47 protein-coding genes are annotated in these 55,883 nt (G+C 70.5%); 32 read left to right on the forward strand and 15 right to left on the reverse strand.

The window, feature by feature from the left end; all coding sequences use genetic code 11:
• Window positions 1–116: 116 nt before the first annotated feature.
• On the forward strand, window positions 117–1,991 hold the full coding sequence (lepA, locus tag JHN63_RS18105; protein ID WP_200682108.1) for a translation elongation factor 4: 1,875 nt from the start codon (window positions 117–119) through the stop codon (window positions 1,989–1,991).
• Between the two features lie 272 nt (window positions 1,992–2,263).
• Window positions 2,264–4,153: a long-chain fatty acid--CoA ligase gene (locus JHN63_RS18110; RefSeq protein ID WP_200682109.1), complete on the forward strand. Its 1,890-nt coding sequence runs from the start codon at window positions 2,264–2,266 to the stop codon at window positions 4,151–4,153.
• Window positions 4,154–4,259: 106 nt separating this feature from the next.
• Here JHN63_RS18110 and JHN63_RS18115 read toward each other — a convergent pair whose 3' ends face one another.
• A complete protein-coding gene (locus JHN63_RS18115) occupies window positions 4,260–4,844 on the reverse strand; it encodes a two-component system response regulator (RefSeq protein ID WP_200682110.1) in 585 nt (194 codons plus the stop codon).
• A 12-nt stretch (window positions 4,845–4,856) separates the two neighbouring features.
• Complete coding sequence (locus JHN63_RS18120; RefSeq protein WP_200682111.1) at window positions 4,857–9,047, reverse strand: HAMP domain-containing protein; 4,191 nt, start codon at window positions 9,045–9,047, stop codon at window positions 4,857–4,859.
• A gap of 102 nt (window positions 9,048–9,149) precedes the next feature.
• Here JHN63_RS18120 and JHN63_RS18125 point away from each other — a divergent pair, with 102 nt between their 5' ends.
• From JHN63_RS18125 to JHN63_RS18135, 3 genes are all read left to right on the forward strand, one after another.
• Complete coding sequence (locus tag JHN63_RS18125; RefSeq protein WP_200682112.1) at window positions 9,150–11,042, forward strand: SpoIIE family protein phosphatase; 1,893 nt, start codon at window positions 9,150–9,152, stop codon at window positions 11,040–11,042.
• A 28-nt stretch (window positions 11,043–11,070) separates the two neighbouring features.
• Window positions 11,071–12,303 carry a radical SAM family heme chaperone HemW gene (hemW, locus tag JHN63_RS18130; RefSeq protein ID WP_200682113.1) on the forward strand — a complete coding sequence of 411 codons (1,233 nt, stop codon included), beginning with the start codon at window positions 11,071–11,073 and terminating at the stop codon, window positions 12,301–12,303.
• A 226-nt stretch (window positions 12,304–12,529) separates the two neighbouring features.
• Window positions 12,530–12,769, forward strand: coding sequence for a hypothetical protein (locus tag JHN63_RS18135; RefSeq protein ID WP_307781916.1), 240 nt, complete (start codon window positions 12,530–12,532; stop codon window positions 12,767–12,769).
• Here the strand turns inward: JHN63_RS18135 and JHN63_RS18140 are convergent.
• A complete protein-coding gene (locus JHN63_RS18140; protein WP_200682114.1) occupies window positions 12,747–13,556 on the reverse strand; it encodes a DUF3097 domain-containing protein in 810 nt (269 codons plus the stop codon). The genes JHN63_RS18135 and JHN63_RS18140 overlap by 23 nt on opposite strands.
• A gap of 34 nt (window positions 13,557–13,590) precedes the next feature.
• Window positions 13,591–14,310, reverse strand: coding sequence for an MBL fold metallo-hydrolase (locus tag JHN63_RS18145; protein ID WP_200682115.1), 720 nt, complete (start codon window positions 14,308–14,310; stop codon window positions 13,591–13,593).
• A gap of 172 nt (window positions 14,311–14,482) precedes the next feature.
• Between JHN63_RS18145 and hrcA the strand changes: the two genes are divergently transcribed.
• The 10 genes from hrcA to JHN63_RS18195 all read left to right on the forward strand — a co-directional run bounded on the left by hrcA (window position 14,483) and on the right by JHN63_RS18195 (window position 25,365).
• The gene (hrcA, locus tag JHN63_RS18150; RefSeq protein ID WP_200682116.1) at window positions 14,483–15,499 is read left to right on the forward strand and encodes a heat-inducible transcriptional repressor HrcA; all 1,017 of its coding nucleotides are present in this window, start codon (window positions 14,483–14,485) and stop codon (window positions 15,497–15,499) included.
• Complete coding sequence (gene dnaJ / locus JHN63_RS18155) at window positions 15,500–16,633, forward strand: molecular chaperone DnaJ (RefSeq protein WP_033285943.1); 1,134 nt, start codon at window positions 15,500–15,502, stop codon at window positions 16,631–16,633.
• A 144-nt stretch (window positions 16,634–16,777) separates the two neighbouring features.
• A complete protein-coding gene (locus JHN63_RS18160) occupies window positions 16,778–17,854 on the forward strand; it encodes a nitronate monooxygenase (RefSeq protein ID WP_200682117.1) in 1,077 nt (358 codons plus the stop codon).
• The gene (locus tag JHN63_RS18165; RefSeq protein WP_200682118.1) at window positions 17,851–18,603 is read left to right on the forward strand and encodes a 16S rRNA (uracil(1498)-N(3))-methyltransferase; all 753 of its coding nucleotides are present in this window, start codon (window positions 17,851–17,853) and stop codon (window positions 18,601–18,603) included. Before JHN63_RS18160 ends, JHN63_RS18165 begins: the two co-directional genes overlap by 4 nt.
• 16 nt (window positions 18,604–18,619) lie before the next feature.
• Entirely contained in the window at window positions 18,620–19,012 is a 393-nt protein-coding gene (locus JHN63_RS18170) for a VOC family protein (protein WP_200682119.1), read from the forward strand.
• Window positions 19,013–19,099: 87 nt separating this feature from the next.
• Window positions 19,100–19,660: a hypothetical protein gene (locus JHN63_RS18175; protein ID WP_200682120.1), complete on the forward strand. Its 561-nt coding sequence runs from the start codon at window positions 19,100–19,102 to the stop codon at window positions 19,658–19,660.
• Window positions 19,661–19,730: 70 nt separating this feature from the next.
• Entirely contained in the window at window positions 19,731–22,964 is a 3,234-nt protein-coding gene (locus JHN63_RS18180; RefSeq protein WP_200682121.1) for a S41 family peptidase, read from the forward strand.
• A 121-nt stretch (window positions 22,965–23,085) separates the two neighbouring features.
• Complete coding sequence (locus JHN63_RS18185) at window positions 23,086–23,439, forward strand: histidine triad nucleotide-binding protein (RefSeq protein ID WP_200682122.1); 354 nt, start codon at window positions 23,086–23,088, stop codon at window positions 23,437–23,439.
• Between the two features lie 10 nt (window positions 23,440–23,449).
• The gene (locus JHN63_RS18190; protein WP_200682123.1) at window positions 23,450–24,355 is read left to right on the forward strand and encodes a ribonuclease Z; all 906 of its coding nucleotides are present in this window, start codon (window positions 23,450–23,452) and stop codon (window positions 24,353–24,355) included.
• 20 nt (window positions 24,356–24,375) lie between these two features.
• Window positions 24,376–25,365: an adenosine deaminase gene (locus JHN63_RS18195; RefSeq protein ID WP_200682124.1), complete on the forward strand. Its 990-nt coding sequence runs from the start codon at window positions 24,376–24,378 to the stop codon at window positions 25,363–25,365.
• 728 nt (window positions 25,366–26,093) lie between these two features.
• On the opposite strand, the gene JHN63_RS18200 is transcribed toward JHN63_RS18195, so the two are convergent.
• Together JHN63_RS18200 and JHN63_RS18205 are read right to left on the reverse strand one after the other, a co-directional pair.
• Window positions 26,094–27,329 (reverse strand): MFS transporter, encoded by a 1,236-nt coding sequence (locus JHN63_RS18200; RefSeq protein ID WP_307781917.1) that lies wholly within the window; start codon window positions 27,327–27,329, stop codon window positions 26,094–26,096.
• Window positions 27,330–27,694: 365 nt separating this feature from the next.
• Window positions 27,695–28,477: an IclR family transcriptional regulator gene (locus JHN63_RS18205; protein WP_200682125.1), complete on the reverse strand. Its 783-nt coding sequence runs from the start codon at window positions 28,475–28,477 to the stop codon at window positions 27,695–27,697.
• 95 nt (window positions 28,478–28,572) lie between these two features.
• On the opposite strand from JHN63_RS18205, the gene JHN63_RS18210 reads away from it, so the two are divergent.
• From JHN63_RS18210 to JHN63_RS18220, 3 genes are all read left to right on the forward strand, one after another.
• Complete coding sequence (locus JHN63_RS18210; protein WP_200682126.1) at window positions 28,573–29,550, forward strand: 5-dehydro-4-deoxyglucarate dehydratase; 978 nt, start codon at window positions 28,573–28,575, stop codon at window positions 29,548–29,550.
• Window positions 29,547–30,836, forward strand: coding sequence for a glucarate dehydratase family protein (locus tag JHN63_RS18215; RefSeq protein ID WP_200682127.1), 1,290 nt, complete (start codon window positions 29,547–29,549; stop codon window positions 30,834–30,836). Before JHN63_RS18210 ends, JHN63_RS18215 begins: the two co-directional genes overlap by 4 nt.
• A gap of 210 nt (window positions 30,837–31,046) precedes the next feature.
• Window positions 31,047–32,204, forward strand: a complete 1,158-nt coding sequence (locus JHN63_RS18220) for a PfkB family carbohydrate kinase (protein WP_200682128.1) — start codon at window positions 31,047–31,049, stop codon at window positions 32,202–32,204.
• An 81-nt stretch (window positions 32,205–32,285) separates the two neighbouring features.
• Here the strand turns inward: JHN63_RS18220 and JHN63_RS18225 are convergent, their stop codons facing one another.
• The gene (locus JHN63_RS18225; protein WP_200682129.1) at window positions 32,286–33,008 is read right to left on the reverse strand and encodes an FAD binding domain-containing protein; all 723 of its coding nucleotides are present in this window, start codon (window positions 33,006–33,008) and stop codon (window positions 32,286–32,288) included.
• A 324-nt stretch (window positions 33,009–33,332) separates the two neighbouring features.
• On the opposite strand from JHN63_RS18225, the gene JHN63_RS18230 reads away from it, so the two are divergent.
• From JHN63_RS18230 to JHN63_RS18245, 4 genes are read left to right on the forward strand one after another with little or no spacing between them, the layout of a single operon-like run.
• On the forward strand, window positions 33,333–34,388 hold the full coding sequence (locus JHN63_RS18230) for a PhoH family protein (RefSeq protein ID WP_200682130.1): 1,056 nt from the start codon (window positions 33,333–33,335) through the stop codon (window positions 34,386–34,388).
• 12 nt (window positions 34,389–34,400) lie between these two features.
• Window positions 34,401–34,898: an rRNA maturation RNase YbeY gene (gene ybeY / locus JHN63_RS18235; protein ID WP_200682131.1), complete on the forward strand. Its 498-nt coding sequence runs from the start codon at window positions 34,401–34,403 to the stop codon at window positions 34,896–34,898.
• Window positions 34,899–34,928: 30 nt separating this feature from the next.
• Window positions 34,929–36,236 carry a hemolysin family protein gene (locus JHN63_RS18240; RefSeq protein WP_200682132.1) on the forward strand — a complete coding sequence of 436 codons (1,308 nt, stop codon included), beginning with the start codon at window positions 34,929–34,931 and terminating at the stop codon, window positions 36,234–36,236.
• Window positions 36,233–36,592 (forward strand): MmcQ/YjbR family DNA-binding protein, encoded by a 360-nt coding sequence (locus JHN63_RS18245; protein WP_200682133.1) that lies wholly within the window; start codon window positions 36,233–36,235, stop codon window positions 36,590–36,592. Before JHN63_RS18240 ends, JHN63_RS18245 begins: the two co-directional genes overlap by 4 nt.
• Here JHN63_RS18245 and JHN63_RS18250 read toward each other — a convergent pair.
• Window positions 36,554–37,999, reverse strand: a complete 1,446-nt coding sequence (locus JHN63_RS18250; protein WP_200682134.1) for an MFS transporter — start codon at window positions 37,997–37,999, stop codon at window positions 36,554–36,556. The genes JHN63_RS18245 and JHN63_RS18250 overlap by 39 nt on opposite strands.
• Before the next feature lie 144 nt (window positions 38,000–38,143).
• Between JHN63_RS18250 and JHN63_RS18255 the strand changes: the two genes are divergently transcribed.
• From JHN63_RS18255 to JHN63_RS18275, 5 genes are all read left to right on the forward strand, one after another.
• Window positions 38,144–38,959: a helix-turn-helix transcriptional regulator gene (locus JHN63_RS18255; protein ID WP_234477317.1), complete on the forward strand. Its 816-nt coding sequence runs from the start codon at window positions 38,144–38,146 to the stop codon at window positions 38,957–38,959.
• A gap of 28 nt (window positions 38,960–38,987) precedes the next feature.
• On the forward strand, window positions 38,988–39,341 hold the full coding sequence (locus JHN63_RS18260; RefSeq protein ID WP_200682136.1) for a cytidine deaminase: 354 nt from the start codon (window positions 38,988–38,990) through the stop codon (window positions 39,339–39,341).
• A 363-nt stretch (window positions 39,342–39,704) separates the two neighbouring features.
• Window positions 39,705–40,190 (forward strand): hypothetical protein, encoded by a 486-nt coding sequence (locus tag JHN63_RS18265; RefSeq protein ID WP_374222922.1) that lies wholly within the window; start codon window positions 39,705–39,707, stop codon window positions 40,188–40,190.
• Between the two features lie 208 nt (window positions 40,191–40,398).
• Window positions 40,399–41,715, forward strand: coding sequence for a beta-xylosidase (locus JHN63_RS18270; protein ID WP_200682137.1), 1,317 nt, complete (start codon window positions 40,399–40,401; stop codon window positions 41,713–41,715).
• Window positions 41,716–41,794: 79 nt separating this feature from the next.
• Window positions 41,795–42,808: a WxL protein peptidoglycan domain-containing protein gene (locus JHN63_RS18275; RefSeq protein WP_200682138.1), complete on the forward strand. Its 1,014-nt coding sequence runs from the start codon at window positions 41,795–41,797 to the stop codon at window positions 42,806–42,808.
• Here JHN63_RS18275 and JHN63_RS18280 read toward each other — a convergent pair.
• Together JHN63_RS18280 and JHN63_RS18285 are read right to left on the reverse strand one after the other, a co-directional pair.
• Window positions 42,702–43,040, reverse strand: coding sequence for a P-II family nitrogen regulator (locus JHN63_RS18280; protein ID WP_200682139.1), 339 nt, complete (start codon window positions 43,038–43,040; stop codon window positions 42,702–42,704). The genes JHN63_RS18275 and JHN63_RS18280 overlap by 107 nt on opposite strands.
• Window positions 43,037–44,356, reverse strand: coding sequence for an ammonium transporter (locus JHN63_RS18285; protein WP_200682140.1), 1,320 nt, complete (start codon window positions 44,354–44,356; stop codon window positions 43,037–43,039). Before JHN63_RS18285 ends, JHN63_RS18280 begins: the two co-directional genes overlap by 4 nt.
• Window positions 44,357–44,548: 192 nt before the next feature.
• Here JHN63_RS18285 and era point away from each other — a divergent pair, with 192 nt between their 5' ends.
• Window positions 44,549–45,508 (forward strand): GTPase Era, encoded by a 960-nt coding sequence (gene era, locus JHN63_RS18290; protein ID WP_200682141.1) that lies wholly within the window; start codon window positions 44,549–44,551, stop codon window positions 45,506–45,508.
• 124 nt (window positions 45,509–45,632) lie between these two features.
• On the opposite strand, the gene JHN63_RS18295 is transcribed toward era, so the two are convergent.
• Window positions 45,633–46,490, reverse strand: a complete 858-nt coding sequence (locus tag JHN63_RS18295; RefSeq protein WP_200682142.1) for a helix-turn-helix transcriptional regulator — start codon at window positions 46,488–46,490, stop codon at window positions 45,633–45,635.
• A gap of 123 nt (window positions 46,491–46,613) precedes the next feature.
• Here JHN63_RS18295 and JHN63_RS18300 point away from each other — a divergent pair, with 123 nt between their 5' ends.
• Window positions 46,614–47,468 carry an NAD(P)-dependent oxidoreductase gene (locus JHN63_RS18300; RefSeq protein WP_200682151.1) on the forward strand — a complete coding sequence of 285 codons (855 nt, stop codon included), beginning with the start codon at window positions 46,614–46,616 and terminating at the stop codon, window positions 47,466–47,468.
• A gap of 6 nt (window positions 47,469–47,474) precedes the next feature.
• Here the strand turns inward: JHN63_RS18300 and JHN63_RS18305 are convergent, their stop codons facing one another.
• The 4 genes from JHN63_RS18305 to JHN63_RS18320 all read right to left on the reverse strand — a co-directional run bounded on the left by JHN63_RS18305 (window position 47,475) and on the right by JHN63_RS18320 (window position 51,532).
• Entirely contained in the window at window positions 47,475–48,743 is a 1,269-nt protein-coding gene (locus tag JHN63_RS18305) for an MFS transporter (protein ID WP_200682143.1), read from the reverse strand.
• On the reverse strand, window positions 48,740–50,080 hold the full coding sequence (locus tag JHN63_RS18310; RefSeq protein WP_200682144.1) for a GH1 family beta-glucosidase: 1,341 nt from the start codon (window positions 50,078–50,080) through the stop codon (window positions 48,740–48,742). Before JHN63_RS18310 ends, JHN63_RS18305 begins: the two co-directional genes overlap by 4 nt.
• A gap of 70 nt (window positions 50,081–50,150) precedes the next feature.
• Entirely contained in the window at window positions 50,151–50,417 is a 267-nt protein-coding gene (locus JHN63_RS18315) for a protealysin inhibitor emfourin (RefSeq protein ID WP_200682145.1), read from the reverse strand.
• 47 nt (window positions 50,418–50,464) lie between these two features.
• On the reverse strand, window positions 50,465–51,532 hold the full coding sequence (locus tag JHN63_RS18320) for a M4 family metallopeptidase (protein WP_200682146.1): 1,068 nt from the start codon (window positions 51,530–51,532) through the stop codon (window positions 50,465–50,467).
• A 300-nt stretch (window positions 51,533–51,832) separates the two neighbouring features.
• Between JHN63_RS18320 and leuA the strand changes: the two genes are divergently transcribed.
• The 3 genes from leuA to JHN63_RS18335 all read left to right on the forward strand — a co-directional run.
• Window positions 51,833–53,566, forward strand: coding sequence for a 2-isopropylmalate synthase (gene leuA, locus JHN63_RS18325; RefSeq protein ID WP_200682147.1), 1,734 nt, complete (start codon window positions 51,833–51,835; stop codon window positions 53,564–53,566).
• A gap of 196 nt (window positions 53,567–53,762) precedes the next feature.
• The gene (locus JHN63_RS18330) at window positions 53,763–54,467 is read left to right on the forward strand and encodes a TerB family tellurite resistance protein (protein WP_200682148.1); all 705 of its coding nucleotides are present in this window, start codon (window positions 53,763–53,765) and stop codon (window positions 54,465–54,467) included.
• A 344-nt stretch (window positions 54,468–54,811) separates the two neighbouring features.
• On the forward strand, window positions 54,812–55,883 hold a 1,072-nt coding region (locus JHN63_RS18335; RefSeq protein WP_200682149.1), incomplete at its 3' end, for an exo-alpha-sialidase.

Genomic DNA, 55,883 nt, shown 5'->3' on the forward strand with positions numbered 1-55,883 from the left:
TCACCCGCACCGGCCCAAACCGGACCGCACCTCCCACCCGTGGGACGATGGAGCCTACGTATCGATCCGACCCGAGACCGCAGACACTGCGGACGCCTCAAGAATCAGGACCCTGCGTGCCCGCGATCCCCAGCCATGTGCCCGAGCCGAGTCGTACCGACCCGGCGCTGATCCGCAATTTCTGCATCATCGCGCACATCGACCATGGCAAGTCCACGCTCGCCGACCGGATGCTCCAGCTGACCGGAGTGGTCGACCAGCGGCAGATGCGTGCTCAGTACCTCGACCGCATGGACATCGAGCGCGAGCGTGGCATCACGATCAAGTCCCAGGCGGTGCGTCTGCCGTGGGCCCCCACCGACGGGGCCGACGAGGGCAGTACCCACATCCTCAACATGATCGACACCCCGGGACACGTCGACTTCACGTACGAGGTCTCGCGGTCGCTCGCCGCCTGCGAGGGCACCGTGCTGCTCGTGGATGCCGCCCAGGGCATCGAGGCCCAGACCCTCGCCAACCTCTACCTGGCGATGGAGAACGACCTCACGATCATCCCCGTACTGAACAAGATCGACCTGCCGGCCGCACAGCCCGAGAAGTTCGCGGAGGAGCTGGCGAACCTGGTCGGCTGTGACCCGGAGGACGTTCTCAGGGTCTCCGCGAAGACCGGGCTCGGTGTCGACGCGCTGCTGAACAAGGTCGTCAAGGAGGTCCCGGCGCCGGTCGGGAACGCGGACGCGCCCGCGCGCGCCATGATCTTCGACTCCGTCTACGACTCCTACCGCGGTGTCGTGACGTACATCCGAGTCATCGACGGGCTGCTCACCAAGCGCGAGAAGATCCGGATGATGTCCACGAACGCCACGCACGAGCTGCTGGAGATCGGGACGAACTCGCCGGAGATGCTCGGCGCGGACGGGCTCGGGGTCGGCGAGGTCGGCTATCTGATCACCGGTGTGAAGGACGTCCGCCAGTCCAAGGTCGGTGACACGATCACCACCCTGCACAAGGGGGCGACCGAGGCGCTCGGTGGTTACAAGGACCCCAAACCGATGGTCTTCTCGGGTCTGTATCCGCTCGACGGGTCCGACTACCCCGAACTGCGCGAGGCCCTCGACAAGCTCCAGCTCAACGACGCCGCGCTCGTCTACGAGCCGGAGACCTCCGCCGCCCTCGGCTTCGGCTTCCGCGTCGGCTTCCTCGGGCTGCTGCACCTGGACGTGATCCGGGAGCGGCTGGAGCGCGAGTTCGGGCTCGACCTCATCGCGACCGCGCCGAACGTGGTGTACCGGGTCGACATGGAGGACGGCAGCGAGCACGTCGTCACCAACCCGAGCGAGTTCCCCGAGGGGAAGATCGACAAGGTCTACGAGCCCGTCGTGCGCGCGACGATCCTCGCGCCGTCGGAGTTCATCGGCGCGATCATGGAGCTGTGCCAGACCCGGCGCGGCACCCTGCTCGGCATGGACTACCTCTCCGAGGACCGCGTCGAGATCCGCTACACACTGCCCCTCGCGGAGATCGTCTTCGACTTCTTCGACCAGCTGAAGTCCAAGACCCGCGGCTACGCCTCGCTCGACTACGAGCCCACCGGCGAGGTCGACTCCAGCCTGGTCAAGGTCGACATCCTGCTGCACGGCGACAAGGTCGACGCCTTCTCGGCGATCACGCACAAGGACGCGGCGTACGCGTACGGCGTGCGGTTGGTCGCCAAGCTGCGCGAGCTGATCCCGCGGCAGGCTTTCGAGGTGCCCATCCAGGCGGCCATCGGCTCCCGGGTCATCGCCCGCGAGACCATCCGCGCCATCCGCAAGGACGTCCTCGCCAAGTGCTACGGCGGTGACATCTCCCGTAAGCGGAAGCTGCTGGAGAAGCAGAAGGAGGGCAAGAAGCGGATGAAGATGGTGGGTTCCGTGGAGGTTCCCCAGGAGGCCTTCATCGCGGTGCTGTCCAGCGACGACAGCGGTCCCGGAGCCAAGGGCAAGAAGTAGCGGCGATTCATGGGGCCCGTTGCGCTTTCGCGCGGCGGGCCCTATGTGTTGGCTCCGGAGGAAGTGACCGTCCACCGCCCCTTACGCACCGGCCGGTCGCGGCTTACTCTGATCACTGCTCGATAGTTACTCGTGAGTTAAACAACAGCCACATGAGCCACCAGTCACCAGCCACATGAGCCACCAGCCGCAGTGAGCCAACCGCCTCAGCAATGAGTCGACCGCCGCAGCAACAAGCCAGTAGCCGCACTGTCGCGGGCCCGGAGGATGTCGTGAGCGACACACAGACCCTGATCGAGAACCGTCCGCCGTCCGTGGCGGGCCTCTTCCTGGAGCGCGTGGCGGCCACGCCGGACGCCGAGGCCTACCGCTACCCGGTGCCGGCGGCCTCCGGTGAGGGCCCAGACGCCTGGAAGTCGCTGACCTGGGCGCAGGCCGCCGAGCGGGTCTTCGCCATCGCGGCCGGTCTGATCGAACTGGGCGTGGAGCCCGAGCAGCGCGTCGCCCTGGCTTCCGCCACCCGCGTCGAGTGGATCCTCGTCGACCTGGGCATCCTGTGCGCCGGCGCCGCCACGACCACGGTGTACCCGCAGACCAACGCCGACGAGTCGACCTTCATCCTCGCCGACTCCGGCAGCAGGGTCCTGATCGCGGAGGACGCGGCACAGCTCGCCAAGGCCCGCGAGAAGCGCGCCGACCTCCCCGAGCTGACGCATGTCGTCGTCATCGACCCGACCGGCGTGGAGACAGGAGCCGATGGAGAGAGCGACTGGGTGCTCACCCTCGCCGAGCTGGAGCAGCGCGGTGCCGCGTACCTGGAGAAGAATCCGGACCTGATCAAGGAGCGGGTCGGGGCCATCACCAAGGACCAGCTCGCGACGATCATCTACACCTCGGGTACGACCGGCCGCCCCAAGGGCGTCCGCCTCCCGCACGACAACTGGTCGTACCTGGCGAAGGCGATCGCCGCGACCGGTCTGCTCGGCCCGGACGACGTGCAGTACCTCTGGCTCCCGCTCGCGCACGTCTTCGGCAAGGTGCTCACCTCCGGGCACATCGAGATCGGGCACGTCACCGCCGTGGACGGCCGGGTCGACAAGATCATCGAGAATCTGCCGGTCGTACAGCCGACGTACATGGCGGCCGTCCCGCGCATCTTCGAGAAGGTCTACAACGGGGTCGCGGCCAAGGCGCGGGCCGGTGGCGGCGCCAAGTACAAGATCTTCCAGTGGGCGGCCGAGGTCGCCCGCGAGTACGCCAAGGTCACCCAGGACAACTTCCGCCGCACCGGCTCGGCCACCGCGCCCTTCGGTCTCGCCGCCAAACACAAGGTCGCCGACGCGCTGGTCTACGCGAAGATCCGCGAGGCCTTCGGCGGCAAGCTGCGCGCGTGCGTCTCCGGTTCGGCCGCGCTCGCGCCGGACATCGGCTACTTCTTCGCCGGCGCCGGCATCCACATCCTCGAGGGCTACGGCCTGACCGAGTCCTCCGCGGCCTCCTTCGTGAACCCCGGCGAGGCCTACCGCACCGGCACGGTCGGCAAGCCGCTGCCCGGCACGGAGGTGCGCATCGCGGACGACGGCGAGATCCTGCTGCGCGGCCCCGGCATCATGGAGGGCTACCACGGGCTGCCCGAGAAGACCGCCGAGGTACTGGAGTCGGACGGCTGGTTCCATACCGGCGACATCGGCGAACTGTCCCCCGACGGCTACCTCCGCATCACGGACCGCAAGAAGGACCTGATCAAAACCTCCGGCGGCAAGTACATCGCGCCCGCCGAGGTCGAGGGCCAGTTCAAGGCCGTCTGCCCGTACGTCTCCAACATCCTGGTGCACGGCGCCGACCGGAACTTCTGCACCGCCCTCATCGCCCTCGACGAACCGTCCATCCTGGACTGGGCGAAGGAGAACGGCCTCGAAGGCAAGTCCTACGCCGAGGTCGTCGCCGCCCCCGCGACGGTCGCCCTGATCGAGGGCTACGTCAAGGAACTCAACGAGGGTCTCCAGCGCTGGCAGACCATCAAGAAGTTCCGCCTCCTCCCGCGCGACCTCGACATCGAACACGGCGAGATCACCCCGAGCCTCAAGCTCAAGCGCCCGGTGGTGGAGCGCGAGTATAAGCACCTGATCGACGAGATGTACGCGGGCTCACGCGAGGCGTAGCCATCGGTCGAGGCCCCGTGCCCCAAAGAGGCGCGGGGCCGTATCGATGTGCGGCTCCGCCGCGTGGGCGCGGCCGGCCCCCACCGACCCGCGGATACGAACGTGCCTACCGGGTCGAGCGCCGCCGCAACTCCCGCACCAGTTGCCCCATCTCCGTCACGCGATCCCGAAGTTCCCGCACATCCTCGACCGTGCTCGCGGCCATCCGCGTCTCGATCTCCTTGAGCCGCGAGGCCAGTTCGTCGAACTGCCCCTGCTCACGCGCCAGCATCCGCTCCAACAGCTGGTTCTTGCGGTGCAGTTCGAGAAAGACGGTCACCTTCGCCCGCAGCACCCACGGATCGAACGGCTTGGTCAGATAGTCGGCGGCGCCCGTGGCGTACCCCCGGAACGCGTACCCCGCGTCCGAGTCCGTGCCGGTCAGGAAGATGATCGGGACGTCCTTGGTCTGGTCGAGCCGTTTGATGTTGGCCGCGGTCTCGAACCCGTCCATGCCCGGCATCCGGATGTCGAGGAGGACCACCGCGAAGCGCTGCCGCAGCAGCGCCTTCATCGCCTCCTCGCCCGAACGCGCGCGCACCAGCGGCTCGTTGAGGGACCCCAGGACGGCCTCCAGCGCGACCAGGTTGTCCTCCATGTCGTCGACCAGGAGGATGGCGGCACTCTCGTCGGTCGTTGCCTCAGCGCTCATGATGACCGTGCCTCACTCAGTCGTCGGCGGTGCGGCCGTCTCTCCCGGCGTACCCGCATCCGTCCCGGGGATGTCCGTGGCCTCGGGATCCAGCAGGCCGCAGACCACGGTCAGCAACTGGTCGACATCCACCGGCTTCGGTACGTAGTCGTTGGCGCCCCGCGCGATGGACTTCTCCCGGTCGCCCGGCATCGCCTTGGCGGTGAGCGCGACGATGGGCAGCCCGGTCCAGCGCGGAGCGCGACGGATGGCGGCGATGGTCTCGTAGCCGTCCATCTCCGGCATCATGATGTCCATCAGCACGAGTTCGACGTCGGGATTGCGCTCCAGGGTCTCGATGCCCTCGCGGCCGTTCTCCGCGTAGAGCACCGGCATCCCGACCCGGCCCAGCACATGGGTGAGCGCGAAGACGTTGCGGATGTCGTCGTCCACGATCAACACCCGCCGCCCCGGCAGCACTTGACCCGCCCGCCCGACCTTCCACGCCTCCAGCTTGGTGGGCGTCGGCCACGAGTCGTCCACCTCGTGCCCGGTGAACGGTTCGGAGGACAACTCCTCGGACAACGAAGGCAGTTCCCGATCCCCGGAGGTCCCCGAAAGCTCCGAGGCCCGCAAGGTCCGCCCCGCCTGTCCTGCCTGCCCCGCCTCCGCGACCTGCCCGGTCGCCGCATACCCCGGGCTCGCCACCGGGACGTACAACGTGAACGTCGAACCGCTCCCGGGCTCGCTCTCCGCGACGATACGGCCGCCCAGCAGCCCGGCGATCTCCCGGCTGATCGACAACCCCAGCCCCGTACCGCCGTACTTGCGGTTGGTCGTGCCGTCGGCCTGCTGGAACGCCTCGAAGATCACCGGGAGTTTCTCGGCGGCGATCCCGATCCCGGTGTCGGAGACGGCGAACACGATGACCTCGTCGCTGTCGGAGTAGCGGTGCTCGGGGTCCTTGACCCGGTTGACGCGGAGTTCGACCCGTCCCTTCGCGGTGAACTTGATCGCGTTGGACAGCAGGTTGCGCAGGATCTGCTGGAGCCGCTGCTCGTCCGACCACATCTCGCGCGGCACGTCCTCGCCCACCGACACCTCGAAGGAGAGCCCCCGGTCCAGGGTGAGCGGGCGGAACGTGGCGTGGACGTAGTCGAGGAGCTTGATGAGAGGAAGCCGCTTCGGGCGTACGTCCATCCGGCCGGCCTCGATCTTCGAGAGGTCGAGGATGTCGTTGATGAGCTGGAGCAGATCCGAGCCGGAGCGGTGGATCGTGGTCGCGAACTGCACTTCCTGGTCGGTGAGATGACCGTCCGGGTTGTCGGAGAGCAGCCGGGCCAGGATCAGCAGCGAGTTCAGCGGGGTGCGCAGCTCATGGCTCATGTTCGCCAGGAACTCCGACTTGTACTGGGAGCTGGTCGCCAACAGGGCCGCCTTCTCCTCCAGTTCGGCGTTCGAGCGCTGCAACTCGGCCTGCTGCTTCTGGAGTTCGTCCGAACGTTCCTGCAACTGCATCGCGAGCCGCTGGGACTCGCCGAGCAGGGACTCGGTGCGGGAGTTGGCGATGATGGTGTTGATCGCGACGCCGATGGTGTTCACGAACTGGTCGAAGAACGCGAGGTGCACGTCGGAGAAGCGGGAGAACGAGGCCAGCTCGATCACACCGAGGAGTTTGTCCTCGAAGAGGATCGGGATGATGACCACGCTCGCCGGGGCGGCTTCCCCGAGCCCGCTGTTGATCTTGATGTAGTCCGGCGGGGCCTCCTCCACCAGGATCCGCTTCTTCTCCCGCGCCGCCTGCCGCACCAGGCCGTGCACCGGCATCCCGCCCGTGTCGACGGTCGCCCCCTGCGCCGACCCGTACCCGGCGATGAACGCAAGTCCCTTGGCGGGGATGGCCGTTCGCAGGCTGTCCTCGTCCGGATCGGCCAGGAAGAACGCCCCGTACTGCGCGTTCACCAGCGGGGTCAGCTCGCGCAGGATCAGGTCGGCGACCTCCATCAGGTCCCGGTGCCCCTGCATCAGCGCGGCGAGCCGGGCCAGGTTGGACTCCAGCCAGTCCTTCGCACGGGTCGTCTCGCGGAGGTTGGCCACCATCAGGTTGATGTTGTCCTTGAGCTCGGTGACCTCGCCCTGGGTCTCCACCGTGATCGAGCGGGACATGTCGCCCTGCGCCACCGCCGAGGCCACCTCGGCGATCGCGCGGACCTGCGTGGTGAGGTTCAGCGCGAGTTCGTTCACGTTGGTCGTCAGGCGCTTCCAGGTGCCGTAGACGCCCTCCACCCGTGCCTGGCCGCCGAGTTGACCCTCGGAGCCGACCTCGCGGGCCACCCGGGTGACCTCGGAGGAGAAGGAGGAGAGGGTGTCGACCATCGTGTTGATGGTGGTCTTGAGTTCGAGGATCTCGCCGCGCGCGTCCACGTCGATCTTCTTCGACAGGTCGCCCTGCGCCACCGCCGTCGCGACCTGCGCGATGTTCCGCACCTGCGAAGTCAGGTTGTCGGCCATGTAGTTGACGTTGTCGGTCAGGTCGGCCCACACCCCGGAGACGCCCAACACCTGGGCCCGGCCGCCCAGTCGGCCGTCCGTGCCGACCTCGCGGGCCACCCGGGTCACCTCGTCGGCGAAGGCGCGCAGTTGCTCCACCATCGTGTTGACGGTGTCCTTCAGTTCGAGGATCTCGCCGCGCGCGTCGACGGTGATCTTCTTCGACAGGTCGCCGTTGGCCACGGCGGTCGTCACCTGTGCGATGTTCCGTACCTGCGAAGTCAGGTTCAGGGCCATGAAGTTGACGTTGTCGGTGAGGTCCTTCCAGACCCCGCTGACGCCCCGCACCTGCGCCTGCCCGCCGAGGTTTCCTTCCGTACCGACCTCGCGCGCCACGCGCGTCACTTCGTCCGCGAACGCGGAGAGCTGGTCGACCATCGTGTTGATCGTGGACTTCAGCTCCAGGATCTCGCCCTTCGCCTCCACCGTGATCTTCTTGCCGAGGTCGCCCTGTGCGACGGCGGTGGACACCAGCGCGATGTTCCTGACCTGTGAAGTCAGGTTGTCCGCCATGAAGTTGACGTTGTCGGTGAGGTCCTTCCAGACCCCGGAGACGCCCCGCACCTGGGCGCGTCCGCCGAGGTTGCCCTCGGTGCCGACCTCGCGCGCCACGCGCGTCACTTCGTCGGCGAAGGCGGAGAGCTGGTCGACCATCGTGTTGATGGTCGACTTCAGTTCGAGGATCTCGCCCTGGGCGTCCACGGTGATCTTCTGCGAGAGGTCGCCGTTCGCCACGGCCGTCGTCACCTGGGCGATGTTCCGCACCTGCGACGTCAGGTTCGACGCCATGAAGTTGACGTTGTCGGTGAGGTCCTTCCAGACCCCGGACACACCCCGCACCTGTGCCCGTCCGCCCAACTGGCCCTCGGTGCCGACCTCGCGGGCGACGCGCGTCACTTCGTCGGCGAAGGCGGAGAGCTGGTCGACCATCGTGTTCACGGTGAGCTTCAGTTCGAGCAGCTCACCGGTCGCCTCGACGGTGACCGTCCGCGTCAGGTCACCGCGCGCCACCGCCGTCGTGACGAGGGCGATGTCCCGCACCTGCGCCGTCAGCCGGGACGCCATCGTGTTGACCGCCTCGGTCACGTCCCGCCAACTGCCCGACAAACGCGTCACCTTGGCCCGCCCGCCGAGCCTGCCCTCGGTGCCGACCTCGCGGGCCACCCGGGTCACCTCGCCGGTGAACAGGGAGAGCTGGTCCACCATCTTGTTCACGGCCCGGCCCAGATGCCGTAGATCACCGCGCAACTGGCGGCTGCCGTCGTGCAGATCGACCCGCTGGGTCAGATCGCCGCCCGCGACCGCGTCCAGGACCCGGGTCGCGTTGGCGGCCGGGGCCACCAGGGCGTCGAGGAGCTGGTTGACATCGTTGACGCGGGAGGTCCAGCCGCCCTGGCCGGGGCTGGCCGAGAGGCGCTCGTCGAGGCGGCCGTGGCGCACCAGTTCGCGTTTGACGCGCTGGGTCTCGGCGTTGAAGTGGGTGCTGCGGTCCATGATCTGGTTGAAGACGGCGGTCAGCTCGGCCACGATGCCGTGACCCGTCTCCGGTGCCTTCGTGAAGTCGCCGTCCCGCGCCGCGGTCATCACGGCGAGCAGCGGACGGAGATCCGATGGTCGAATCCAGTCCTCTTTGTGTCCGTCTTCGAGCACACGCTTAGCACTGTTCTCACTCATGGTGGCCCACTTCGGTGACTCGGCGCTTATGGCCGCGGTCAGTCTGTCACTCTGTCCGCATCGACCGAGGCGTATTCGTCCGATCTGCTCGGGGAGCTGTGCATGGGGGCCATACCGACGCAACGGGAGACCACTTCGCGTGCTCCCGACGCGCCCGCGCACCACGGCGCGGACCGGCGTACGACGGTGCGCGCCACGCTGTCCGGAAGCTCCCTGGCGCCCGGTTCCGCCCGTGGCCTGGTGCGGGCCGCGCTCCGCGAGTGGGCCGAACTCGGCCTGTCCGGCACCGAGTTCCTCACCGACCGGCTCGCCGACGACGCGATGGTCGTCGTCAGCGAACTCGTCACCAACGCCGTCGTGCACGCCGGCACGGACGTCGAGCTGGTGTGCCGGCTGGAGGAGACGGACTCGATCGTCGTCGAGGTCGCCGACCACCACCCCTCCCGCGCCCCGCGCGACAACAACGCCGAACCGGCCCACGAGACACCGGAGTTCGGCCGCGGCCTGCGCCTCGTCTCCACCCTCGCCGAGGCCTGGGGCGTCACCTACCGCACCGGCACCAAGACCGTCTGGGCCCGGATGCCCGCCCAAGGCACCCCGGCCGTCCAGGAGTTGGAGACGTACGCCGTGGAACGCGGCCTGCGCGTCGCCGAGATCCTCGCCCCCGAACCCCAGCGCGCCGAACGCGACCGGGACTGGCTCGGCCGCGGCGCCCTCTCCTTCCTCGCCGAGGCCTCCGACCTCCTCGCCGGACAGCTCGACGAGGACCTCGTCGCCGCGCTCGCCGGACAGCTGATAGTGCCGAGGCTGGCCGACTGGTGCGCCGTATGGCTGGAGGACGAGGCGCTGGGCCGAGGGGGCTGGAGCGAGGACGCCGGGGCCGGTGCCGGACCGCGTCTGGCCCGGGTCTGGCACGGCAGCGAGAACCGTATCGAGGAGCTGCGCGAGGCCCTGGAGAAGGACCCGCCCCGCCCGCCGGACTCCCTGCGGCCCGTGTCCTACCCCTGGCCCGCCGACGCCCTCGGCCCGCACGGCACCTACGGCGCGGCGCTGGCGTACCGACTGATCGCGGGCGGTCGGCCGCTCGGCACGCTGGTCATCGGACGGTCCGGGCTGCCGTGCTTCCCCGACGAGGTCACCGGCCTGGTCGAGGACCTCAGCCGCCGCGTCGCGCTCGCCATCGGCGCGGCCCGCCAGTACGCCCGCCAGGCCACCATCAGCCGCGTCCTCCAGCGCGGCCTGCTGCCCGGCGCGGTCGCCGAGATCCCCGGCGTGCACAGCGCCCTCGTCTACGAACCCTGCGACAAGGGCGGCCCCAGCGGCGACTTCTACGACCTGTTCCCGGCCGGCGACGGCCGCTGGTGCTTCGCCCTCGGCGACGTCCAGGGCAAGGGCCCCGAGGCCGCCGTGGTGATCGGACTGGCCCGCCCCTGGCTCCGCCTCCTCGCCCGCGAGGGCTACCGCGTCGCCGACGTCCTCGACCGCCTCAACCAGCTCCTCCTCGACGACGCCACCGAGGCAGCCGACGCGGCGGCCCACGCGATGGTGGCAGCGGGCGGGATGCCGGGCCCGGTCGGCGACGGCCCCCGCTTCCTCTCCCTCCTCTACGGCGAGCTGGTCCCCTTCGACGGCGGAGTCCGCTGCACCCTCGCCTCCGCCGGACACCCGCTGCCGCTGCTCCTCGGCCCGGACGGCGGCGTCGGTACGGTGGCCCGCCCGCAGACCCTCCTCGGGGTCATCGAGGACGTGACGTACACCAGCGAGACCTTCGAACTCCGGCCGGGCGACAGCCTGTTGTGCGTCACCGACGGGGTGACCGAGCGGCGCTCCGGCTCCGTCCAGTTCGACGACGGCGACGGCCTCGCGACCGCGCTCGCCGGGTGCGCGGGCCTGACCGCCGAGCTGATCGCGGAGCGCATCAAACGCCTGGTGCACGAGTTCGGCGGCCGTCCTCCGGAGGACGACATGGCGCTGCTGGTGCTCCAGGCGGAGTGATCCCCGCCGGTGCTGGACAATGGAGGGCATGCCTTCCGCACTCCCCGACGGCGATCCCGTCCCCGACGACGGCGCCCTGCCCGCACAGGCGCTCGCCGGATCGGCCGACCGCCCCCTCGGGTTCTATCTGCACGTCCCGTACTGCGCGACCCGCTGCGGCTACTGCGACTTCAACACCTACACGGCGACCGAGCTGCGCGGCACGGGCGGAGTGCTGGCCTCCCGGGACAACTACGCGGACACCCTGATCGACGAGGTCCGCCTGGCCCGCAAGGTCCTCGGCGACGACCCGCGCCCGGTCCGCACGGTCTTCGTCGGCGGTGGCACCCCCACACTCCTCGCGGCGGGCGATCTCGTACGGATGCTGGGCGCGATCAGGGACGAGTTCGGGCTCGCCCCGGACGCGGAGATCACCACGGAGGCGAACCCGGAGTCGGTGGACCCCGCCTACCTCGCGGCCCTCCGCGACGGCGGCTTCAACCGCGTCTCCTTCGGCATGCAGAGCGCGAAACAGCACGTACTGAAGGTGCTGGACCGCACCCACACCCCCGGCCGCCCCGAGGCGTGCGTCGCGGAGGCCCGCGCGGCCGGCTTCGACCACGTCAACCTCGACCTGATCTACGGCACCCCCGGCGAGAGCGACGACGACTGGCGCGCGTCCCTCGACTCCGCCCTCGGCGCGGGCCCCGACCACATCAGCGCGTACGCCCTGATCGTCGAGGAGGGCACCCAGCTCGCCCGCCGTATCCGCCGCGGCGAGGTCCCGATGACGGACGACGACGTGCATGCCGACCGCTATCTGATCGCGGACGAGGTGATGTCGGCGGCGGGCTTCGACTGGTACGAGGTCTCGAACTGGGCGACGTCGGATTCCGGCCGTTGCCTCCACAACGAGCTGTACTGGCGCGGCGCCGACTGGTGGGGCGCTGGCCCCGGAGCGCACTCGCACGTGGGCGGGGTGCGGTGGTGGAACGTGAAGCACCCGGGGGCGTACGCGGGGGCGCTGGCGGCCGGCCGGTCACCGGGCGCGGGCCGCGAGATCCTCTCGGCGGAGGACCGCCGGGTGGAGCGGATTCTGCTGGAACTGCGGCTGCGGGAGGGCGCCCCACTGGACCTGCTCCGGCCGGAGGGGCTCGCGGCTTCGCGCCGGGCGCTGGGGGAGGGGCTGCTGGAGGCGGGGCCGTACGAGGAGGGGAGTGCCGTGCTCACGTTGAGGGGGCGGTTGCTGGCGGATGCGGTGGTGCGGGATCTGGTGGACTGATCACTCGGGGAGTGAATCAGTGCGGAACGCGGGTTCGGTCCCTAACCTGATTCGTAGGCTGCCGCCGACAGCACGCGGCGGATATGGAGGCCATGGAGATGACCGCTGTGGACGAGCGTGGGGTGACCAGGTTCTTCGAGGGGTTCGAGCCGCCCGAGGGACTCAAGGTGGAGCTTCTTCGGGGGGTGGTCGTGATGATGGCCAGCCCCCGAACATCGTGCACAACTTGATCGTTGCCGATGTGCAGGACCAGATCCCTCGGCAGCGCTGGAATCGCCTCCAGACCCAGGATGTGGACATCGTCGGTGAGGCCAGCGAACCCATTCCGGACCTGATCGTGTTGGAGCGCGGGGTGGTCCCGGCCTCAGGCAATCTGGTGCCGTCCCAGTTGATCACACTGGTGCTCGAACTGGACACCAGCGAGTTCGGAACTTTCCCCGACGTCAGGCCTCACCGCTATCCGTGACGAAGTCGATCAACTCCTCCACCCGCCCCAGCAGTTCCGGCTCAAGATCCTTGTACGACCCCACCTTCGCCAGAATCGCCTGCCACACCGCACCGGTGTTTTCCGGCCAACCCAGCGCCCGGCACACCCCCGTCTTCCAGTCCTGCCCGTGCGGTACCCGGGGCCAGGCGGCGATGCCCACGGAGGACGGTTTCACGGCCTCCCAGATGTCGATGTAGGGGTGGCCGACGACGAGCGCGTGCTCGCTGGTGACCGACTGGGCGATGCGCCACTCCTTGGTGCCGGGGAGCAAATGGTCCACCAGGATGCCGAGGCGCGCGTCCGGGCCCGGGGCGAACTCGGCGACGATGGAGGGCAGGTCGTCCACGCCCTCCAGGTACTCGACCACCACGCCCTCGATGCGCAGGTCGTCCCCCCACACCCGCTCGACGAGTTCCGCGTCGTGCCGCCCCTCGACGTAGATCCGCCCGGCACGCGCCACACGCGCGCGTGCACCGGGGACGGCGACCGAACCGGACGCCGTACGAGTGGGCCGTAGCGGACTCGACACCGGCTTCACCAGGGTGACCACGCGGCCCTCCAGGAGGAAGCCGCGCGGCTCCAGGGGGAACACCCGGTGCTTGCCGAAGCGGTCCTCCAGGGTGACCGTGCCGGCCTCGCAGCGGATCACCGCGCCGCAGAAACCGGTGCCGGGCTCCTCGACCACGAGGCCCGCCTCCGCGGCGACCTCGGGCACGGGCTTCGGCTTCTTCCACGGCGGGGTCAGGTCGGCGGAGTACTGGCGCATTCGGATGACGATAGGAGAACCGGCCCGCCCGGTTTCACGACACGCCGAAACGGCCTGCCAACGCGTCCCGTTGGGCCCGCACGAACCCGGCGTCCACCACCGCTCCGTGACCGGGCACGTACAGCGCGTCCTCGCCGCCCAGGGAGAGGAGCAGGTCGAGCGCGGCCGGCCAGTGCGCCGGTACGGCGTCGGGGCCCGCCTGCGGTTCGCCGGACTCCTCGACCAGATCGCCGCAGAACACGACCGCCGGTGAGCCGGGGACGAGGACCGCGAGGTCGTGGGCGGTGTGTCCGCGCGTCGCCACCAGGTGGACCTCCGGACCGCCGTCCATGGCGAGCACCGCGGTGCCCCACACGTATTCACGGGGGCACACGAGAAGGTCCGCCGCGTTCTCCGCCGCCCGCGGATCCAGCCCGTTGCGCACCGCGTCGGCCCGCAGCTCCTCACCGCCGTGCTCGAACACCTCGCGCAGACCGCCGGCCGCGAGAACCGTCGCCCCGGCAAAGACCGCCGCCCCGAGGACATGGTCGAAATGGGCGTGGGTGAGCGCGAGATGGGTCACACGCCGCCCGGCGAGCGCCTGCGCCTGAGTGCGCAACCACGCGCCCTCCGGCACACTCGACCCCGCGTCGATCATGAGCGCCGAGCCACCCCCGACGACCAGCCCCACCGTGCAGTCCCAGCCAGGCAGCCGGCACCGCCCCACCCCGGCGGCCAGCCGCTCCCACCCCGCCTCTTCCCAAGTCACCGTCATACGGCGACGCTAACGGTGAGGGCACCAGGGATTGACATCGCGGGACCGGCCTTGCCCGGGGTGTACCTCACGGCCGTACACTGGGCCGGGGAACGCTGGCACTCACGCGCACAGAGTGCCAGGAAAGGGCAGCCCGGCAACAAAACGGCGACCAGAACTGGAGGTGTGCGCGATGCTCAGCGAACGCAGGCTTCAGGTGCTGCGCGCCATCGTCCAGGACTATGTCGGCACCGAGGAGCCGGTCGGGTCCAAGGCGCTCACCGAGCGGCACAGCCTCGGCGTCTCCCCGGCGACGGTGCGCAACGACATGGCGGCCCTGGAGGACGAGGGCTACATCGCCCAGCCGCACACCAGCGCCGGACGCATCCCGACGGACAAGGGCTATCGCCTCTTCGTCGACAAGCTCGCCGGCGTCAAGCCGATGACCGGCCCCGAGCGCAAGGCCATCCAGAACTTCCTCGACGGCGCGGTCGACCTCGACGACGTGGTGGGCCGTACGGTCCGGCTGCTCGCGCAGCTCACCCGGCAGGTCGCCGTCGTGCAGTACCCGTCCCTGACCCGCTCGACCGTCCGCCACGTGGAGCTGCTGTCGCTGGCCCCCGCGCGCGTGATGCTCGTGCTGATCACCGACACCGGGCGGGTCGAGCAGCGCATGGTGGACTGCCCGGCGCCCTTCGGGGAGTCCTCGCTCGCGGATCTACGCGCGCGGCTCAACAGCCGGATCGCGGCCCGCCGCTTCGCGGACGTGCCGCAGCTCGTGCAGGACCTGCCGGAGGCCTTCGAGAACGAGGACCGCGGCACGGTCGCGACGGTGCTCTCCACCCTCCTGGAGACCCTCGTCGAGGAGACCGAGGAGCGGCTGATGATCGGCGGCACCGCCAATCTCACCCGCTTCGGACATGACTTTCCCCTCACCATCCGCCCCATCCTGGAAGCCCTGGAGGAGCAGGTCGTCCTCCTCAAGTTGCTTGGTGAGGCGGGGGATTCGGGCATGACCGTACGGATCGGTCACGAGAACGCCTACGAGGGACTCAACTCCACTTCCGTGGTGTCGGTCGGTTACGGTTCGGGCGGCGAGGCAGTCGCCAAGCTCGGCGTGGTCGGACCGACCCGCATGGATTACCCGGGAACGATGGGAGCGGTACGCGCAGTGGCACGGTACGTCGGACAGATCCTGGCGGAGTCCTAAGTGGCCACGGACTACTACGCCGTTCTCGGCGTGCGTCGCGACGCGTCGCAGGATGAGATCAAGAAGGCCTTCCGCCGGCTCGCGCGCGAGCTGCACCCGGACGTGAATCCGGACCCGAAGACCCAGGAGCGCTTCAAGGAGATCAACGCCGCCTACGAGGTGCTCTCGGACCCGCAGAAGAAGCAGGTCTACGACCTCGGCGGCGACCCCCTCTCGCAGGCGGGCGGCGCGGGCGCGGGCTTCGGCGCGGGCGGCTTCGGGAACTTCTCGGACATCATGGACGCCTTCTTCGGTACGGCGTCGCAGCGCGGACCGCGCTCGCGCACCCGCCGGGGCCAGGACGCCATGATCCGGCTGGAGATCGAGCTGGACGAGGCGGCCTTCGGCACCACGAAGGACATCCAGGTCGACACGGCCGTCGTCTGCAACACGTGCAACGGCGAGGGCGCGGCCCCCGGCACCTCCGCGCAGACCTGTGACATGTGTCGCGGTCGCGGTGAGGTCTCGCAGGTGACCCGGTCCTTCCTGGGCCAGGTCATGACGTCCCGCCCCTGCCCCCAGTGCCAGGGCTTCGGCACGGTCGTGCCGACGCCGTGCCCGGAGTGCGCCGGTGACGGCCGCGTCCGCTCGCGGCGCACGCTCACGGTCAAGATCCCGGCGGGCGTGGACAACGGCACCCGGATCCAGCTCGCGGGCGAGGGCGAGGTCGGCCCCGGCGGCGGCCCCGCCGGTGACCTGTACGTCGAGATCCACGAGCTGCCGCACGCGATGTTCCAGCGCCGCGGCGACGACCTGCACTGCACGGTCACCCTCCCGATGACGGCGGCGGCCCTCGGCACGAAGGTGCCGCTGGAGACGCTGGACGGCATGGAGGAGGTCGACATCCGCCCGGGCACCCAGTCCGGCCAGTCGATCCCGCTGCACACCAGAGGCATCACGCATCTGCGCGGCGGCGGCCGCGGCGACCTCATCGTGCACGTCGAGGTCACCACCCCGACCAAGCTCGACGTGGAGCAGGAACGGCTGCTCCGCGAACTGGCGAAGCTGCGTGGCGAGGAGCGCCCCATGGGGACGTTCCAGCCGGGTCAGCAGGGGCTGTTCTCGCGCCTCAAGGACGCTTTCAACGGTCGCTGAGAGGGTCCGGGGGCAGCCGCCCCCGGACCCTCTCCTCGCTCCGGACGGCCTCGTCCGCCAGGGCCGGACCGGCCGAAAGCAGTGGCATGTGCCAGGGCCAAGGCCGGATTCGGACTTGTTCGGAGGACGTGACAACATGCCGTCATGTCCTCCGCACTGACCGATCTCCTCCCTCATCCGATCGTGCAGGCCCCGATGGCGGGCGGTGTCTCCGTCCCGCGCCTCGCGGCCGCCGTGACCGAGGCCGGCGGGCTGGGATTCCTCGCCGCCGGGTACAAGACGGCCGACGGCATGTACCAGGAGATCAAGCAACTGCGGAGTCTGACGTCCCGTCCCTTCGGTGTGAACCTCTTCATGCCGCAGCCCGAGTACGCGGACAAGGCGGCCGTCGACGTCTACGCCCACCAGCTGGCCGGCGAGGCCACCTGGTACGAGACGGAGCTCGGCGACCCGGACAGCGGCCGCGAGGACGGCTACGACGCCAAACTGTCCGTCCTGCTCGACAACCCGGTGTCCTTCGCCTCCTTCCACTTCGGTGTCCCGACACCCGAGGTGCTGGAGTCGCTGCGCCGGGCCGGCACCTTCACCCTCGTCACCGTCACCACCGTCGAGGAGGCCCTCGCCGTGGAGCGGGCCGGTGCCGACGCGGTGATCGCGCAGGGCGTCGAGGCCGGCGGCCACCAGGGCACCCACCGCGACCTCCCGGAGAACGACGGCGCCGGTGTCGGCCTGCTCTCCCTCGTCGCCCAGATCCGCGAGACCGTGAGCCTCCCGATCGTCGCCGCCGGCGGTCTGATGCGCGGCAGCCAGATCGCCGCGGCCCTCGCCGCGGGCGCGAGCGCGGCCCAGCTCGGCACGGCATTCCTCACCACCCCGGAGTCCGGCGCCCACGCCCTGCACAAGCAGGCGCTCACCAACCCCCTGTTCACGCGCACCGAGTTGACCCGCGCCTTCTCCGGCCGCCCGGCCCGCGGCCTGGTCAACCGTTTCATGCGCGAGCACGGCCCCTACGCCCCCGCCGCGTACCCGGAGATCCACCACCTGACCTCCCCGCTCCGCAAGCAGGCCGCCGCGTCCGGCGACCCGCAGGGCATGGCCCTGTGGGCCGGACAGGGCCACCGCATGGCCCGCGAACTGCCGGCCGGCCAACTGGTCGAGGTCCTGGCCGCCGAACTGGCCACCGCCCGGACAGCGTTGTCGACCGGGGACAACCTCCGATGACCGCCCCGGTGTTCATCGTCGAGTCCCTGGCGGGCGTGGGCCCCGGCTCCGTCGCCGAGGTGACCGGACCCGAGGGACGACACGCCGTTTCGGTACGACGGCTTCAGCCCGGCGAGGACGTCGTGCTCACGGACGGACAGGGCCGGGGCGCCGCCGGGGTGGTCCTCAGGGCCGAGGGCAAGGACCGCCTGATCGTCGAACTCCACGCGTTCCCCGCCGAGTCGGAGCCCAGCCCCCGCATCACCGTCGTCCAGGCCCTCCCCAAGGGCGACCGCGGCGAGCTGGCCGTGGAGACGATGACCGAGACCGGAGTCGACGCCATCGTCCCCTGGGCCGCCGCCCGTTGCATCACGCAGTGGAAGGGCGAGCGGGGCCTCAAGGCCCTCGCGAAATGGCGGGCCACCGCGCGCGAGGCCGGCAAGCAGTCCCGCCGGCTGCGCTTCCCGGAGGTCGCGGACGCGGCAACGACCAAGCAGGTTGCGGCACTTCTGGCCAAAGCCGACTTCGCCGCCGTCCTCCACGAGGACCGCGACTACGGCAGCGAGCCCCTCGCCACCGCCGAACTCCCCACCGCGGGCGAGATCGTGCTGGTCGTGGGCCCCGAAGGAGGCGTCTCCCCCGAGGAGTTGAGGCTCTTCGAGGACGCGGGTGCGAAGGCCTGCCGGCTCGGGCGTAGCGTGCTGCGTACATCGACGGCCGGGACCGCGGCGACCGCCCTGCTCCTGGGTCGTACCGGACGCTGGTCCTGAACCAGGGGGAATCGCTGTGGAACTCGCCCAAGTACGGCTGCTCGTCACCGACTTCGCCGCCTGCTACCACTTCTACGCCGAAGTCCTCGGCCTGAAGCCCCAGTCGGGGGCGACCGAGGGACCGTACGAGAAGTTCTCCCCCTCGATCGGCTCGGCAGGGATCGCGCTCCAGGACCGGTCGATGATGGCCCAAGTCCTCGGCGAACTGGGGGAGTCGGCCACCGGGCACCGCTCGCTCGTGGTGCTGCGGGTCGACGGTCTTGACGAGTACTGCGCGCAGATCATCGCCCGGGGCGCCGAGCTGCTGCACGGGCCCGCGGCGATGACGGACCGGATGCGGGTCGCCCATCTCAAGGACCCCGAGGGCAATCTGGTGGAGCTTCAGGAGTGGCTGCTGCTCCGCGGCTGACGATCGTGCGCCGGTACCGCGCCCCCGGCGCACGGGTGGCCGTATGCGCTCTTCCGTGTGCGCCCTGACGGTGGCAGGCTGCCGTCCATGGGGGCGTTGAGACAGAACTGGCGTCGGCCGCGCGGCCGGCGGGTGGCCGCCGCGGCGGGGCTCGCGGTGGTGGCCGTGGGCGGGGCCGTCGCGTGCCAGCCCGGTGACCTCAGTGCGGCGACCGTCGCGTACACCACCGACAAGACGGCGACCGCGGAGCTCAAGCGGGACCATGTGGGCGTGCGCTATCTGACCTGCACGGGCAACTACGGCAGCGGCAACAAGGCCTACACGCCCGGGAAGACGCCCTCGCCGACCGAGACCACGGTCGTCAGCGTCGACTGCCAGGGACAGACGGACGACAACCGGGACATCACCGTCACCGGCAAGGTCACCCGGGCCGTCGACGGGGCGTGTGTGCGCGGCGACCTGGTCGCCAAGGTCGGCGGCAAGCAGGTGTTCCACGTGACCGGGCTCGGCGACTGCAACGCGGCGACTCCGTCGTCCGTGTCCAACCCGAACCCGACCCTCACCTACGGCCCGGGACCGACCGTCACGGTCACCAGGACGATCTGGTGCAAGGGCGACCCGACCTGCTGGCCCGTGGAAGGCAAGTGACCGTCCGCCCATAGAGGGCAAGTGATCCAAACCACTGTCGTCGCAGGCCGCGGCTGCATACGCTGATCAGGTGACTCAGCCCTCAGCGTCCGCAGCCCAGGCCGGTCCCCAGGCCTATCTCCGCTTCCCGCACCTGCACGGCGAGTTGATCGCCTTCACCGCCGAGGACGATGTGTGGCTGGCGTCCCTCGACGGCGGCGGACGGGCCTGGCGGGTCAGCGCGGAGAACGTGCCGGTGTCCCACCCGCGCATCTCGCCCGACGGCACGACCGTCGCCTGGACCTCCACCCGGGACGGCGCCCCCGAGGTGCACATCGCCCCGGTCGACGGCGGTCCCGCCAAACGCCTGACGTACTGGGGCAGTTCACGCACCCAGGTCCGCGGCTGGACGGCGGACGGCCAGGTCCTCGCGATCAGCACCCACGGCCAGGCCAACCTCCGCCGCAGCTGGGCCCGCGCGATCCCGCTGGACGGCGGACCCGCAACCACCCTCCCGTACGGGCCGGTCGGCGATGTGGCCGTAGGCCCCGACGCCACCGTCCTGCTCTCCGCGCCGATGGGCCGCGAGGCCGCCTGGTGGAAGCGCTACCGGGGCGGCACGGCGGGCAAGTTGTGGATCGACCGCGAGGGCGACGGCGAATTCACCCGCCTGCACGAGGAGTTGGACGGCAACATCGAGTACCCGGTGTGGGCGGGGGACCGGATCGCGTTCCTGTCCGATCATGAGGGCACCGGCGCGCTCTACTCCTCCCTCGCCGACGGCTCCGACCTCCGTCGCCACACACCCCTCGACGGTTTCTACGCCCGCCACGCGTCCGGCGACGGCACCCGGATCGTGTACTCCTCGGCCGGTGAACTCTGGCTCCTGGACGACCTGGACGGCGCCGAACCCCGCCGCCTCGACCTCCGGCTCGGCGGCCAGCGCACCGACCAGCAGCCGTTCCCGGTGTCCGCCGCCCGCTGGTTCGGCTCCGCCTCGCCCGACCACACCGCGCGCGGCAGCGCGGTCGCCGTCCGCGGCACCGTTCACTGGGTGACCCACCGCTCCGGCCCGGCCCGCGCGCTCGCCGCCACCCCCGGCGTACGGGCCCGGCTGCCCCACACCTTCCGCGCCGACGGCGAGGAGTGGGTGGTGTGGGTGACGGACGCCGAGGGCGACGACGCCCTGGAGTTCGCCCCCGCCACCGGCCTCGCCCCCGGCGCCACCCCGCGCAGACTCGCCGCCGGACAGCTCGGCCGCGTCCTCGCCCTCACCGTGGCCCCCGACGGCGGCCGGGTCGCCGTGGCCGCGCACGACGGCCGCGTCCTCCTCGTCGAGCGCGAGACCGGCGAGGTCCGCGAGGTCGACCGCAGCGAGGACGGCGACGCCTCGGGCCTCTCCTTCTCCCCGGACTCCGCCTGGCTCGCCTGGTCGCACCCCGGCCCGCGCCCGCTGCGCCAGCTCAAGCTCGCCAACACCACCGACCTGTCGGTCACCGAGGCGACCCCGCTCCGCTTCCAGGACTACGCCCCCGCCTTCACCCTCGACGGCAAGCACCTGGTCTTCCTCTCCACCCGCTCCTTCGACCCGGTCTACGACGAGCACGTCTTCGACCTCGCCTTCGTGGTCGGCGACCGCCCGCACCTGATCACCCTCGCCGCGACCACCCCGTCCCCCTTCGGACCGCAGCGGCACGGCCGCCCCTTCGAGGCCCCGGACAAGGACGAGACCCCCGACAGCGAGGGCCGCCCCACCACCCGGGTCGACCTCGAAGGCCTGTCCGACCGCATCGTCGCGTTCCCCGTCGAGGCCGGCCGCTACTCCAACCTGCGCGCGGCCAAGGACGGCGTCCTGTGGCTGCGCCACCCGGTGCAGGGAGTCCTCGGCGCCACCCGTGCGACCCCCGAAGACCCCGACCCCAAAACGGAGTTGGAGCGCTACGACCTCGCCCAGCAGCGCATCGAGCACCTCGCCGGGGACGCCGACCACTTCGAGGTCAGCGGCGACGGCAAACGCGTCCTGCTCTGGACGGACCACAAACTGCGCGTCGTCCCCAGCGACCGCCGCGCCTCGGGCTCGGACGACGACGACAGCGACTCGAACATCAACGTCGACCTGTCCCGCATCCGCCAGACCGTCGACCCGGCCGCCGAGTGGCGGCAGATGTTCGACGAGACCGGCCGCATCATGCGGGACAACTTCTGGCGCGCCGACATGAGCGGCGTCGACTGGGCCGGAGTCCTCGACCGCTACCGCCCGACCCTCGACCGCCTCGCCACCCACGACGACCTCGTCGACCTCCTCTGGGAGGTGCACGGCGAACTCGGCACCTCGCACGCCTACGTCACCCCGCGCGGCGGCCACGGCCACGGCGAGCGCCAGGGACTGCTCGGCGCGGACATCTCCCGTCACGAGGACGGCAGTTGGCGCATCGACCGCATCCTGCCCTCCGAGACCTCCGACCCCGCCGCCCGTGCCCCGCTGGCCGCCCCCGGCGTCGCCGTCCGCGCGGGCGACGCGATCCTCGCGGTGGCCGGACAGCCCGTGGACCCGGTCACCGGCCCGGCCCCCCTCCTCATCGGCACGGCGGGCAAACCGATCGAGCTGACCATCTCCCCGGCCGGCGGCGGAGACCCCCGGCACGCGGTCGTCGTCCCCCTCGCGGACGAGGAACCGCTCTACTACCACGCCTGGGTCGCCGACCGCCGCGCCTACGTCCACGAGAAGTCCGGCGGCCGCCTCGGCTACCTCCACGTCCCCGACATGCAGGCCCCCGGCTGGGCCCAGATCCACCGAGACCTCCGCGTGGAGGTGGCCCGAGAGGGCCTGGTGGTGGACGTCCGCTACAACCGGGGCGGCCACACCTCGCAGTTGGTGGTCGAAAAACTGGCCCGCCGCATCGTCGGCTGGGACCTCCCGCGCGGCATGCGACCCTACAGCTACCCCGAGGACGCCCCGCGCGGCCCGGTCGTGGCCGTGGCCAACGAGTTCTCCGGCTCGGACGGCGACATCGTCAACGCGGCGATCAAGGCGCTGGGCATCGGTCCGGTGGTCGGTACGCGTACGTGGGGCGGGGTGATCGGCATCGACAGCAGGTACCGGTTGGTCGACGGCACACTCATCACCCAGCCCAAGTACGCGTTCTGGCTTGAGGGTTACGGCTGGGGAGTCGAGAACCACGGGGTGGATCCGGACGTAGAGGTGGTGCAGAGGCCTCAGGATTATGCGGCGGGAAGGGACACCCAGCTGGACGAGGCAATCAGGCTGGCACTAGAGGCGCTGGAGACCAGTCCGGCAAAAACACCGCCCGGCTTGCCTACCTGAGGGGCGCGCGGCTATATCGACGTGCGGCTCCGCCGCGTGGGCGCAACCAGCCACGACGGCGCCGCACCCGACGACGATACGATGCCCGCGTAAAACACCCCACGCCTCGGAGGGAACCCACATGTCAGGGGAACCACAGGACGACTGCCTGTTCTGCAAGATCGTCGAGGGCCACATCCCGGCAACGATCGTCCGCGAAACAGCCACGACCGTCGCGTTCCGGGACATCAACCCCCAGGCCCCGACCCACGTCCTGGTGATCCCCCGCGTCCACTACGCCGACGCCGCCTCCCTGGCCACCGCCGAACCCACCATCGCCGCCGACGTCCTCCGCGAGGCCGGCGAGGTGGCGACGGACGAGAAGCTCGACAGCTACCGCGTCATCTTCAACACCGGCACCGGCGTGGGCCAGACCGTGTTCCACGCCCACGCCCATGTCATGGGCGGCCGCGGCATGCAGTGGCCGCCCGGATAACCAATTCACCATGTCCGTACGCGAATTGGTGGTCCTCGGCACCGCCAGCCAGGTCCCCACCCGGCACCGGAACCACAACGGCTACCTCCTCCGCTGGGACGGCGAGGGCATCCTCTTCGACCCCGGCGAGGGCACCCAGCGCCAGATGCTGCGCGCCGGGGTCGCCGCGCACGACCTCAACCGGATCTGCGTCACGCACTTCCACGGCGACCACTCCCTCGGCCTCGCGGGCGTCATCCAGCGCATCAACCTGGACCGCGTCCCGCACCCGATCACGGCCCACTACCCGAAGTCCGGCCAGCGCTTCTTCGACCGCCTGCGCTATGCCACGGCGTACCGCGAGACGGTCGGCATCACGGAGTCCCCGGTGTCGGCGGACGGAGTGATCGCCACCACCGGGAACTACACCCTGGAGACCCGCAAGCTCTCCCACCCCGTCGAGTCCTACGGCTACCGCCTCACCGAACCCGACGGCCGCCGCATGCTCCCCGACCGCCTCGCCGCGCACGGCATCAAGGGCCCGGACGTGGGCCGCATCCAGCGCGAGGGCACGGTCGACGGCGTCACGCTGGACGAGGTCAGCGAGATGCGACGAGGCCAGCGTTTCGCGTTCGTCATGGACACCCGCCTCTGTGACGGAGTGCACGCCCTCGCGGAGGGCTGCGACCTGCTGGCGATCGAGTCGACGTTCCTCGACGAGGACGAGCAACTGGCCGTAGATCATGGCCACTTGACGGCCGGACAAGCGGCCCGGGTGGCGCAGGAGGCCGGTGTCCGCCACCTGGTCCTCACCCACTTCAGCCAGCGCTACTCCGAGCCGGAGGAGTTCGAGCGGCAGGCACGCGCCGCGGGCTTCGAGGGGGAGCTGACCGTGGCGCACGATCTACTCAGGGTGCCGGTTCCGAAACGGCGATAAAACACCCGTACGATACTTCGATGCCCATTCCCAAAGCCGAACTGCACCTGCACATCGAAGGCACCCTGGAGCCCGAGCTGGCCTTCGCCCTCGCCGCCCGCAACGGCGTCGAGCTGCCGTACGCGGACACCGAGGACCTCCGCAAGGCGTACCTCTTCGAGGATCTCCAGTCCTTCCTGAACCTCTACTACGAGCTGATGGCCGTCCTGCGCACCGAGCGGGATTTCGAGGACCTCGTCAACGCCTACCTGGCCCGGGCCGCCGCGCAGGGCGTGCGGCACGCGGAGATCTTCTTCGACCCGCAGGCGCACCTCGCGCGGGGCGTGGACATGGCCACGGTGGTGGAGGGTCTGTGGCGGGCGCTCGGCGACAGCGAGACCAACCACGGCGTCTCGACCCGGCTGATCATGTGCTTCCTGCGCGACGAGTCCGCCGACTCGGCCATGGAGACCCTGGAAGCGGCGAAGCCGTACCTCCACCGGATCACCGGCATCGGCCTCGACTCGGCCGAGGTCGGCCACCCGCCGGTGAAGTTCCGCGAGGTGTACGAGGCCGCCGCCGCGCTGGGCCTACGACGGGTCGCGCACGCCGGTGAGGAGGGCCCGCCGGCCTACATCACCGAGGCGCTCGACGTGCTCGGCGTCGAGCGCGTCGACCACGGCCTGCGCTGCATGGAGGACGCGGAGCTGGTCGCCCGCCTGGTCCGGGACCGCATCCCGCTGACCCTCTGCCCGCTGTCGAACGTCCGGCTGCGCGCGGTGGACGTCCTGGCCGAGCACCCGCTCCCCGCCATGCTCGACGCGGGCCTGCTCTGCACGGTCAACTCCGACGACCCGGCCTACTTCGGCGGCTACGCGGGCGACAACTTCGACGCGATCCGCGAGGCACTGCACCTGACCGAGGACCGGCTGCGCGAACTGGCCCGCAACTCCTTCGTCGCGTCCTTCCTGGAGGACGACGAGGAGCGCCGGGCCCGGTATCTCGCCGAGGTCGAGGCGTACGTCTTCTAGTCGCTGCCGGTCGACGCACCCCCAACTGCCCCGGGAAATCGGCCGATTGAGGTCGGCCGAAGTCTTTTGCCGCCCCTTGGCAAACAACTGAAGATCGCATTTGGGTTTGCTTTACCTAGGTTGACGCGGCCGTCGACCCGGCCGACGGCAGACTCCTCGGCCACATCCCGCAGGCCCCCGGCTCCACCGGCGCGCTCGCCGCCCGCGTGGTCCCGCAGATCATCGCCCCGCTCTCCGGCGACGGCGTGGTCTTCCACTACCCCCTGCGGGGCATCGGTACACCTTCACCGCGAAGACCGCGCAGGACGGCTACCGCTACCGCGCGGAGTTCACCAACTCCGCCGGTTCGACGCGGACTTCGGCGATCACGCTGACGGTCACGGAGCCAGGTGAGGGGACGGACGGGGGAGCGGACGGCGGCACCACGGGCGGAGACACGTCCGGCGGCTCAGGCAGTACGGGCAGTACGGGTTCAACGAGTACTACAGGCGGGACAAGCGCGTCCGGTAGCACCTCAGGTTCGACTACTGGCGGTACTAGGGAACGGGAACAACGGGAACGGCAACGGGAACAACGGGAGGCACGACCACCGAGGCGGCCTCCTCCTCCACCGGCAGCCTCGCCGCCACCGGAGCCGCAGTGGGCACGGTGGCCGCCCTGGCCGCGCTGCTCACCGGCGCCGGCTGGTACCTGCACCGCCGGGCGACCCGTGGCGGCGCCCGCCCGGTTCAGTAGGTCACGGTCTCCGGTACCGGCCCCGTAGGGATGCCGCCCGACGCGGCGACCACGGTGGCCGGGACACCGCCGCGCCGCCGGACCGTGCCCGGCAGCCGCAGCCGTCCACCGGCGTGCAGGGCGACTCCGGTCATCGGTACGGCGATCACGACCAGCCCGACCGCGAGGATCGCGCCCATCGCGGGGAACCCGGCTTGCGCAGACAGCACACTGCCCGCGAGCGGCCCCGCAGCCGTCCCCAGTGACGACGTGGAGCCGACCAGAACCGCCCAACGCCCGCGCGGATCAAGGGAGGCGGCGAGACCGAGGACGTAGGACAGGACGATCGGGTAGAGGGTGTTCCAGGCGATCTCGCCGGTCGCGAACGTCCTCAGGTCGTGCGCGGACGCGCTGAGCACGATGCAGCCCGCGATGAGCGCGGTGCCCGCGCCGATCGGCACCGCGCGCCCCAGCCGGGAGCCGAGCGCGCCCGCGCCGATCACGCCCACGAGCCCGGTGCCGAGCGCGATGGCGAAGACCGCGCCGACGGTGACCTCGGAGAGGTGCGCCTGGGCGATGCCGATGCGGCCGCTGACGCCCCAGAGGGAGTTCTGGGCGAGCGACCAGCACAACAGGGTGGTGGCGAGGACGAGTCCGGCACGGCGGTGGGGGAGTCCGGTGGTCTGCACGCGCGCGTGCTCCGTCGTCGCCGTAGGCACCGGGAGGCGGCCGGTCAGCGGCCATACGGCGAGTGCGGTGAGCGCGATCGCGGCGAGCGGTTGGCCGTGGCCGGAGCCAAGGTGCGGGACCGTCAGATAGACGGCGCCCGCGAGCGCCGACACGCACAACAGGCCGAGCGTGGAGGCGCGGTGGGGGTCCCGTTCGGCGGCGATCCCGGACGCGGCGACCGTGGTGGCCGTACCCGATCCGAAGCCGCCGACGACCGCGCCCGCGATGATGGCGGGGACGGCGTGCGTGAACGCGGCCGAGCCGTAGCCGAGCACGGCGAGGGCGAGCCCGATCCGGGCGAGGGTGCGCGGGCCGATCCGTTCGACGCGCGAGGCGAGCAGAAAGCCCGCCGCGGCCGAACTCAGCAGCAGCGCACTGCCGACGGCACCGGCCTGCGTCGCGGACAACGGCAGCCCCGCGTCGAGCCGGCCGACGGTGGTGGGCAGGAGGTAAGGGGCTAGGTACCCGGCCGTGAAAAGGGCGACGAGGGGCCAGGGCGTGGTGGTGCTGCGGGCGAACACGGGCGTTCCCAGGGCATGCGAAAGAAGCGGCTCAAAAAGGGGATTGGGCGACGACCGTCGACGGACAGGAACGCGCGGCCAATTTGTATCAAGCACGCGCTTCGCGAAAGAAGGGCGGGGGGTGTGATGTGGGGCACGTTCAGTTTGGGGTGGGGGATGCCGGGTAACCGCAGGCCCACATTGCGGCACTGGCCAGGGGTTATCGGCCCGTCCGGCACCTTTTCAGCACAGGCCGACTACATCCAGCCCGCCCGGCGCCTTTTCGGCACAGGCCCGCAAATTCAGCCCGTCCGGCGTTTGAGGGCGAGGCCCCTTCAGGGCCGAAGCGGGGGTCTGGGGGCCGCAGCCCCCAGAAGGCGCGCCCACTACCGCCAGTGCACAGTCCCACCGGCCCCGGCCGACGCACCCTCGATCTTCGCCCGGACCTCCCGCATCACCGCAACGATCTCCCCCTCGTGCCCCGGCGTCAGCCGAGCAACCGGTACCGAGCAACTGATCGCGTCCAGCGCAGGCCTGTCGTACCGCAGCGCGAACCCGAACCCCACGATCCCGAGCACCCCCTCCTGACGGTCGACCGAGTACCCACGGACGCGAATCACGGCGAGGTCCGCGACCAACGCCTCCCGCGTGGTGAGGGTGTTGGGGGTCGCCGCCTCGTACGGCCCGTCGGGCAACTCGGCGTCCGGCCGTTCGGCGAGCAGGGCCTTGCCCAGGGCGCCCACATGGGCCGGCAGCCGCCGCCCCACCCGGCTGATGGTCCGCAGGTACTCGTGCGACTCCCGGGTCGCGAGATACGCGACGTCCCGCCCGTCCAGCCGCCCCAGGTGGATCGTCTCGCCGAGCGCCTGGGACGCCTCGTCGAGATACGGCCGTACGGCCCGCACCCGGGGGTCGGAGTCGAGGTAGCTCGTGCCGGTGAGCAGGGCGCGCAGGCCGATGCCGTAGAGCGAGCCGGTGATGTCGGTGCGGACCCAGCCGTGTGCGATCAGGGTCTGGAGGAGGGCGTACATCGAGCTGCGCGGCACGTCCAGCTCGTCGGCGAGTTCCTGGAGGCGCGCGGGACGGTCGCCGCGCGCGGCGAGCAGTTCGAGCAGCTCGACCGTACGGGCGGCGGACTTCACCTCGCGGACGCCACCGGGCTCTGACATGGGGTGATGGTAGCGAGCGCGGGGTGCCCCATTGACGGTCGAGGTTCGCGTATCTAACCTCTGTCTTCATACGTGGATAACATCTACATAGGGAGATGACTTCAGTGAACGGCGAACCGGAGACCACCAAGACCCCAGAGACCACGGAGTCCGTGGTGCGCAGGCTCCGCGACGGGATGGCGGCCGGCGTGCTCTCCTTCCCGCTCACCTCCTTCCATGACGACGGCTCCCTCGACCCCGGCGGCTTCCGCACCCACGTCGCCGAGCGGATCGCCACGGCCCCCGGCGCCGTGTTCCCCGCCTGCGGCACCGGCGAGTTCTTCTCGCTCGACGAGGACGAGTACCGCACGGTCGTCACCGTCGCGGTGGAGGAGGCGGCCGGCCGTGTCCCCGTCGTCGCCGGAGTCGGCTACGGCTGGGCACAGGCCGCCCGCTTCGCGCGCATCGCCGAGGAGGCCGGCGCCGACGCCCTCCTCGTCCTGCCGCACTACCTCGTCGCCGCCCCGCAGGACGGCCTGGTCGCCCAGCTCGAACAGCTCGCCGCCCGCACCCGGCTCCCGCTCATCGCCTACCAGCGCGGCCAAGTCGCCTATACGGCGGCCTCGTTGAGGCGGATCGCGCAGATCCCCGGCGTCATCGGCCTCAAGGACGGCCACAGCGACCTCGACCGCCTGCAACGCCTCACGCTCGCCGCCCCCGAGGGCTTCCTCTTCTTCAACGGCGCCTCGACCGCCGAGATCCAGGCCCGCGCCTATGCCACGGTCGGCGTGCCCGCCTACTCCTCCGCCGTCCACGCCTTCGCCCCCGAGATCGCGAACGCCTTCTTCAGTGCACTGCGCGACGGCGAGGAGAAGTCCGTCGAGAAACTGCTGCGCGACTTCTACGTCCCGTTCGTCGAACTCCGCGACCGGGTGCCGGGATACGCGGTGTCCCTGGTCAAGTCGGCGGCCCGGCTGCGGGGTTGCCCGGTGGGCCCCGTGCGCGCCCCGCTCACCGACCCCACGGCCACCGACCTGGCCGACCTCACCGCCCTGCTCACCACCGGACTCGACCTCGTAGGAGCCGCGCTGTGAACCTCACCATCGCCGACATCCGGCTGACCCCGATCCTGGTCGCCGACCCGCCGCTGCTGAACACCCAGGGCGTCCACCAGCCCTACACCCCGCGCCTGATCGTCGAGATCGAGACGGCCGACGGGATCACCGGCCTCGGCGAGACCTACGGCGACACCAAGTACCTGGAACTGGCCCGGCCGTACGCCCGGAAACTGATCGGCCGTCAAGTCGGCGATCTGAACGGCCTGTTCACCGTCGCCGACGAGGTCGCGGTCGACGCTTCCCGGACCTCCTCGCAGGTCGACGTCGGCGGACTGCGCGGTGTGCAGACCGCCGACAAGCTGCGCCTGTCCGTTGTCTCCGCCTTCGAGGTCGCCTGCCTCGACGCGCTCGGCAAGGCGCTCGGGCTGCCTGTGCACGCGCTGCTCGGGGGCAAGGTGCGGGACGCGGTCGAGTACAGCGCGTACCTGTTCTACAAGTGGGCCGACCACCCCGAGGGCGTGGCGAGCGAGAAGGACGACTGGGGTGCCGCGATCGACCCGGCCGGAGTCGTCGAGCAGGCACGGAAGTTCAAGGAGCGCTACGGCTTCACCTCCTTCAAGCTCAAGGGCGGGGTCTTCCCGCCCGACGAGGAGATCGCCGCCGTACGGGCGTTGGCGGACGCCTTCCCCGACCACCCCCTGCGCCTGGACCCCAACGGCGCCTGGTCCGTGGAGACTTCGCTGAAGGTCGCGAAGGAACTGGACGGTGTCCTCGAATACCTGGAGGACCCGGCCCTCGGCACCCCCGCCATGGCCGAGGTGTCCGCCGGCACCGATGTACCGCTCGCCACCAACATGTGCGTGACGACGTTCGCCGAGATCAAGGAGGCCTTCGCGAAGGACGCCGTCCAGGTCGTGCTCTCCGACCACCACTACTGGGGCGGACTGCGCAACACCCAGCAACTGGCCGCCATCTGCCGCACGTTCGGCGTCGGCATCTCCATGCACTCCAACACCCACCTCGGGATCAGCCTCGCCGCGATGACCCATGTCGCGTCGACCGTCCCGAACCTCCACCACGCCTGCGACTCCCACTACCCCTGGCAGTCGGAGGACGTCCTCACCGAGCGCCTCACCTTCACCGACGCCAAGGTCACCGTCTCCGACGCCCCCGGCCTCGGCGTCGAACTCGACCGCGCCAGGCTGGAGTTGCTGCACCGGCGCTGGCTCGACGACGACGGTGCGCTGCGCGAGCGCGACGACGCGGCCGCGATGCGGATCACCGACCCGGAGTGGGTGACGCCTTCGATGCCGCGCTGGTAGGACCGGTGGGAGTGAACAGGGTGACCGGATCCGGACGCGTGCGGCGCGGCACCGGGCGAGGCACGCACCGTAGCGCCCGGCAGCCGCCGTAGCGCCCGGACCTGCGCTTGCCGCACACCGGCGCGACGGGCGGTCGCGGAGCGGGAGCCGCCCCCACGCGCGCGTGGTGGTGCACACTGGCCTGATCCGTATCACGTCAGGGAGCGCACCGTGACCGCGTCCAACGCGTCCACCGGAAAGGGACCGTCGTCCCGCAGCGAAGGGCCGTCCTGCGGGGTCGACCCGCTGGCCGGGTTGCGCGCGGCGGACGATCCGCCCTGGGACGTGTACCTCACCGGCACCGTCTTCCTCGACATCATCTTCACCGGGCTCGAAACCGCCCCCGTGCGCGGCACCGAGTCCTGGGCCCGCGGGATGGGATCGAGCCCCGGCGGGGTCGCCAACATGGCCACCGCGCTGTCCCGCCTCGGCCTGCGCACCTCGCTGGCAGCGGCCTTCGGCGACGACCACTACGGCGAGTACTGCTGGGACGCGCTGGAACAGGGCGAGGGCATCGACCTCTCCACCTCCCGCAAGGTGCCCGGCTGGCACTCCCCGGTCACCGTGTCGATGGCCTACGAGGGCGAACGCACGATGGTCTCGCACGGCCACGAGCCGCCCCCGGAGGTCGTGTTCGGCCAGGGCGGCGCACCTGACTGCCCGCCACGCGCGCGTGCCGCCGTCGCCTCCCTCACCCCCGGCAAGCAGGCCCCCTGGGTCGCCCAGGCCGCGAGCGAGGGCACCCGGATCTTCGCCGACGTCGGCTGGGACGACACCGGAGCCTGGGACCTCGCCGGACTCGCCGACCTCGCGCACTGCGAGGCCTTCCTGCCGAACGCCGAGGAGGCCATGCGCTACACCGGCGCCGACTGCCCCCGCGCAGCCGCCCACGCCCTCGCCGAACACGTACCCCTCGCCGTCGTCACCCTGGGTGCTGACGGCGCCTACGCCGTGGACCGGCGTACCGGGGAGTCCGCCGCGGTCCCGGCGATCGCCGTCGAGGCCCTCGACCCCACCGGCGCGGGCGACGTCTTCGTGGCCGGCTTCGTCACCGGAACCCTGGCCGGCTGGCCGCTCGCCGACCGCCTCGCCTTCGCCGGACTCACCGCCGCGCTCTCCGTCCAGGAGTTCGGCGGCTCCCTCTCCGCACCGAGCTGGTCGGAGATCGGCGCCTGGTGGCGCAAGGTGCAGTCGGTCGCGGGCCAGGACCCGACCGCCCTGAGCCGGTACGCGTTCCTGGCGGGACTCGTACCGGAGGAACAGGGCGACGGCAGCCCCTGGCCGCTGCGGCGGGCGGTGCCGACGATCGGGTTCGGCGGGTCGACGTAGGGGGAGGCGGGGCCGGTAGCCGCTCGCTCGCGCGCAGGCGCCCCGGGGCGGAACGTTCCTGCTCGGCCGTCCCGGCGAGGCTCAGCGAGCCGCCGCCGCCCGCTCCACCACACCCGTGACCTCTTCCCGTACGGCCTCGAAGACCGCCTCGGGCAAGGTGCCGAGCGGAGTGAGCGCCAGAGTCCCGAGGACGCGGCGGACGTCGGTGTCGTAGGGAACGCTCTCGCTCAGCACGTCGTAGCCGTCACGGACCGCGACCCGCAGCACGGGCGCCTCCGGACCCGCCCCCACCGCGACCGCGACCACGAAGGGGACCTCGCCCCGGAGCTGGTCGGACAGCTTGCGGTAGCCGCTGGCGATCGGTTCGTCCCAGCGCAGATGCAGCAGCAGCGGGCGCTTCGCCAGCAGCTCGGCGAGATCGGTCTCGACGGGACCGTCCGGCTCCAGGACCACCGCGCGGGCGTCCAGCACCAGCGCGGCCGGCAGCAGACACCGCAGCGAGCTGCCGACTATGTTCCCGCCGACCGTCGCGGTCCGGCGCACCGCACCGGTCCCCACCCCGTTCGCCGCCCGGCGCAGCACCTCCGGCACCCGCTCGTCGATCTCGTGCAGCAGTACGGCCGCGCCCAGCGTCCCGTCCCCGATCACCTTGGCCTCGGGCAGCGCCCGCAGGGACACCGCCTGCTCCGGGAACCCGTCCCGTTGCCAGGAGGCCCACACCAGCGTCGCCCCGCCGACGGGCACCGCCCCCTCGGTCAGGCACTCCTGCGCTTCGGACACGGACGTGGGCAGACGCACGAACACAGCGGCCGACCTGCTTTCCCTCACGGCCCGGCGGTGGGAGCCACGGCCCACCGGCCGGATCTCCAGCTGACACTTGGCTGACACAGCACATTGTCCGTACAAGCGCGGGGGCGCGAACAGAGCTCACGGCGACACCCTGTGCGCCCGCCCTGCGCCGGGAACGCTTCCCGGCACCCCGGGCGCCACCCCGTATTTCGTGGCCCGACGGTCACCGAAAAGCCCTACGGCGTTGTCAGTGGCCCGGCGTACCCTGGGAATCACCAGGCCGCCCTTGTGGCGGGCGAGTCATATCGAGGAGGACGAGCAAGGCCACAGAGCCGGCCCATGACTCAGACACCCACAGCTCACACCCCCGCGCAGGGACAGGCGAGAGTAGAGATCACCGTCCCCGCCCAGCACGCCATGGTGACCCTCCTGGGATCCGGCGACGCTCTCCTGCGGGTGATCGAGAAGGCCTTCCCGGCGGCCGACATCCACGTCCGGGGCAATGAGATCAGCGCGGCCGGCGACGCCCGCGAAGTGGCCCTCGTCCAGCGCCTGTTCGACGAGATGATGCTGGTGCTCCGCTCGGGGCAGCCGATGACGGAGGACGCAGTGGAACGCTCGATCGCCATGCTCAGGGCGAGCGAGAACGGGGATGGTCCCGAGGAGACACCCGCCGAGGTGCTCACCCAGAACATCCTGTCCTCGCGAGGCCGCACGATCCGCCCCAAGACCCTCAACCAGAAGCGCTACGTCGACGCGATCGACAAGAACACGATCGTCTTCGGCATCGGCCCCGCCGGCACCGGCAAGACCTACCTCGCCATGGCCAAGGCGGTCCAGGCCCTCCAGGCCAAGCAGGTCAGCCGCATCATCCTGACCCGCCCGGCGGTCGAGGCGGGCGAGCGGCTGGGATTCCTCCCGGGCACCCTGTACGAGAAGATCGACCCGTACCTGCGCCCGCTGTACGACGCGCTGCACGACATGCTCGACCCGGAGTCGATCCCGAAGCTGATGGCGGCGGGGACGATCGAGGTCGCGCCGCTGGCCTACATGCGTGGTCGCACGCTCAATGACGCCTTCATCATCCTGGACGAGGCCCAGAACACGAGCCCCGAGCAGATGAAGATGTTCCTCACCCGGCTCGGCTTCGAGTCGAAGATCGTGATCACCGGTGACGTGACGCAGGTCGACCTGCCGAGCGGCACGAAGTCGGGGCTGCGGCAGGTGCAGGACATCCTGGAGGGGCTCGACGACGTGCACTTCTCCCGCCTGTCGTCGGCGGACGTCGTACGGCACAAGCTGGTCGGCCGTATCGTCGACGCGTACGAGAAGTACGACAGCGAGAACGGTACGGAGAACGGCACCCACAAGGGTGCCCGTGACAAGCGGAAGTAGATCAGCACGACCATGTCGATCGACGTCAACAACGAGTCCGGAACCGAGGTCGACGAGCAGGCGATCCTCGACATCGCCCGCTACGCCCTCGCGCGGATGCGCATCCACCCGCTCTCCGAGCTCTCGGTGATCGTCGTGGACGAGGACGCCATGGAGCAGCTCCACATCCAGTGGATGGACCTGCCCGGGCCGACCGATGTCATGTCCTTCCCGATGGACGAGCTGCGTCCGCCGAGCAAGGACGACGAGGAGCCCGCGCCGGGGCTCCTCGGTGACATCGTGCTGTGCCCGGAGGTCGCCGCGAAGCAGGGCGCCGAGGCCGAGACGCAGCACACCATGGACGAGGAGCTCCAACTCCTCACCGTCCACGGTGTGTTGCACCTCCTCGGCTACGACCACGAGGAGCCCGACGAGAAGGCCGAGATGTTCGGCCTCCAGGCCGCCATCGTGGACGGCTGGCGCGCGGAGAAGGGCCACACCGGCCCCTCCCCGGCTCCGACGGTCTCCTAGGGCACGGTTAGGCACAGGTAAGTACGCCTCATGAGTCCTCAGATCGTCGTCGGGGCCATCGCCCTTGTCGTTGTCGCCTGGCTCGCCGCCTGCGCGGAGGCGGGCCTCGCGCGCGTCTCCAGCTTCCGCGCCGAGGAGGCCGTACGGTCCGGTCGGCGCGGCAGCGCCAAGCTCGCGCAGGTCGCCGCCGACCCGACCCGCTATCTGAATGTCGCGCTGCTGGTCAGGGTGGCCTGCGAGATGGCCGCCGCCGCGCTGGTCACCTACGAGTGTCTGCACGTGATCCACGGCACCGCGCCCGCGCTGCTCGCCGCGATCGGCGTCATGGTCCTCGTGTCGTACGTCGCGGTGGGGGTCTCCCCGCGCACGATCGGGCGCCAGCATCCGCTCAACACGGCCACGGCGGCGGCGTACGTGCTGCTGCCGCTCGCGCGGATCATGGGCCCGATCCCGTATCTGCTGATCCTCATCGGCAACGCGCTCACGCCCGGAAAGGGCTTCCGGCGCGGCCCGTTCGCGTCCGAGGCCGAGTTGCGGGCGCTGGTGGACCTCGCCGAGAAGGAGTCGCTGATCGAGGACGAGGAGCGCCGGATGGTGCACTCGGTCTTCGAACTCGGCGACACGCTCGTGCGTGAAGTCATGGTCCCCCGCACGGACTTGGTGGTCATCGAGCGGTACAAGACGATCCGTCAGGCCCTCACCCTCGCGCTGCGCTCCGGCTTCTCGCGCATCCCGGTCACGGGCGAGAGCGAGGACGACATCGTCGGGATCGTGTACCTCAAGGACCTGGTCCGCAAGACGCACATCAGCCGCGACGCCGAGTCCGAGCTGGTCTCGACGGCCATGCGGCCCGCGAGCTTCGTGCCGGACACGAAGAACGCGGGTGATCTGCTGCGCGAGATGCAGCAGGAGCGCAATCACGTCGCCGTCGTCATCGACGAGTACGGCGGCACGGCCGGCATCGTCACCATCGAGGACATCCTGGAGGAGATCGTCGGTGAGATCACCGACGAGTACGACCGGGAACTGCCCCCGGTGGAGGAGCTGGGCGACGACCGCTACCGCGTCACCGCCCGCCTCGACATCGGCGACCTGGGCGAGCTCTACGGCTTCGAGGCCTACGACGACGAGGACGTGGAGACGGTCGGCGGACTGCTCGCGAAGGCGCTGGGCCGCGTCCCGATCGCCGGTGCCTCCTCGGTCGTGGAACTGCCCGACGGCCGTGAACTACGGCTGACGGCGGAGGCCTCGGCCGGGCGGCGGAACAAGATCGTGACGGTGCTGGTGGAGCCGGTGGGGGCGGCGGATCCGGCCGAGGAGGAGGCGAAGCCGGAGTGAGTCCCGAGCAACTGCGCGCGTTCTGCCTGTCGTTCAACGCGACGGTGGAGGACTTCCCCTTCAGCCCGGACATCTCCGTCTTCAAGGTCCTGGGCAAGCTCTTCGCCCTGACCCGGCTGGATGCGCGGCCCCTCACGGTCAACCTCAAGTGCGACCCGGAGGACGCGATCCGACTCCGGGAGGAGTACGACGGGTTGATCATCCCCGGGTATCACATGAACAAGCGGCACTGGAACACGGTGACGGTGGACGGGGGACTCCCGGACCGGTTGGTCCGGGAGCTGGTGGAGGACTCGTACGACCTCGTCGTCGCCGGGCTACCGCGCGCCGAGCGGCTCCGCCTCGACCGTCCCTGAGTCGGCTCGCCCGGACCGCAGGCCCAAGGTCACCAGCACCGCCGCCCCGAGCGCGATCGCCACGTCGATGCCCACGACCGTGTGGACCCCCGACATGAGATCGCCCGACGTCGTGGCGAGGACGCCCAGGAGCGGGATGCCGATGGTGATGCCGATCTGCTGGGTGGAGGTGACCAGGCCGGTGGCCAGGCCCTGTTCCTCGTCGGGGACGCCGGAGGTGACCGTCACGCCGTAGGAGATGATCGCGCCCAGGTGGCACATGCTCGCCAGGGATACGGCGGCCGTGGCGAGCCAGACCGACCAGGTGTGGGTGTTGAGCGCCAACAGGGCGGCGGTCAGGGCCGATTGGCCGGTGAGCGAGGCGATCAGGGTGTGGCGGGCGCCGATGCGGCCGATGACCCTCGGGGCGTAGACGCCCGCGACCGCCGAGAGGATGCCCTGGACGCCGAAGACCAGGCCCGTCTCGAAGGACGACAGGTGCAGGATCTCCTGGAGGTACAGGGTCAGGACGAAGACCACCGTCGACATCATCGAGAAGGTGACCAGACCGCCCAGGTTGCCCCATGCCACCGTGCGGCGGCGCAGCATCGGGAGGGAGACCAAGGGCTGGGGCGTGCGGGACTCGATGGACGCGAAGGCCGTGAGGAGCAGGACTCCCGCGATCAGGGTCGTGATCACGTCGGGGCGGGCGAAGCCGTGGTCGGCCGCCGTGGAGAGGGCGTAGATCAGGGCGAGGAGGCCGCCGGTGACCGTGATCGCGCCGGGGACGTCCAGGCGCGGGCGGTCCGGGGTGCGGGACTCCGGGAGCAGGGCGGGCGCCAGTGGGAGCACGATCACCGCGAACAGCGTGAGCAGGGCCATCGTCGAGCGCCAGCCGAAGGCGTCGGTCAGGACACCGCCGGCCACCATGCCGACCGTGAAGCCGAGGGAGAGCAGGGTGCCGGAGATGCCGAGCGCGCGGTCGCGGGCGGGGCCCTCCGGGAAGGTGGTGGTGAGCAGGCTCATGCCGGTGGGCACGATGGCCGCGGCGCCGAGGCCTTGCAGGGCGCGGCCGGTCAGGAAGGACGCCGGGTCCCAGGCGAAGGTGGCCAGCAGGGAGGCCGCGCCGAACAGGGCCAGGCCGGTGAGGAACAGCCGGCGGCGGCCGTAGAGGTCGCCGATGCGGCCGAACAGGAGCAGGAAGCCGCCGGACGGCAGCGCGAACGCGGTGACCGCCCACTGGAGTCCGGACCGGCTCATGCCGAGGTCGGCGCCGAGGGTGGGCAGGGCCACGTTGAGGACGGAGAAGTCCAGGGCGACCATGAACTGGGCCGCGCAGAGGACGAAGAGGACGAGTTTGTCGCGCGTCGAGAGTTTGGGGGTGCGGGGTGGTTCGTGGGTGGTGGAGGTCGTGGTGTCGGTCGCCATGCCCAGAGCTTCCGGCCGTCGGAATAGGCGTGGGGAGACGGAAGTTGTGCTGGTGGTGGCACCACCAGCCGACAGTAGGGGGTTGGGTACGTGGCTGTTGACGCCCTGAAGAGTCGTCGGCTGAGTGAACTGCGCGAGTTCCTGATGAGCCGCCGGGCCCGGGTCTCGCCCGCCGAGGCGGGACTGCCGGACGGCGGGGCGCGCCGTCGTACGCCGGGACTACGGCGTGAGGAGGTCGCCGTGCTCGCGGGCGTGGGCGCCTCCTGGTACCAGTGGCTGGAGCAGGGGCGGGACATCTCCGTGTCGCCGCAGGTCCTCGACTCCGTCGCCCGCGTGCTGCGGCTGAGCAACGCGGAGCGGCGGCATCTGTACGCGCTGGCCGGGTTGAACCCGCCCGCGCCGGAGCCCGCGGCCGATCACGGCTGTGAGGGCATACGGCGGCTGATCGACGCGTGGATGCCGTTTCCGGCGCACATCATGGACCGGTACTACAACTGCGTGATGTACAACGAGGCGGCGGGCTGGGTGCTGGGGCTGCGGCCCGAGAACACGCAGAACTGTCTCGTCGACTTCTTCACCGATCCGCTCTACCGGTCCCGTTCGCAGAGCTGGGAGCGGAACGCGCGCACGGTGGTCGCGCAGTTCCGGGCGATGTGCGCGGACCGGCCCGACGACGAGGGCTTGCAGGTGGTGCTGGCCGAAGTGAGCGCCGTGAGCCCGGAGTTCGTCGCGTTGTGGGAGCGGCGGGACATCCTGGACGCGGGGGTGGTGCGCAAGGAGCTGGAGCATCCGCTGGTCGGGCTGCTGTGCGTCGAGTCGACGGCTCTGCGGGTGCCGGCGCGGCAGGATCTGACGATCGTGCTGCACACGCCGTTGGAGGAGGCGAACACCGTGGCGAAGCTGGAGTGGCTGGCCTCGGCGGAGGGGCGGCGGGGGGCGATGTACCCCGTGGCGGGGTGAGGGTGCCGGTCCTTCGTATGCTCTGTGTATGACCGAGAGCAGCGCGCTTGACCCCGAGGACCGCAAGATCGTCACCCTGGCCCGTTCGGCTCGGGCCCGCAATGGAGTGCCTGAGGGCGCGGCCGTACGGGACGAGACGGGGCGTACGTATGTCGCCGGGACCGTTGCCCTTGCGTCGCTGAAGTTGAGCGCGTTGCAGACGGCGGTGGCGATGGCGGTGGCGTCGGGGGCGAAGTCGCTTGAGGCGGCGGCGGTCGTGACGGGTGCGGAGTCTGTGTCCGCGGAGGATTTGGCGGCTGTACGGGATCTGGGTGGGCCGGAGACGCTGGTGCACTTGGCTGCGCCGGACGGGACTGTGCGTCTGACGGTCGTTGCGGGCTGAGTTGGTGCTGGGGGCTCCGCCCCCAGACCCCCGATCGGCCCTGAAGGGGCCTCGTCCTCAAACGCCGGACGGGCTGAATTTTGCGGGCCTGTATGGAGAAGTGGCCGGAGACGGGCTGGATTCTGCGGGCCTGTGTCGAAAGCGTCCCGCAGGACAGACACGCACCCCTGTCCGGAATTAGACCGTCCAGATTTCGCCCTTGCTCTCCCCCCGTCTCCCGCGCATCAATGGAACCGTAAGTTCCGACGGACCGTCAGATTCTCGCTCGCGCGGCGCACCGCACCGTGTCCGTGAGTGGTTCTGAGGGGTTTCTCCCGTCCGTCCCCACATGGCATTCCCAGACACGGGAAGGGAACCAGTCCCATGAAAGGCAAGCTGAGAAGCAAGCGAATCGGAACGGGTGCGGCACTGGTGACGGGGGTCCTCGCGGCCGCCTCGCTGGCGTTCGCGCCCAGTGCGCTCGCCGTCACTCCCCAGACGGCGACGATCACCGCGGACTGCGGCATCTTCGGCGGCGGCACGGCCACGCTCACGGCCACGCAGGACGGCACGGCGGCCACGGTCACCGTCACCTCGTCCATCACCGCCCCGCTGCCCCTGGCGCAGGACTCCATCGCCTCCACCTTCACCTTCGTGAACGCGAGCGGCGGCACGACCGTCTTCAGCGGCACGACCAACCCGGCCATGGCGACCGGCGACGCCGTCACCGTCGGCCCGCTCGACGGGACCGTGGCCTCCGGCGACAGCCTGGAGGCCTACGGCGGCTCGCTCCAGATGACCATCTTCGGAATCGCCGTGACGTGCACGGCCACCGGAGCGCAGTCGCCGGGTCCGTTCGTGTTCGACTGAGAAGTCACCTGAGAGGCCGACTGAGAAGTCGCCCGACAATTCCCCCCACGGGCTCAACTGGGCCGTCAGTTCCTGCTGTTGGCGGGAGCTGACGGCCCATCAGTTAATTTCGGCCTGTGCATTGACTTCTCACGCGTTCCCCACATCAATGCCCCCTGTGGGCGCGGACGAGCCGCTGCGCCCACCGTCCTCAGGAGGGGGCACAGCCATGGCTACGACATCCCGAAGACGCCGTTGGGCGTCATTGCTCGGGGTGACCGCGCTCGCGGTCGCCACGGGCGGTGCGCTGGCCTGTCCGGCCGGCGCGTCCACGAACGTGGACTTCGCAACGCACTGCATCCCGCCGGCGATCGCGGGCATCCCGCCGATCGACGGCACCACGACCGCCGCGCTCACGGTGGACAACACCGCGCCGAAGGTCGGCGACACCGTCACCGTGACCTATACGGTGGTCAAGCCCGCCGCCAGCAACCCGACCGCGCTCGCCCTGCCGGCCGACATCATGACGCCCACCGGGAAGGTCACCCTCGGCGGTGCCCAGACCGGCAGCTTCACGGTCGCCGGGCCCAAGAAGAACGACCCGGTGCCCGGCAACGGCGCCTTCCCGTCCTTCTCCATGACCGGCAGCTTCACGGTCACCACTCCGGGCGCGATCACCCTCTCGCCCGGCGACTACAACATCCACACCAGCTACATCCTGGAGCTGGACACCCCCTGCACGGTGACGAACCCGCCGGCGCCGGTCTCCGAGACCGTCACCGCGACCGCCACCGTTCCTGTCAACACCCGTGCCATCAGCCTGGGTTCGGCCTCCGGCAACGCCGGTGACAGCGTCACCGTGACCGGCAGCAACTTCACCCCGGGTGCCAGCGTGACCCTGGCCGGACGGTCCGGCACCGCGCAGACCGCGGACACGGCGACCGTCACGGCCACCAGCGCCGGCACCATCAGCGGCTCGCTGGTCGTCAACGACAAGACGACGACCGGGATCGTGGCGTACGAGGGCAGTGCGTGGAGCACCGACCTGGGCGCCGGTCCGGCCGCCTATGTCGTCAACGACACCACGCCCGTTCCGCCCGGGAGTCAGAAACTGACGACGACCGTCAAGGCGGGCACGCTGTCCATGGCGCAGGCCGGGGACGCCGTGGACCTGTCCGCGGTCGACTTCGGCAAGGGCGGTGCCTCCACGGGCGCCCTGAACACGGTGACGGTCCAGGACTTCCGCGGCGGACCCGCGGGCTGGTCCCTGACCGGCAAGGTCACCGACTTCACCGGTCCCGGCGCCAAGATCGATGCCGGGGCGCTGAGTTGGACACCCGCCTGCGCCACCAAGGCGGGCAGCCCGAGCACGTGTGTCGCCGGTTCGGCGGGCACGGTGGGCAGTTCGGGAGCGACGCTCGCGTCCACGCCCGACGGCACGGTCACCGGCGGTGAGTTCACCGTCGATGCCGGACTCTCCCTGAACGTACCGGCGTTCACGCCTCCGGGCTCGTACTCCGGCGTTCTGACGCTCACGCTCACCTGACCGTCCGAACTCACCTCCGGTGGCCGGGCGCCCGCACCCGCCCGACCGCCGCACACCACGTCCGTGGGGGTCCGCACCCATGCGAAAGCTGTACGTCCTCCTCCTGAGTCTCTGCCTCGGCATGCTCGCCGCGCCCTCCACCTACGCGGCGGACAACGGCAGTTGGTCCGTGTACCCGGCCGCCTCGCAACTCGCCGCGCGGCCGTACTTCTATCTCTCCGCCGATCCCGGCCAGACCATCCAGGACAAGGTGGTCGTCGCCAACAAGACGGCGAAGCCGCTCACCTTCCGGCTGTACGCGGCCGACGCCTACAACACCGCGCGCGACGGCGGGTTCGCCGTGCGGACGGTGAAGGAGGCGATGCGGGGGGTCGGCGCGTGGGCGAAGCCCGCGAAGTCCCAAGTCACCGTCCCCGCCCACAAGTCGGTCACCGTGCCGTTCACCCTGCATGTGCCCGAGGGCGCCGAACCGGGCGACCATCCGGGCGCGTTGGTCGCCCTGGACGAACGTGTCGACAAGGGTGACGGATCGCTCGCGCTCGGTGTGCAGCGGGCCGTGGGCGCCCGTGTCTATCTCCGGGTGAGCGGACCGACGCTCCCCGCGCTCGCCGTCGAGCACGTCCACGTGTCCCATCACCAGCCGCTGGTACCGGGGTTGGGGAACAGCGACGCGACGATCTCCTACACGCTGCACAACACCGGCAACGTCACCCTCGACCCGAAGGTGACGCTGAAGGCGCAGGGCCTGTTCGGCCGGACGCTGCTCTCGCGCGGACTGACCCGGATCCCGGCCGAGTTGCTGCCCGGGCAGAGCGTGAGGCTCAGCGAGAAGTGGACGGACGCGCCCCAACTCGACTGGGGCGACGTCACGTTGACCGCGAGTGCGACCGGCACCAAGCAGTCGGCGAGCGCGTCGTTCTTCGCGCTGCCGTGGCTCGCGGCGGCACTGCTGCTCGCCGTCGGGTTCGTCGGGGGAGTGCTGGCGGTCAGAGCGCGTCGGGGCCGCGCTCTCCCGTCCGTACCCGTACGACCGTCTCGACCGGAATCGACCACACCTTCCCGTCCCCGATCTTCCCCGTCTGCGCGGCCTTGACGATCGCGTCGATCACGGCGTCCGAGTCCGCGTCGTCGACGACGACCTCGATCCGCACCTTGGGCACGAGGTCGACGCGGTACTCGGCGCCGCGGTACACCTCGGTGTGGCCGCGCTGCCGGCCGTAGCCGCTGGCCTCGGTGACGGTCAGGCCGTGCACGCCGAGCTCCTGGAGCGCCGTCTTGACCTCGTCGAGGCGGTACGGCTTGACGATCGCGGTGATGAGCTTCATGGCTGGGACGTGACCTTCTGAAGGGAGGGGACGGACGGGCCGACCGGGGCTCCGTGCCCCAGGACGCCGTGATCGTATGCGGTCTCGGCGTGCACCGTAAGGTCGAGCCCCGTCCGCTCCTCCTCTTCGCTCGCCCGCAGCCCCATCACCCGGTCGAGCAGCTTCCCGATCCCGTACGTCACGAGGAACGCGTACGCCCCTACGGCGACCACGGCCACCAGCTGCTTGCCGAGCTGGGCGAGCCCGCCGCCGTAGAGGAGGCCCTCGGGGCCGCCGGTCATCGCGGTGGCCGCGAAGACGCCGATCAGGAGGGTGCCGATGACGCCGCCGACCAGGTGGACGCCGACGACGTCGAGCGAGTCGTCGTAGTTCAGCCTGAACTTCCAGGCGACCGCGTACGAGCAGACGGCGCCGGCGGCGAGGCCGACGACCAGCGCGCCGAGGAGCGAGACCGAGCCGCAGGACGGGGTGATGGCGACCAGGCCGGCCACCGCGCCGGAGGCCGCGCCCAGGGTGGTGGGGTGGCCGTCGCGCCGCTGCTCGACGAAGAGCCAGCCCAGCAGGCCGGTGCAGCCCGCGGCGAGGGTGTTGAGGAAGGCCGCGGCGGCGAGGCCGTTGGCGCCGAGCGCGGAGCCCGCGTTGAAGCCGAACCAGCCGAACCAGAGCAGGCCCGCGCCCAGCATGACCATGGGGAGGTTGTGCGGGCGCATCGCGTCCTTCTTGAAGCCGAGCCGCGGGCCGACCACCAGGCACAGGGCCAGGCCCGAGGCGCCCGAGGTGATCTCGACCGGGAGACCGCCCGCGAAGTCGAGGGCGCCGAGGTGCGCCGCGATCCAGCCGCCCGGGCCCCAGACCCAGTGCGCGACGGGAACGTATACGAGCAGCGCCCAGACGGGGACGAAGACCAGCCAGGCCCCGAACCGCACCCGGTCGGCCACCGCGCCGCTGATCAGCGCGGCCGTGATGATCGCGAAGGTGAGCTGGAAGGTGGCGAAGAGGAGGGTGGGGACGGTGCCGTGGACGGAGTCCGGGCCGAGGCCGGACATGCCCGCGTGCTTCAGGCCGCCGATGAGTCCGCCGCCGAGGTCGTCGCCGAACGCGAGCGAGTAGCCTGCCGCCAGCCACACCACCGTGACCAGGGCGATCGACACGAAACTCATCATCAGCATGTTGAGGACGCTCTTCGTGCGGACCATGCCGCCGTAGAAGAGCGCCAGGCCCGGGGTCATCAGCAGGACCAGGGCGGTGGCGGCGAGCAGCCAGGCGGTGTCGCCGGTGTCGATGCGCCCGGCGGCGAGGGCGGCGGCAGAGGTCATGGTCGGCGCGGTCGGCACGGTCGTCTCCAACGGTGTGGGGGCTCGTCAGAGGGTCACCGGCGCTGGTTTCCGGTTGTGCACAGGGGTGTTTCCGTGACGTTTCATTGCCGTGGGGTTACCGAAAGCTCACCGCGTGGGGTCCGGGTGGACTGTTGTGCGGCGGGGGCCTGTGTATCAGGGACAATGGGCGCCATGAGCGTTCGTACCCCGTCATCCAAGCCGCCTGAGTCGTCGGAGGCTCCCCACCGCGCCGGCTTCGCCTGCTTCGTGGGCCGCCCCAACGCGGGCAAGTCCACCCTTACGAATGCTCTGGTCGGCCAGAAGGTGGCGATCACCGCCGACCAGCCGCAGACCACGCGGCACACGGTCCGCGGCATCGTGCACCGGCCGGACGCCCAGTTGATCCTGGTCGACACCCCTGGCCTGCACAAGCCGCGCACGCTGCTCGGGCAGCGGCTCAACGACATCGTCCGCACGACGTGGGCCGAGGTCGACGTCATCGGCTTCTGCCTGCCGGCGAACGAGAAGCTGGGCCCGGGTGACCGTTTCATCGCGAAGGAACTGGCGTCGATCAAGAAGACGCCGAAGATCGCGATCGTCACGAAGACCGACCTGGTGGACTCGAAGACCCTTGCCGAGCAGTTGATCGCCATCGATCAGCTCGGCAAGGAGCTGGGGTTCGAGTGGGCGGAGATCGTGCCGGTGTCGGCGGTCGCGGGGCAGCAGGTGGATCTGCTCGCCGACCTGCTCATCCCGCTGCTCCCGGAGGGGCCCGCCCTCTACCCCGAGGGTGACCTGACCGACGAGCCCGAGCAGGTCATGATCGCGGAGTTGATCCGTGAGGCCGCGCTGGAGGGGGTGCGGGACGAGTTGCCGCACTCCATCGCCGTCGTCGTCGAGGAGATGCTCCCTCGCGAGGACCGGCCCGCCGACAAGCCGCTCCTCGACATCCACGCGTTCGTGTACATCGAGCGGCCGAGCCAGAAGGGCATCATCATCGGCCCGAAGGGTGCGCGGCTGAAGCAGGTCGGGATCAAGTCGCGCAAGCAGATCGAGGCGTTGCTCGGTACGCCGGTGTTCCTGGACCTGCATGTGAAGGTGGCGAAGGACTGGCAGCGGGATCCTCGGCAGTTGCGGAAACTGGGGTTCTGAGAAGTTTCCTCGCCCCCGCCGCCCCTACCCGTCCCATCCTTCTGGGGCTCCGCCCCAGACCCCGCTCCTCAAACGCCGGAGGGGCTGGGTTGACGCCGACCGGAACCTTCACGGCAGCGCCGCATCACTCACCCTCCACCGACGTGAGCGACATGTCCTGTAGGCCTATCACCCGCAGCAACTGCAAGCGCTCGTACGACTCCGTGCCAGGCCGTGCCGTATGGATGATCAGCAGGTGGTGGGCGTCCTGGTTCAGGAGGATCTCGCAGTCCAGCTCCAGGAGGCCGACCAGCGGGTGAAGGAAGCGCTTCGTGGATTGGCGGCGTACCGCCACCTCGTGTTGCTCCCACAGCCGCGCGAACTCCTCGCTGGACGACCGCAGTTCGGCCACCAGCGCGGCCGGCTCGGGGTCGTCGGGACGGGCCGCGGCCACCGCGCGCAGGTTCGCGACGTGGGAGCGCGCGTGCTCGGCCACGTCCTCCGGGGGGAACATCTCCCGTGCCCCCGGGTCCAGGAAGAAGCGGCGGAGCAGATTGCGCTCCCGGGGCGGACGGGACAGCGCGTCACCTGTCAGCGCCCGCGACATCGCGTTCTGGGCGATCATCTCGCCGCAGTCGCTCGACACATGCGCCGGGGTGTCGTGCAGCCGGTCCAGGACCAGCAGCAGGCCCGGCCGCAGGTGTGCGGAGGAACCTCCCCGGCGCGGCGGCTCCTCGCCCGTCAGGTGGAAGAGGTGGTCGCGTTCGTCCTCCGTGAGCCGGAGCGCCCGCGCGAGCGCCGTGAGCATCTGGCGGGACGGGCGCGGGCCGCGGGCCTGCTCCAGGCGCGTGTAGTAGTCCACGGACATGCCGGTCAGCTGGGCCACCTCCTCACGGCGCAGCCCGGGCGTACGGCGCCGGGCGCCGGTCGTGAGGCCCACGTCGGAGGGGTCCAGGCGGGCCCGGCCGCGGCGCAGGAAGTCGGCGAGTTCGGCTCGGTTCACGTTTCCAGGGTGGGGCAGCCCGCCCGGCTTATCCAGGGACTGCCGGTCCCCTGATCGGAAGGTCTCTCCCGGCCGCGCCCACCCCGTCCCACGCTGGTGGCACCAGACCGTGAGGAGCAGATGATGTTGACACTGGTGACAGGCGCGACGGGACAGGTCGGCCGGCGTTTCGTACCGAGGCTGCTGGCACAGGCGAGGCCGGAGGAGCGGGTACGGGTGATCGTGCGGGACGCGGCCCGCGCCGAGCGTTTCGCGGAACTGGGCGCCGAGGTCGTCGTAGGCGATCTGCGCGACACCGACGCCCTCGGCAAGGCGGTCTCCGGCGTCGACGCGGTCGTGAACGTCGCCGCGTCCTTCCGCGGCGTCCCGGACGAGGAGGCCTGGGCCGTCAACCACGAAGCGGCGATCGCCCTGGGCAAGGCCTCGCTGGCCTCGGGCGTACGGCGCTTCGTCCAGGTCAGCACCGGAATGGTGTACGGCGCGGGACGCGGCCGACCGCTGACCGAGGAGGACGAGAGCCGGCCCGGCAGCCGGATGTGGGGCGCCTACAACGAGTCGAAGGTGGCCGCCGAACGCGAACTCCTCGCCCTCGACACCATGGACGTACGGGTCGCCCGCCTCCCCTTCGTCTACGGCGAGGGCGACCCCCACCTCGCCAACTCCCTTCAGTGGGCGGCGGGCTGGGCCTCGAACCAGCGCCTCCACATGGGCCACCACGCGGACGTGGCCCAGGGCCTGCTGCGCGTCCTGCACGCCCCGGGAGTCGCCGGCCGTGTCTACAACATCGCCGACGACGCCCCGGTCACCACGGTCGAGCTGTACCTGCTCAACGGGGTCGGGATCCCCGCCGATCTCGACCGGAACACCGACTCCGACCCGTGGTTCGGCGTCATGTCCACCGAACGGATCCGCCGGGAGCTGGGCTATCGCCCGCTGTACCCCACTGCGTGGACCGCGCGGGAGGCCGGCGTCCTCTGACCCGGCTCAGTCCACCCCTCGAATCCGCCGCACCAGCAGCGCCCCCGCCATCCCGATCACCGCCGACACCAGATACAGCACCCGGTACCCGCCCAGATACGTCACGATCGGCGCGGCGAGGGCGGGGGCCGCGACCTGGGGAAGCGCGTTCGCCACGTTGATGACGCCGAGGTCCTTGCCGCGGTCCACGGCCTTCGGGAGGACGTCCGTCATCAGGGCGAAGTCGACCGAGGTGAAGACGCCGAAGCCGATGCCCAGCAGGGCCGCCGAGGCGATCGCGCCCGGCCAGGTCTGCCAGCCCGCGAGGACCGCCGTCGCGAGCGCCATCAGGACGCCGGACCAGATCACGAACGGCTTGCGGCGGCCCACCCGGTCCGACCACACCCCGCCGACCACCACCGTGGCCAGGAGGGTCAAGCCGTTCACGGCCGTGAGGATCAGGACCCCCTGGTCCGGGTCGTGGTAGTGCAGGCGGTCGCGCAGGTAGTACAGGAGGTACAGCAGCACCAGCGCGTTGCTCAGGTTGATCAGGAAGCGGGTCAACCACGCCCAGCCCAGGTCGGGATAGCGGCGCGGGCTCAGCCAGAATCCCTTGAAGAAGCCCGGCCAGGACCACAACGGGCGGTCCGTCGCCGGGAGTTGGAGGTCCTTGTAGCGCAGTACGTACGGCAGCACGCCCACCGCCGTGAACACCGCGCACGCCACATAGCCCGCCTTGATGCCCCCGGCCGCCGTCGCCAGGCCCGTGCCGCCGACCACGCCCAGGATCTGCGCGGCGCCCAACCAGCCGCCCACAGAACCCCGTTGGAGCCGCGGCACGCGGTCCGGCACGGCCGCCGTGACCGCCGCGAAGGACGCGTTCAGGGTCAGCTGGACCAGGCACCAGCCGGCCGCCATCGTCCACACCCCGCCCGCGCCCGCGAGCAGGAGCAACGACAGCGCCCCGCCCGCCGCCCCGCCCACGATCCAGGGCGTACGGCGGCCCCACCGCGCCGTCGTGCGGTCGGACAGCGCGCCGAAGAGCGGATTGGCGACCAGCGACACCAGCGCGCCCGCGCCGGTCACCCACGCCAGCATCGTCTCCTTGGACATGCCGGTGCCGGGCGCGAAGTCCTTGGCCTGCGAGGCCAGCAGGATCTGCAGCGGGCCGTACCAGCCCACCCAGATCGCCCCGTTGGCGAGCGAGAGCGCGGACGTCCAGCCCCGGCCCACCCGCTCGACAGGTTCGGCCAGGGCAGCCACGGAAGCCACGGAAGAACGTCCTGTCGTCGTCATCTCTGAGCCTGGGCTCTCTGCGCCCGGAGCATGCCCTGGAACCAGCCGAACGACGCCTTCGGTGTGCGGACCTGCGTCTCGTAGTCGACGTGGACCAGACCGAACCGCCGCTGGTAGCCCTCCGCCCACTCGAAGTTGTCCAGCAGCGACCACACGAAGTAGCCGCGTACGTCCACGCCCGCCTCCAACGCCCCGTGCAGCGCCCGCACATGGCTGTCGAGGAAGGCGATCCGGTCCTGGTCGTCGACGCCCTCGTACGAGCAGCCGTTCTCGGTGATGACGACGGGCGGGAGACGGTCGCCGTAGCGGTCCCGGAAGGTGGTGAGGAGTTCGGTCAGGCCCTCGGGGACCACCGGCCAGCCGAAGTCCGTGACCGGGACGCCCTCGATGTCCCGTACGGAGAAGGGGAGTTCGGCGGGGAGGGTGAGGCCGCCGAACTCGATCTCGGCGCCCTGGGGTGCCCCGACCCGGCTCGGCGCGTAGTAGTTGATGCCGTACCAGTCGATCGGCTCGGCGATCACCTTCAGGTCGGACTCGACGTCGCCCGGCATCAACTCGCCCAGGCCGGAGGGGTATTCACCCAGCAGTAGCGGGTCGGCGAACAGGCGGTTCAGCAGCAGGTCGTAGAAGTCCGCCGCCTGGATGTCCTCCGGCTCCTGGGACGCCGGCCAGGTCGGGCCGTGCGAGTTGGCGATCCCGATGTCGGTGGCACCGGCCGCGCGCAGCGCCCGTACCGCCAAGCCGTGGGCCAGCAACTGGTGGTGGGCGACCGGGAGCGCGTCGAAGAGCAGGGTCTTGCCGGGCGCGTGGGCGCCCAGCGCGTGCCCCAACAAGGTATGTTCCGCCGGCTCGTTGAGGGTGATCCACTTCTTCACCCGATCGCCCAGCCGCTCCGCGACCACCGACACGTACTCGGCGAAGTGGGCCGCCGTGTCCCGGTCCAACCAGTCCCGGGTGACCGGGAGATCCCAGTGGAACAGGGTCGGGACCGGCCGTACGCCCGCCGTGAGCAGGTCGTCGACGAGACGGTCGTAGAAGTCGAGGCCGCCGGGGGAGTTCACCCGCGGCCAGGAGATCGAGAAGCGGTACGCGTCCACGCCCAGGTCCGCCAGGAGGGCCACGTCCACGCGGTGCCGGTGGTAGTGGTCGCAGGCCACCGCCGCCGTCGAACCGTCCTTGATCCGGCCCGGCTCGGCCTCGAACCTGTCCCACACGGACGGTTCGCGCACGTCCGCCGCGCCCTCGATCTGATGGGCCGAGGTCGAGACTCCCCAGAGGAAATCGGCCGGGAACCGAGGCATCGGGTTGCCTGCATCATTCGCCATGCGCCGGATCATGGGTACCGGCGGTAACGGGTGTCAACGGGCGGGCGTGAACAAGCAGTTACACCCACCCGCCGACACCCGCTCAGGCACCTTCCTTCAACACCCGTTGGATCAAGGTCCGTTGCTCCGCCGTGAGCCTGGGGTCGGCCGTGTACACGGTCTTCCCGTCCACCGTGATCTCGTAGTGGAAGCCGTCCGGGACGCCTGCCTCGGGCGTGCGCCGGCCGTCGGCGACCGCCTGTTCGGCCAGCGCGTGCCACTCGTGCGCGTCGGGCCGCGCCGAGGTGTCGACCTCGCCGCGGCGCTCGATGCCACCGAACCCACCCGTACGCCGTACCTGAATACGCATGCGTCCTGTCTAGTACGGATACGGGTGCGGCGCGACCAAGGCAGTGACTACGAGGTCGGCACCCCGACCTGCTCCCACGCCTTCTGCACGGCCTGCAACTCCTCGCCGCCGTCCCCGAACCGGGCCTTCGCGGCGGCGACCGTGAGGGCCGCGAAGTCCGTGAACAGGGCGTCCTTCTTGAGTTCGCCGCCGGTCAGGACGTCGTACCAGATCTGTCCGGCCTTCTCCCAGGCGTGCCCGCCGAGCGCGTCGGCGACCAGGTAGAAGGCGTGGTTGGGGATGCCGGAGTTGATGTGCACCCCGCCGTTGTCGCGCCCCGTGTCGACGAAGTCGTCCATCGTCGCGGGCTGCGGGTCCTTGCCGAGGGCGTCGTCGTCGTAGGCCGTGCCCGGGGCCTTCATGGAGCGCAGGGCGACGCCGGAGACGCGCGGGGCGAGCAGGCCCGCGCCGATCAGCCAGTCGGCGTCGGCGGCGGTCTGGCCGAGCGTGTACTGCTTGATGAGCGAGCCGAAGACGTCGGAGATCGACTCGTTCAGGGCGCCGGACTGGCCGAAGTAGGTCAGGTTCGCGGTGTACTGCGTGACGCCGTGGGTGAGTTCGTGGCCGATGACGTCGACCGGGATGGTGAAGTCGAGGAACAGCTCGCCGTCACCGTCGCCGAACACCATCTGCTCGCCGTTCCAGAACGCGTTGTCGTACTTCACGTCGTAGTGGACGGTCGCGTCGAGCGGCAGGCCCTGGCCGTCGATGGAGTGCCGGTTGAAGGCGTTGAGGTAGAGCTCGAAGGTGGCGCCGAGGCCCGCGTAGGCACGGTTGACGGTGGCGTCCCTGCCCGGGTCGGAGCCCTCGCTGCGGACCTTCTTGCCCGGCAGGTCCTGCTTGTGCTTCGCGTCGTAGATCGTCCGCTTCGGCTTGTCGGACTCGGCCGGTGCGGCGATGGTCGGTGCGCCGATGACCGTGGTCAGCCGGCGGTGGGTGCGCTCGTAGGCGTCGCGCTGGAGGGTCTCGCGGGCGGGACCGGCGAGCGCGGGGTCCTCGTGCTGGGCGAGCTTGTCGAGGACATGCGGCGGGACGATCGTGCAGAAGACGGGCTCGAAGCCCCCGTGAGTCGTCATGCCCGGCACCTTGGCACTGGGTGATGCGGATGTCACTACCGGCAACCATGATTGGTGGAAAACGCGGACATTCATCACAGTCTCGTAGCGGAGAGTGGTATACGGCGGTGAATATCCCGCATAGTGATACGGCCCCCCGCACCGCGCACGACTCGGCTACTCTGCTGGACATCATGCGTATCGGGCTGCTTCTCCTTAGCTGCCGCGGCGAGGGCCTGTAGTCCAGGTCGACTCCCTCCCCGCGGAGCTTCGCGTTGCGCGTCGGCCGTCCTTCAGGACACCACGAGGAGCCCCCGCATCATGGCAACCAGCCGCGCCAATCGCCAGCAGCCCAGTTCCATGCCGATCCACAAGTACGGCCAGTACGAGCAGGTCGACATCCCCGACCGCACCTGGCCCTCGCAGCGGATCACCGTAGCCCCCCGCTGGCTCTCCACGGACCTGCGCGACGGCAACCAGGCCCTGATCGACCCCATGTCACCGGTGCGCAAGCGCGCGATGTTCGACCTGCTGGTCAAGATGGGCTACAAGGAGATCGAGGTCGGCTTCCCGGCCTCCGGCCAGACCGACTTCGACTTCGTGCGCTCGATCGTCGAGGAAGAGGGCGCGATCCCGGACGACGTCACGATCTCCGTGCTGACGCAGGCCCGCGAGGACCTGATCGAGCGGACCGTGGAGTCCCTGAAGGGCGCCAAGCGCGCGACCCTGCACCTCTACAACGCGACCGCGCCCGTCTTCCGCCGCGTGGTCTTCCGCGGCTCCAAGGACGACATCAAGCAGATCGCCGTCGACGGCACGCGCCTGGTCATGGAGTACGCCGAGAAGCTGCTGGGCCCGGAGACGGAGTTCGGCTACCAGTACAGCCCCGAGATCTTCACGGACACCGAGCTGGACTTCGCGCTGGAGGTCTGCGAGGCGGTCATGGACGTCTGGCAGCCCGGCCCGGGCCGCGAGATCATCCTCAACCTGCCTGCCACCGTTGAGCGTTCGACCCCGTCCACGCACGCGGACCGCTTCGAGTGGATGGGCCGCAACCTGACCCGCCGCGAGCACGTGGTGCTGTCGATCCACCCGCACAACGACCGCGGTACGGCCGTCGCCGCCGCCGAGCTGGCGCTGATGGCCGGCGCCGACCGCGTCGAGGGCTGTCTGTTCGGCCAGGGCGAGCGCACCGGCAACGTCGACCTGGTCACGCTGGGGATGAACCTGTTCTCCCAGGGCGTCGACCCGCAGATCGACTTCTCCGACATCGACGAGATCCGTCGTACGTGGGAGTACTGCAACCAGATGGAGGTCCACCCGCGCCACCCGTACGTGGGCGACCTGGTCTACACGTCCTTCTCCGGCTCCCACCAGGACGCCATCAAGAAGGGCTTCGACGCGATGGAGGCCGACGCCAAGGCCAAGGGCGTCACGGTCGACGACATCGAGTGGGTGGTCCCGTACCTGCCGATCGACCCGAAGGACGTCGGCCGGTCCTACGAGGCCGTCATCCGCGTCAACTCGCAGTCGGGCAAGGGCGGAATCGCCTACGTCCTGAAGAACGACCACAAGCTGGACCTGCCGCGCCGGATGCAGATCGAGTTCTCGAAGCTCATTCAGGCCAAGACGGACGCCGAGGGCGGCGAGGTCACCCCGAAGGAGATCTGGGCGACCTTCGAGGACGAGTACCTGCCGAACCCGGACAACCCCTGGGGTCGTATCCAGGTGAAGACCGGCCAGTCGACCACCGACACCGACGGCGTGGACACGCTCAAGGTGGAGGCCACCGTCGACGGCGTCGACACCGTCCTGACCGGCTCCGGCAACGGCCCGATCTCGGCGTTCTTCGACGCCCTGGGGTCCGTCGGCATCGACGTACGGCTGCTGGACTACCAGGAGCACACGATGAGCGAGGGGGCCTCCGCGCAGGCCGCGTCGTACATCGAATGCGCGATCGACGACAAGATCCTCTGGGGAATCGGCATTGACGCGAATACGACACGTGCGTCCCTGAAGGCGGTCGTCTCGGCCGTCAACCGCGCCACCCGCTGAACCATCCTGACCGGCGGTTTACCTGCCGTAGGAGGGCCCCGTACGCCGGTCTCCGGCGGCCGGGGCCCCGTCGTTTCCCGGCCATTCCGTGTGGAGGTCACGGAGAGGTCTCGTCCGGGGTACTGACTCCGGCTCGACAATGTGGCTAACATCACGCCAGCGCGGCGATGTTGCCGCGGCGTTACGGAGGTGCGACGTGCTGCCTGAACGGGGACGAGACGGCCGAGCTGTCCATGAGGGCCGGGCGGCGCGCGTGCTGGGCATCCGTACCGCGTGGACCAGCGTCGGGGACGGCGAGTTCTTCTGCCCCGGCTGCGGGGGCGACCGCAACTACCAGCGCCTCACCGGGCGCCGCCGCTTCACCCTGCTCGGCATGCCGGTGCTGCCGCGCGGCGACACCGGCCCGGTCGTCGAGTGCGCCGCCTGCCAGGGCCACTACGGCACCGACGTCCTCGACCACCCCACCACGAGCCGCTTCTCCGCGATGCTCCGCGACGCCGTGCACACGGTCGCCCTCGCCGTCCTCGCCGCGGGCGGCACCTGCGCCCGTACGTCCCTGGAGGCCGCCGCGGGCACCGTCCGCGCCGCCGGCTTCCAGGACTGCACCGAGGACCAGCTCGGCGCCCTCGTCGAGGCCCTGGCCGCCGACACCGGCCGCATCTTCGGCGAACCCAGTGGTGCCGGCCTCGCCATAGAGCTGCACGAGGCACTCGACCCGCTCGCCCCCCACCTCGCCCCCGCCGGCCGCGAATCGATCCTGCTCCAGGGCGCCCGCATCGCGCTGGCCGACGGCCCCTACACACCGGCCGAACGCGACGCCCTCGCGACGGTGGGCGCGGCCCTCACGATCTGCTCGGACGACGTGACCCGGTTGCTGGCGGCGGCGCGGACGCCGTCGTAGAACGTCATAGAGCGTGCCGTGGACCGTCGTAGGCCGGAATCCTGGTCGAGGACACCCGCCGGCTCCCGTCGACACCCGTCCGGCCGAACTGCGCGACGCGATCCGCGCGGTGGCGGCCGGAGAGGCGTGTCCGCCGCCGGGGCGGCCGGTCCGTCGCCTCAACACCCCTGGAGTGGCTGGGGTGTTGACGTGCGCCCGCGCACCGCACGGGCACGCCCGTGGGACGGGACCGGGCCCCGCCGGTGATCGTCGCGTACGGGTCGGGGGCGGTGACACCAGGGAGGCTGTGACGGACAGACAGGTCAGCGTCGTTCCGTGAGGGGCGACCTCCGTGAGGGAGAGCGATGACCATCCTGAGCCGCACGCTTCTCGTCACCGCCGTACTGATCGCCCCGTTCGCCGTCGCCGGGCACGCCGCCGCCCGCTCCGGCTGCGCGTCCTCCGTGCCGTACGTCTCCGGAGACGGCGGCTACGACACCTACCGCATCCCGGCGACCGTCGTCACCGACCTCGGTACGGTCCTGGCCTTCGCCGAGGGGCGCCACAACGACGCGGGCGACACCGGCAACATCGACGTCGTCCTACGGCGCTCCTCCGACGGCGGCTGCACCTGGGGCCCCTTGTCGGTGGTGGCCGCCGGGGACGGGGACACCCGGGGCAACCCGGCCCCCGTCGTCGACCCCCGCACCGGCGCGATCGTGCTCGTCACCTCCTACAACAGCGGGACCGTCACCGAGGGCCGGATCATGCGGGGCGAGGTCACACCGGAACAGAGCCGCCGGGTGTTCGTGCAGCGCAGTTGGGACGACGGGCGTACCTTCACCGCTCCCCGGGACATCACGGGGGAGGTGAAACTGCCGAGTTGGCGCTGGTACGCGACCGGTCCCGGGCACGCGGTCGCCCTGACGCGCGGGCCGTACGCGGGCCGGCTGGTGATCCCGGCCAACCACTCCGCCGCGCCCGCCGCCGGATCCACCGACACCGGGCAGGAGGCGAAGTACTACGGCGGCCACGCCCTGTACAGCGACGACGGGGGCGACACCTGGCGGCTGGGCTTCGTGGACTCCACGTACGACGGCATCGACAACACCAACGAGTCCACGGCGGCCGAACTCCCCGACGGCAGGCTGTACTTCAGCTCCCGCGACCAGCTGGGCACGAGCACGGGGAACCGGCTCGACGCGTACTCCAGCGACGGGGGCACGAGCCTCGACCGGCCCTACGCGGTACAGCCCACCCTGGACGACGTACCGGTGGTGGAGGGCAGCGTGCTCCAACTTCCCGGTACCGGTGGGGCGTTGCTGTTCTCGGCACCGTCCGTGCCCAACGTCCGTCAGGGGATGGCGATCTGGCGGAGCGCCGATGGAGGGGCGAGCTTCGTCAAGGCGGTCACGCTGTCCCGGGAGTGGGCCGGGT

The organism is Streptomyces sp. MBT65, assembly GCF_016612545.1.
GTDB lineage: Bacteria > Actinomycetota > Actinomycetes > Streptomycetales > Streptomycetaceae > Streptomyces.

Excerpts from the sequence above, each read along its gene's own strand:
- JHN63_RS18210 (WP_200682126.1), top strand. The coding sequence starts at position 28,573 with ATGACTTCAGTGAACGGCGAACCGGAGACCACCAAGACCCCAGAGACC.
- JHN63_RS18230 (WP_200682130.1), top strand. The coding sequence starts at position 33,333 with ATGACTCAGACACCCACAGCTCACACCCCCGCGCAGGGACAGGCGAGA.
- JHN63_RS18300 (WP_200682151.1), top strand. The coding sequence starts at position 46,614 with ATGTTGACACTGGTGACAGGCGCGACGGGACAGGTCGGCCGGCGTTTC.
- JHN63_RS18125 (WP_200682112.1), top strand. The coding sequence starts at position 9,150 with ATGGGGGCCATACCGACGCAACGGGAGACCACTTCGCGTGCTCCCGAC.
- JHN63_RS18175 (WP_200682120.1), top strand. The coding sequence starts at position 19,100 with ATGGGGGCGTTGAGACAGAACTGGCGTCGGCCGCGCGGCCGGCGGGTG.
- hemW (WP_200682113.1), top strand. The coding sequence starts at position 11,071 with ATGCCTTCCGCACTCCCCGACGGCGATCCCGTCCCCGACGACGGCGCC.
- JHN63_RS18315 (WP_200682145.1), bottom strand. The coding sequence starts at position 50,417 with ATGCGTATTCAGGTACGGCGTACGGGTGGGTTCGGTGGCATCGAGCGC.
- JHN63_RS18280 (WP_200682139.1), bottom strand. The coding sequence starts at position 43,040 with ATGAAGCTCATCACCGCGATCGTCAAGCCGTACCGCCTCGACGAGGTC.
- JHN63_RS18255 (WP_234477317.1), top strand. The coding sequence starts at position 38,144 with ATGAGCCGCCGGGCCCGGGTCTCGCCCGCCGAGGCGGGACTGCCGGAC.
- JHN63_RS18265 (WP_374222922.1), top strand. The coding sequence starts at position 39,705 with ATGAAAGGCAAGCTGAGAAGCAAGCGAATCGGAACGGGTGCGGCACTG.
- JHN63_RS18250 (WP_200682134.1), bottom strand. The coding sequence starts at position 37,999 with ATGGCGACCGACACCACGACCTCCACCACCCACGAACCACCCCGCACC.
- JHN63_RS18305 (WP_200682143.1), bottom strand. The coding sequence starts at position 48,743 with ATGACGACGACAGGACGTTCTTCCGTGGCTTCCGTGGCTGCCCTGGCC.
- leuA (WP_200682147.1), top strand. The coding sequence starts at position 51,833 with ATGGCAACCAGCCGCGCCAATCGCCAGCAGCCCAGTTCCATGCCGATC.
- JHN63_RS18285 (WP_200682140.1), bottom strand. The coding sequence starts at position 44,356 with ATGACCTCTGCCGCCGCCCTCGCCGCCGGGCGCATCGACACCGGCGAC.
- JHN63_RS18160 (WP_200682117.1), top strand. The coding sequence starts at position 16,778 with ATGTCCTCCGCACTGACCGATCTCCTCCCTCATCCGATCGTGCAGGCC.
- JHN63_RS18320 (WP_200682146.1), bottom strand. The coding sequence starts at position 51,532 with ATGACGACTCACGGGGGCTTCGAGCCCGTCTTCTGCACGATCGTCCCG.
- JHN63_RS18115 (WP_200682110.1), bottom strand. The coding sequence starts at position 4,844 with ATGAGCGCTGAGGCAACGACCGACGAGAGTGCCGCCATCCTCCTGGTC.
- JHN63_RS18270 (WP_200682137.1), top strand. The coding sequence starts at position 40,399 with ATGGCTACGACATCCCGAAGACGCCGTTGGGCGTCATTGCTCGGGGTG.
- JHN63_RS18195 (WP_200682124.1), top strand. The coding sequence starts at position 24,376 with ATGCCCATTCCCAAAGCCGAACTGCACCTGCACATCGAAGGCACCCTG.
- JHN63_RS18275 (WP_200682138.1), top strand. The coding sequence starts at position 41,795 with ATGCGAAAGCTGTACGTCCTCCTCCTGAGTCTCTGCCTCGGCATGCTC.
- JHN63_RS18205 (WP_200682125.1), bottom strand. The coding sequence starts at position 28,477 with ATGTCAGAGCCCGGTGGCGTCCGCGAGGTGAAGTCCGCCGCCCGTACG.
- JHN63_RS18145 (WP_200682115.1), bottom strand. The coding sequence starts at position 14,310 with ATGACGGTGACTTGGGAAGAGGCGGGGTGGGAGCGGCTGGCCGCCGGG.
- JHN63_RS18260 (WP_200682136.1), top strand. The coding sequence starts at position 38,988 with ATGACCGAGAGCAGCGCGCTTGACCCCGAGGACCGCAAGATCGTCACC.
- JHN63_RS18185 (WP_200682122.1), top strand. The coding sequence starts at position 23,086 with ATGTCAGGGGAACCACAGGACGACTGCCTGTTCTGCAAGATCGTCGAG.
- JHN63_RS18190 (WP_200682123.1), top strand. The coding sequence starts at position 23,450 with ATGTCCGTACGCGAATTGGTGGTCCTCGGCACCGCCAGCCAGGTCCCC.
- ybeY (WP_200682131.1), top strand. The coding sequence starts at position 34,401 with ATGTCGATCGACGTCAACAACGAGTCCGGAACCGAGGTCGACGAGCAG.
- hrcA (WP_200682116.1), top strand. The coding sequence starts at position 14,483 with ATGCTCAGCGAACGCAGGCTTCAGGTGCTGCGCGCCATCGTCCAGGAC.
- JHN63_RS18165 (WP_200682118.1), top strand. The coding sequence starts at position 17,851 with ATGACCGCCCCGGTGTTCATCGTCGAGTCCCTGGCGGGCGTGGGCCCC.
- JHN63_RS18120 (WP_200682111.1), bottom strand. The coding sequence starts at position 9,047 with ATGAGTGAGAACAGTGCTAAGCGTGTGCTCGAAGACGGACACAAAGAG.
- JHN63_RS18310 (WP_200682144.1), bottom strand. The coding sequence starts at position 50,080 with ATGATCCGGCGCATGGCGAATGATGCAGGCAACCCGATGCCTCGGTTC.
- JHN63_RS18140 (WP_200682114.1), bottom strand. The coding sequence starts at position 13,556 with ATGCGCCAGTACTCCGCCGACCTGACCCCGCCGTGGAAGAAGCCGAAG.
- era (WP_200682141.1), top strand. The coding sequence starts at position 44,549 with ATGAGCGTTCGTACCCCGTCATCCAAGCCGCCTGAGTCGTCGGAGGCT.
- JHN63_RS18240 (WP_200682132.1), top strand. The coding sequence starts at position 34,929 with ATGAGTCCTCAGATCGTCGTCGGGGCCATCGCCCTTGTCGTTGTCGCC.